Annotated in this window: 43 protein-coding genes (1 of these 43 running past the window's edge); 13 read left to right on the forward strand and 30 right to left on the reverse strand. The window is 70.6% G+C overall.

The features are described from left to right. Positions 1-24: 24 nt before the first annotated feature. From ACIRDX_RS00415 to ACIRDX_RS00460, 10 genes are all read right to left on the reverse strand, one after another. The gene (locus ACIRDX_RS00415; protein ID WP_396623416.1) at positions 25-435 is read right to left on the reverse strand and encodes an HNH endonuclease; all 411 of its coding nucleotides are present in this window, start codon (positions 433-435) and stop codon (positions 25-27) included. Continuing rightward, on the reverse strand, positions 435-2,588 hold the full coding sequence (locus ACIRDX_RS00420) for a hypothetical protein (protein WP_396623417.1): 2,154 nt from the start codon (positions 2,586-2,588) through the stop codon (positions 435-437). The genes ACIRDX_RS00415 and ACIRDX_RS00420 overlap by 1 nt, the downstream gene beginning before the upstream one ends. Before the next feature lie 2 nt (positions 2,589-2,590). Next, on the reverse strand, positions 2,591-3,025 hold the full coding sequence (locus ACIRDX_RS00425; protein WP_396623418.1) for an NIPSNAP family protein: 435 nt from the start codon (positions 3,023-3,025) through the stop codon (positions 2,591-2,593). A gap of 170 nt (positions 3,026-3,195) precedes the next feature. Then, the gene (locus ACIRDX_RS00430) at positions 3,196-6,351 is read right to left on the reverse strand and encodes a carboxypeptidase regulatory-like domain-containing protein (protein WP_396623419.1); all 3,156 of its coding nucleotides are present in this window, start codon (positions 6,349-6,351) and stop codon (positions 3,196-3,198) included. A 189-nt stretch (positions 6,352-6,540) separates the two neighbouring features. Then, positions 6,541-8,115, reverse strand: coding sequence for a trypsin-like serine peptidase (locus ACIRDX_RS00435; protein ID WP_396623420.1), 1,575 nt, complete (start codon positions 8,113-8,115; stop codon positions 6,541-6,543). Further along, on the reverse strand, positions 8,112-8,882 hold the full coding sequence (locus tag ACIRDX_RS00440) for a hypothetical protein (RefSeq protein WP_396623421.1): 771 nt from the start codon (positions 8,880-8,882) through the stop codon (positions 8,112-8,114). The genes ACIRDX_RS00435 and ACIRDX_RS00440 overlap by 4 nt, the downstream gene beginning before the upstream one ends. Before the next feature lie 200 nt (positions 8,883-9,082). Continuing rightward, positions 9,083-11,878: a vitamin B12-dependent ribonucleotide reductase gene (locus ACIRDX_RS00445; protein WP_396623422.1), complete on the reverse strand. Its 2,796-nt coding sequence runs from the start codon at positions 11,876-11,878 to the stop codon at positions 9,083-9,085. Positions 11,879-12,554: 676 nt separating this feature from the next. Further along, positions 12,555-13,154, reverse strand: a complete 600-nt coding sequence (locus tag ACIRDX_RS00450) for a hypothetical protein (RefSeq protein WP_396623423.1) — start codon at positions 13,152-13,154, stop codon at positions 12,555-12,557. Between the two features lie 12 nt (positions 13,155-13,166). Then, the gene (locus ACIRDX_RS00455; RefSeq protein WP_396623424.1) at positions 13,167-15,002 is read right to left on the reverse strand and encodes an ATP-binding protein; all 1,836 of its coding nucleotides are present in this window, start codon (positions 15,000-15,002) and stop codon (positions 13,167-13,169) included. A 14-nt stretch (positions 15,003-15,016) separates the two neighbouring features. Next, the gene (locus tag ACIRDX_RS00460) at positions 15,017-16,444 is read right to left on the reverse strand and encodes a sigma-54-dependent transcriptional regulator (RefSeq protein ID WP_396623425.1); all 1,428 of its coding nucleotides are present in this window, start codon (positions 16,442-16,444) and stop codon (positions 15,017-15,019) included. A 68-nt stretch (positions 16,445-16,512) separates the two neighbouring features. Here ACIRDX_RS00460 and ACIRDX_RS00465 point away from each other — a divergent pair, with 68 nt between their 5' ends. After that, positions 16,513-17,319, forward strand: a complete 807-nt coding sequence (locus ACIRDX_RS00465; protein ID WP_396623426.1) for a CPBP family intramembrane glutamic endopeptidase — start codon at positions 16,513-16,515, stop codon at positions 17,317-17,319. Between the two features lie 98 nt (positions 17,320-17,417). Here ACIRDX_RS00465 and ACIRDX_RS00470 read toward each other — a convergent pair whose 3' ends face one another. Both ACIRDX_RS00470 and ACIRDX_RS00475 read right to left on the reverse strand, forming a co-directional pair. Next, positions 17,418-19,463: an O-antigen ligase family protein gene (locus ACIRDX_RS00470; protein WP_396623427.1), complete on the reverse strand. Its 2,046-nt coding sequence runs from the start codon at positions 19,461-19,463 to the stop codon at positions 17,418-17,420. Further along, positions 19,460-20,101 carry a hypothetical protein gene (locus ACIRDX_RS00475; RefSeq protein WP_396623428.1) on the reverse strand — a complete coding sequence of 214 codons (642 nt, stop codon included), beginning with the start codon at positions 20,099-20,101 and terminating at the stop codon, positions 19,460-19,462. The genes ACIRDX_RS00470 and ACIRDX_RS00475 overlap by 4 nt, the downstream gene beginning before the upstream one ends. Here ACIRDX_RS00475 and ACIRDX_RS00480 point away from each other — a divergent pair. Then, a complete protein-coding gene (locus ACIRDX_RS00480) occupies positions 20,082-20,768 on the forward strand; it encodes a glycosyltransferase family 2 protein (RefSeq protein ID WP_396623429.1) in 687 nt (228 codons plus the stop codon). The two genes, ACIRDX_RS00475 and ACIRDX_RS00480, sit on opposite strands and share 20 nt — an antisense overlap. A 184-nt stretch (positions 20,769-20,952) precedes the next feature. On the opposite strand, the gene ACIRDX_RS00485 is transcribed toward ACIRDX_RS00480, so the two are convergent. The 8 genes from ACIRDX_RS00485 to ACIRDX_RS00520 all read right to left on the reverse strand — a co-directional run bounded on the left by ACIRDX_RS00485 (position 20,953) and on the right by ACIRDX_RS00520 (position 34,679). Continuing rightward, positions 20,953-23,916 (reverse strand): POTRA domain-containing protein, encoded by a 2,964-nt coding sequence (locus tag ACIRDX_RS00485; RefSeq protein WP_396623430.1) that lies wholly within the window; start codon positions 23,914-23,916, stop codon positions 20,953-20,955. Then, on the reverse strand, positions 23,916-28,037 hold the full coding sequence (locus ACIRDX_RS00490; protein WP_396623431.1) for a translocation/assembly module TamB domain-containing protein: 4,122 nt from the start codon (positions 28,035-28,037) through the stop codon (positions 23,916-23,918). The genes ACIRDX_RS00485 and ACIRDX_RS00490 overlap by 1 nt, the downstream gene beginning before the upstream one ends. Beyond that, positions 28,034-28,540: a biotin/lipoyl-containing protein gene (locus ACIRDX_RS00495; RefSeq protein ID WP_396623432.1), complete on the reverse strand. Its 507-nt coding sequence runs from the start codon at positions 28,538-28,540 to the stop codon at positions 28,034-28,036. Before ACIRDX_RS00495 ends, ACIRDX_RS00490 begins: the two co-directional genes overlap by 4 nt. A gap of 15 nt (positions 28,541-28,555) precedes the next feature. Beyond that, positions 28,556-30,085, reverse strand: coding sequence for an acetyl/propionyl/methylcrotonyl-CoA carboxylase subunit alpha (locus ACIRDX_RS00500; protein ID WP_396623433.1), 1,530 nt, complete (start codon positions 30,083-30,085; stop codon positions 28,556-28,558). Between the two features lie 158 nt (positions 30,086-30,243). Next, the gene (locus ACIRDX_RS00505; protein ID WP_396623434.1) at positions 30,244-31,794 is read right to left on the reverse strand and encodes an acyl-CoA carboxylase subunit beta; all 1,551 of its coding nucleotides are present in this window, start codon (positions 31,792-31,794) and stop codon (positions 30,244-30,246) included. A 3-nt stretch (positions 31,795-31,797) separates the two neighbouring features. Further along, positions 31,798-32,445: a fructose-6-phosphate aldolase gene (gene fsa, locus ACIRDX_RS00510; protein WP_396623435.1), complete on the reverse strand. Its 648-nt coding sequence runs from the start codon at positions 32,443-32,445 to the stop codon at positions 31,798-31,800. A 71-nt stretch (positions 32,446-32,516) separates the two neighbouring features. Next, positions 32,517-33,266 (reverse strand): fumarylacetoacetate hydrolase family protein, encoded by a 750-nt coding sequence (locus ACIRDX_RS00515; RefSeq protein ID WP_396623436.1) that lies wholly within the window; start codon positions 33,264-33,266, stop codon positions 32,517-32,519. Between the two features lie 36 nt (positions 33,267-33,302). Further along, positions 33,303-34,679, reverse strand: a complete 1,377-nt coding sequence (locus ACIRDX_RS00520; RefSeq protein ID WP_396623437.1) for a hypothetical protein — start codon at positions 34,677-34,679, stop codon at positions 33,303-33,305. Positions 34,680-34,847: 168 nt separating this feature from the next. Between ACIRDX_RS00520 and ACIRDX_RS00525 the strand changes: the two genes are divergently transcribed. Together ACIRDX_RS00525 and ACIRDX_RS00530 are read left to right on the forward strand one after the other, a co-directional pair. Then, positions 34,848-35,741: a PEGA domain-containing protein gene (locus ACIRDX_RS00525; protein ID WP_396623438.1), complete on the forward strand. Its 894-nt coding sequence runs from the start codon at positions 34,848-34,850 to the stop codon at positions 35,739-35,741. A gap of 125 nt (positions 35,742-35,866) precedes the next feature. Then, complete coding sequence (locus tag ACIRDX_RS00530; protein ID WP_396623439.1) at positions 35,867-36,247, forward strand: hypothetical protein; 381 nt, start codon at positions 35,867-35,869, stop codon at positions 36,245-36,247. Here the strand turns inward: ACIRDX_RS00530 and ACIRDX_RS00535 are convergent. From ACIRDX_RS00535 to ACIRDX_RS00555, 5 genes are all read right to left on the reverse strand, one after another. After that, positions 36,244-37,644: an amino acid permease gene (locus ACIRDX_RS00535; RefSeq protein WP_396623440.1), complete on the reverse strand. Its 1,401-nt coding sequence runs from the start codon at positions 37,642-37,644 to the stop codon at positions 36,244-36,246. The genes ACIRDX_RS00530 and ACIRDX_RS00535 overlap by 4 nt on opposite strands. Further along, a complete protein-coding gene (locus ACIRDX_RS00540) occupies positions 37,641-38,156 on the reverse strand; it encodes a hypothetical protein (protein WP_396623441.1) in 516 nt (171 codons plus the stop codon). The genes ACIRDX_RS00535 and ACIRDX_RS00540 overlap by 4 nt, the downstream gene beginning before the upstream one ends. A 38-nt stretch (positions 38,157-38,194) precedes the next feature. Next, positions 38,195-39,073 carry a hypothetical protein gene (locus ACIRDX_RS00545; protein WP_396623442.1) on the reverse strand — a complete coding sequence of 293 codons (879 nt, stop codon included), beginning with the start codon at positions 39,071-39,073 and terminating at the stop codon, positions 38,195-38,197. An 85-nt stretch (positions 39,074-39,158) separates the two neighbouring features. Further along, positions 39,159-40,019 (reverse strand): anti-sigma factor family protein, encoded by an 861-nt coding sequence (locus ACIRDX_RS00550; protein WP_396623443.1) that lies wholly within the window; start codon positions 40,017-40,019, stop codon positions 39,159-39,161. 11 nt (positions 40,020-40,030) lie between these two features. Beyond that, entirely contained in the window at positions 40,031-40,774 is a 744-nt protein-coding gene (locus tag ACIRDX_RS00555; protein WP_396623444.1) for an RNA polymerase sigma factor, read from the reverse strand. Between the two features lie 265 nt (positions 40,775-41,039). Between ACIRDX_RS00555 and ACIRDX_RS00560 the strand changes: the two genes are divergently transcribed. From ACIRDX_RS00560 to ACIRDX_RS00570, 3 genes are all read left to right on the forward strand, one after another. Continuing rightward, a complete protein-coding gene (locus tag ACIRDX_RS00560; RefSeq protein WP_396623445.1) occupies positions 41,040-43,088 on the forward strand; it encodes an ABC-F family ATP-binding cassette domain-containing protein in 2,049 nt (682 codons plus the stop codon). Positions 43,089-43,481: 393 nt separating this feature from the next. After that, a complete protein-coding gene (locus ACIRDX_RS00565) occupies positions 43,482-44,621 on the forward strand; it encodes a nitrogen regulation protein NR(II) (RefSeq protein WP_396623446.1) in 1,140 nt (379 codons plus the stop codon). 60 nt (positions 44,622-44,681) lie between these two features. Beyond that, positions 44,682-46,088, forward strand: a complete 1,407-nt coding sequence (locus ACIRDX_RS00570; RefSeq protein ID WP_396623447.1) for a sigma-54-dependent transcriptional regulator — start codon at positions 44,682-44,684, stop codon at positions 46,086-46,088. A 220-nt stretch (positions 46,089-46,308) separates the two neighbouring features. Here ACIRDX_RS00570 and ACIRDX_RS00575 read toward each other — a convergent pair whose 3' ends face one another. From ACIRDX_RS00575 to dprA, 5 genes are all read right to left on the reverse strand, one after another. Then, positions 46,309-47,061, reverse strand: a complete 753-nt coding sequence (locus ACIRDX_RS00575; protein WP_396623448.1) for a PEP-CTERM sorting domain-containing protein — start codon at positions 47,059-47,061, stop codon at positions 46,309-46,311. 278 nt (positions 47,062-47,339) lie between these two features. Continuing rightward, positions 47,340-48,368, reverse strand: a complete 1,029-nt coding sequence (locus ACIRDX_RS00580; RefSeq protein ID WP_396623449.1) for a tyrosine recombinase XerC — start codon at positions 48,366-48,368, stop codon at positions 47,340-47,342. After that, positions 48,365-49,870: a methylenetetrahydrofolate--tRNA-(uracil(54)-C(5))-methyltransferase (FADH(2)-oxidizing) TrmFO gene (gene trmFO, locus ACIRDX_RS00585; protein WP_396623450.1), complete on the reverse strand. Its 1,506-nt coding sequence runs from the start codon at positions 49,868-49,870 to the stop codon at positions 48,365-48,367. Before trmFO ends, ACIRDX_RS00580 begins: the two co-directional genes overlap by 4 nt. A 73-nt stretch (positions 49,871-49,943) precedes the next feature. Then, positions 49,944-52,607: a type I DNA topoisomerase gene (topA, locus tag ACIRDX_RS00590; protein WP_396623451.1), complete on the reverse strand. Its 2,664-nt coding sequence runs from the start codon at positions 52,605-52,607 to the stop codon at positions 49,944-49,946. Between the two features lie 18 nt (positions 52,608-52,625). Continuing rightward, complete coding sequence (dprA, locus tag ACIRDX_RS00595; protein WP_396623452.1) at positions 52,626-53,711, reverse strand: DNA-processing protein DprA; 1,086 nt, start codon at positions 53,709-53,711, stop codon at positions 52,626-52,628. 136 nt (positions 53,712-53,847) lie between these two features. Between dprA and ACIRDX_RS00600 the strand changes: the two genes are divergently transcribed. The 6 genes from ACIRDX_RS00600 to nadD all read left to right on the forward strand — a co-directional run. Then, positions 53,848-54,222, forward strand: coding sequence for a tetratricopeptide repeat protein (locus ACIRDX_RS00600; RefSeq protein WP_396623453.1), 375 nt, complete (start codon positions 53,848-53,850; stop codon positions 54,220-54,222). A gap of 19 nt (positions 54,223-54,241) precedes the next feature. Beyond that, entirely contained in the window at positions 54,242-54,991 is a 750-nt protein-coding gene (locus tag ACIRDX_RS00605; RefSeq protein WP_396623454.1) for a hypothetical protein, read from the forward strand. Positions 54,992-55,270: 279 nt separating this feature from the next. Beyond that, on the forward strand, positions 55,271-55,585 hold the full coding sequence (gene rplU / locus ACIRDX_RS00610) for a 50S ribosomal protein L21 (protein WP_239490013.1): 315 nt from the start codon (positions 55,271-55,273) through the stop codon (positions 55,583-55,585). Between the two features lie 14 nt (positions 55,586-55,599). After that, a complete protein-coding gene (gene rpmA, locus ACIRDX_RS00615) occupies positions 55,600-55,860 on the forward strand; it encodes a 50S ribosomal protein L27 (protein WP_396623455.1) in 261 nt (86 codons plus the stop codon). Between the two features lie 39 nt (positions 55,861-55,899). Beyond that, entirely contained in the window at positions 55,900-57,147 is a 1,248-nt protein-coding gene (gene obgE / locus ACIRDX_RS00620) for a GTPase ObgE (RefSeq protein WP_396623456.1), read from the forward strand. A gap of 11 nt (positions 57,148-57,158) precedes the next feature. Continuing rightward, on the forward strand, positions 57,159-57,671 hold the 5' portion of the coding sequence (nadD, locus tag ACIRDX_RS00625) for a nicotinate-nucleotide adenylyltransferase (RefSeq protein ID WP_396623457.1). Its footprint extends 171 nt past the window's final position; 513 of the gene's 684 nt are visible here — the first part of the coding sequence; the start codon lies at positions 57,159-57,161; its stop codon lies beyond the right edge, outside the window.

The raw sequence follows: 57,671 nt of genomic DNA on the forward strand, positions 1-57,671 counted from the left end.
ACTCCCCTGGCCCATGCTGGCGCGTCACACGGGAGGGCTGTCGCCCGAGACCAGCTCCGCACGCGGAGTGCCGAGCCGCTCCGCCCGCGTGTCGAGCAGCGCGGCGACGACCTCCCGCGCGCGCGGGCTCGACGGGCCGTCGGCGTCGTGGGTCTTGCCCTTCTGCTGGTTGCAGCGGGCGCAGGCGACCGCGAGGTTCGCCGTGGCGTCCGCCGTGCCGACCCGGGCCACGAGTTGGCGGGCGGCCGCGCGACCGAACCACGACCTGGGCACGATGTGTTCCAGGGTGGCGGGGCCGCGGGGCGCGCCCGAGGGCGCCAGCACCAGCTTCGACTGGCAGTGCAGGCACGGGACGACCCACGTCCCGTCCTCGCCACGCACCGCGCGGGCGTCGGTATCGGCCACGAGTCGCAGCAATCGATGGACGCGCGACATCAGCGACGCCAGACCCGCAGTTCGTCGATGGACCAGAACCACACGCGGGTCTTCCCCGTGGGGCGCAGCCGGAGCCGACGCACGCGATTGGGCGGCAGCACGACGTCGATGGCAGGTGTCCGCGGCTCGCGCGCGAAGCTGGCACCCAGCCCCGGCAACACGTCGTGCTCGAGGAGCGCGAGCCACACACCGTCGCCCAGGTCCACGTCGATCGCGAGGCCCCGTGGATAGTCACCGAGGCTCCGCCGCCCGACCTCGAGGCGGAGCCGCGCCACGTCGGTGTCGACGGGAAAGGCCAGGCTCACCCATTCGCCTTGCTCCTGCGGCGCGCCGGTCGACCACCGCGTCGCACGGTTGCCGTCGACGGCTCGCGCCAGGACGTCGCGCCGATGTGAGACGTCGAGCGTGAAGGCGGACGGCGCCAACTCGCGCCACGCCGCCCCGGCCGACACGAGCAGCGTCGGCGCGGCCGGGCGCAGTTCCATCAGCACCACGCCCGGGAAGCGCCGGACCTGCACCACGTGGGCCACCAGCCCCGCCAGCGACTCGGCGAGGGCCGCGCCCGCCTCGTGATGCTCGTAGAGACCGGGATGCACCGCGATCCACCGCACGCCCAGGCCCCGCGCCATTGCGAGAGCGCCATCGAGGCCGGCGACTTCGGTGAACGGCGGTCCCGCGACGAAGTCCTGCAGCGCCGACCCGTACCCGCTGTAGCCGTTGACGATCCGGTGCCCATGCTCGAGCGTGCGATACAGGTGCCGCGTCGCCAGCGCCGCGTCGCCGACGGGCAGCTCGAGCAGCGCCCCGCCCGGTTGGGTGGCGAGCCACGCGTATGCGCTGCGTTCGGCATCCATGTCCGGGGTCGGGAACGCACGCGTCGTGGTGATGCCGTACCCCTCCACCAGCAGCATCGTGCACGCCACGACGAACGCAGCCGTGCGGCGAGGCAGCGACGCGCGCGCAGTGAGCGCCGCAAAGCCGAAGGCCGCCAGGACGGCGAGTCCCAGATGCACCACCACGGCCATCCGGGCCGGCACGCGCAGGCCGTCGAACCCGGGGAGCAGGGCCATGAGCCACACGAGAGGTCCGCCGAGCGCTTCACTGCCCCACCACGCGAGGGGACGCGGCCCGAGTGACAACACGGCCATCAGCACGACGATGGCGGCGTAGAGCCTGACCGTCGCGCGCGAGGCCATCGCGCCCGGATCGTCGCGGCGCCGCGCGGTCGACAACGCCACCAGTGCCAGCACGCCGACGACCAGCCCCGGGAACCACTGCCGTTCGTCGCCGCCGTGCGGCAGCACTCGACTCCAGAACGAGGCACGCGGGGCCACCTGGGCATAGTCGCGCGGCGTCGCGGCGTACTGCGAGACGTCAGCGAGCGTACGCGTCAGGCCCTGTTCGCGTCGCACACGGGCGTACGCCGTGACGACCGGCGCGAGCAGCACGAGGGCGACCACGGCAGCCGCGGCAAGGCCGACGGTGATCTCGCGCCAGCGTCGACGGTGACGCCAGAGCCCGTCAGCGGCGATCACGGCGAGCGGGATCGCCGTGAAGTAGAGGAAGTAGCCGTTGGAGAGGCCCTGCAGCACGAAGGCCCCGGCCATCAGCGCGAGCGCCCACCGTGCGCCCGTCTCGATGAAGCGATGCAGGCCCAGGAACGCGAGCGGCATCCAGCCCGAGATCAGGACCTGCAGGTGGAAGTCGTGACCCAGCCGGTACGGCGCGCACGCCGAGGCGACGCCCGCCACGAAGGCGGCATCGGCCCGGCCGGTCAGGGCGCGAGCGAGCAGGTAGGTGCCGATGCCCGCCCAGGCAGTGGAGGCGATCATCGCGCCGTTGAGAACGAGGATCGGGTTGCCCGTGAGCCACTGCAGGGGCGCGGTGAACAGGGCGATGCCGAGCAGGTGCTCGGACCACGCGACGACGTCGCGGTAGGGGTGGAAGAAGAGACCGTCCCAGTAGCCCGCGAAGGCGTGCCTGGCGCGATCGGCGTCCCAGGCGAGGGTCCACGCGTTGAAGAGGGGATCGCCGAACGGCTGCGCGAGCGTGGTGCTGGCCGGGTGCGCCGACAAGGGCCACCAGGCGACCACGGCCAGCGCGGCGTAGGCGACGACCGCAACGGCCGTCGCCCACCGTGAAGCGACGGGCATGCCTACTTGATCTTCGAGTAGTCGGTCGCGTCCATGAACACGGACTCGACCTTCTCCACGATCTTGCCGTTCACCTCGGACGCGGTGCGCACCTTCTGCCACTCCGGATCGGCGCCGAAGGCGGCCCAGTTCTTCTTGGCCTGCTCCCGGCTGTCGTGCGAGATGACGTAGATCAGCGTGTTGCTGTGGGCCGGCTCGTCCTGCGGCACCCAGTAGCCGATGTTGGCCATGCCGTGCTTCTCGAAGAGCTTCGTCGTGTGGTTGCGGAAGCGCGCCTGCAGGTCGGGCAACTTGCCGGGGTGCGTGTAGTAGGTGCGCATCTCGAACACCTTCTGGCCCCCGCCCTGCGCCGACAGGTCGGCGCGCGTGAACTGCCCGGCGACGTAGCCGGCGACGAAGACGAGGGCGAGGACGAACAACGAGCGGGCGTGACGCATCGGGACGACTCCTTGGCGGTGGGCAGGGCGCCGACAACGTCCACCCTGCGGTTCGAAACGGAGAACTCGGAATCCAGGCATCACGGACCATCGAACCGCTCGCCGTGCCTGAATTCTTAATTCTGAACTCTGAATTCTTGACTGAGGTGACTGGCCTTGTCAGCCACCTGCTAGAACGTGAAGCGCGCCGCCAGCTGGAACTGGCGCCGTGCGTATGCCGACAGCGACTGCCCGAACGTGGGTCGGTCCACGAAGCTGTCGGGCAGCTGGAGGTTGGTGCGGTTGAGCAGGTTGAAGGCCTCGAGCCGCAGTTCGAGCGCCCGCGAGGCGCCCAGCGAGAGTCGTCGGGCGATGACGGCATCGACCGTGGCGAAGCCGGGGCCGATGAGGGCGTTGCGCCCAGTGTTGCCGTACGTGTACTGCGGCGCAATCACGAAGGAGCGCCCCTGGTAGGACACCACGGTGCTGCCGGCCGGTGGCGTCGTGCCGGTGACCTCGTTGGGCCGGTCGTAGGCGAAGGTGCCGCCCCCCGTGTTGCCGCTGTTGCTGTTGTCGAAGCTCACGCGCGGCGTGAAGGGGCGCCCCGACTGGATCGACACCACGCCGCTCACGAGCCAGCCGCGGCCGAGCGCGCCGGCCCCGAGGTCGGGCAGCAGGTACGAGCCCGCGAACACGGCGCGATGACGCACGTCGAAGTCCGACAGGCTCCACTCCGCGGCCAGGTTGCGGCTGTCCTGCGGCGTGTTGTCGTTGCCGTCGGTGGCCAGGAACGCCGACTGGTCGTCCATCGACTTGGACCAGGTGTACGAGCCGCGGAAGGTGAAGCGGTTGCCCGCGCGGCGCACGGCGCCGACCTGCAGCGCGTGGTAATCGGACGTGGCGCCCGACTCGACCATCAGGATGTCGCCGTACTGCGGCATCGGGCGGCGCGGCGGGAACGGCCCGGGGCCGGGCACGGCCTGGTTGATGTTGCGTTTGCGCACGAGCTGACGCCCGAACGAGCCAACGTAGCGCGCGTCGACCGTCGTCTTTCCCCAGGCACGCTCGACTCCCAGGCTGGCCTGGTGGGCATACGCGGTGCGCATCTGCTGATCGAGCGAGTTGTAGGTGGGCGTGGTGCCGATGGCCTGCCCCGGAAACGGGTTGTCGAGCGTGAGCAGCCGCTGTGCGTTCGGGAAGTAGAGCCCGATGCCGAAGTACGGCGGGTTGAAGTACAGCGCCGACGTCTCGATGAGCGTGCCGACGTTGTAGAAGATGCCGTAGCCGCCCTGCAGCATGGTGGTGCCCATGCCGGTCAGGTCGTAGTTGAAGCCGATGCGCGGCGCGAAGTTGTTGTAGTCCGACGCGATGCCCGATCGCGGGATCCCGTTGGTGCCCACCTGCACGATCTGGTTGGTGGACTGGTCGAAGATCCGCATGCGGTCGTCGGCATCGACGGGCGGGGCGTTGAACTCGTAGCGCAGGCCCGCGTTCACGGTGAGCCGCGACGACAGTCGCCAGTCGTCCTGCACGAAGCCGTTGATCGACCAGGTGCGCAGCCGCTGCGGGTTGTCGTTGGTGCCGAGCAGCGACAGCGTGGGATAGCCGAGCAGCAGGTCGGCCATCGGGTTGCCGCTGATCGCCCCCGCGAACGTCACCTGTCCGCGCGCGAACAGGTGGTTGAGGCCATCGGACTGGTAGTGCCGGAACTCGCCGCCGGCCTTCACGTGGTGGCGGCCGAGCTGCGCGGTGAAGGTGTCGGCCAGGTGGATGGTGCGCGTACTGCGCAGCACCGGCAGGTTGGGATCGTCGCCGAGCGTCTCGTACCCGCTCACGACGAAGGTCGGGTAGCCCTGATCCACCTCGGGCAGCGCCGGCCCGGTGATGCCGAGCGCACCGTACGCGTCGAAGCCCGCGTTGGTCGGCAGGCTGTCGCGCGTGAGCGCATTCACGCCCACCCGCACCTCGTTGACGATGCGGCTCGAAATCGCCTGGTTGAAGCCTGCGGCGAAGTTGTGGCCCTGGTCGAGCACCGACGTGCCGAACGACGGCAGGTTGCGGGCGCGCGCCGGGTACGGCAGGTCGCGATCCTCCCGGCCGAACGTGTACCGCACGTGGAACGGCTTGTCCTGCCAGCCGTGGTGATCGGTCTTGATCGTGAACTGGATCGCGTCGCGCTGCCCCTCGGGCGCCGCCACGTGGTTGGCCGATCCGTAACTGCTCGTGTTGGCGCGCGGGTAGAGGTCCGCAACGGCGCGCCCCGAGGCGCTGATGCGCGACGCCGGAATGACGTTGCCGGGGAACGGCCGCTGCGTGAAGGGGTCGATGATCGGCCGCGACAGGGCCGAGAAGTCGCCGGCCCGCTCCGCGTCGGTCGGCACGCGCGCCAGCCGCGTGTCGGCCTCGTGCGCCTGGATGGCCTCGACGTTCAGGAAGTAGAACGACGGCGTCCGGCCGAACGGTCCGCCGATGGTGCCGCCGAACTGGTGCTTGCCGAGCGAGGGCTTGTCGGTGCCCTCCGGCAGGAAGGCCGGGCGCGCGTCGAAGGCCTCGTCGCGGAAGTACTCGTAGGCCGAGCCCCGCAGCGTGCGCGTCCCCGACTTGATGACCACGTTGACCTGGGCGCCGGCGCTGCGCCCGTGCTCGGCGTCGTAGGTGCTCTGCAGCAGCGACACCTCCTTCACCGCGTCCAGGCTCGGGTTGACCACGAGGCGGTTGAGGAACAGGTCGTTGTTGTCGACGCCGTCGAGCAGGAAGTTGTTGGCCGCCTCGCGCGAGCCGCTGTTGTTCAGGCCGGTGTTGCCCTGCGTGGAGAGCCGCGAGCCCGGCGCCGGCGGGGCCACGCCCGGTGCCTGGAACGTGAACTGGATCACGTCGCGCTCGGAGACCGGCACCGTGACCAGCGTCTCGCCCTCGAACACCTCGCCCACAGCGCCGCTGCCGGCACGCAGGGTGGTGAGGTCGGCGCTGACCACCACCTGCTCGGTGACGGCGCCGGGGACGAGCACCACGGCCACCGTGCCGCGCACCCCGGCCTGCACCGCGATGTCGCGCACCACCTCGGTCTTGAACCCGTCGCGACTGGCCTGCAGCGTGTAGGTGCCGGCCGTGAGCAGCGGGATGACCAGCAGACCCGACGAGGAGGTGGTGCCCTCGCGCATCAGCCGCGTCTGCTGATCCGTGAGCGTGATGGTCACGTCCGGGAGCCACGCACCGCCCTGGTCACGCACCTCGACGAACAGCGTCGCGGCCATGGTCTGGGCGCGCACTGGCGCGGCGGGCACGGACAGCAGCGAGGCCAGCAGCGCGAGGACGACGGCACCGCGGGTGCGGACGAGGGCGAACATGGATGGTTCTGGCACGATCGGCGTTCGACGCGCGGGGCGCGGCCGGTCCGTCACGCCGGCGTGCACGCGCAAATCAAGAGCAGGGCCGCACGAACTGGCTGGGCGCCGACGGCAACGCCCCCTCGTCACCCACAGACGATCGACACTATCACGGAGGCGGCCATGCCGCCCCAGGTGCCGCGCGGCCGGCTACATCAGCACCCGTTCGACCACTGCCCCGGCGTTCATCGCCGCATCGTACGGGATGGCGCAGAAGGTGTACGGCCCATCCCGGCGCGGCAGGGTGATGAACGGGATGAAGCTCGGCCGGTAGTCGGCCTCGTCGCTGCACCGCGTGCGGCCGGGCGGGCCGTACTTGTAGCGGTAGCCCACCACCTCCGGTTCCTGCGTCAGGAACTCGACGAACCAGCCGTCGGGAGCGTCACGGATGGCGAGGGGCGGTGTGATCCGTGGCGGCACCGTGTCGATGCGGACCTTGACCACCGTCGGGAACAGCACCGACTGCCAGTCGTCGCCCCATCGCGCCTCCGGGCCCGCCAGGATGCAGAGGTACCAGCTGCCGTCGCGCACCGGCAGCGGATCGTCGATGAGCGGTTCGACGCGCGCGCGGCGGGCGACGCCGTACCCACGCAGGTCCCGGCACTCCTGCGCCGGCGTCGACGCGACCTTGTAGCGGTAGTACGCCAGGTCGAGCCGGTCGGCGACGGTGACGTCCCACTGCGTGCGGACACGCCCGAGGGGAGAGGTCGTCAGCGTCGGGTTCACCGCGCCGAGTTGCGACGGCGTGACGGTGAGCTGCCGTCCGGGATCCAGGGGGCAGCCGCGCCCCCCGAGCTCGAAGCGGCCCGATGCGTCGAAGCAGCGGTCGAGCCGGACCAGCGGCGTCGCGTAGGACATCTCCTCGAGGCCCAGTGGGTCGGCCATGCCCTGGGGCTCGCACGGGTGGTCGAGCGCGCACTCGGTGTACGGCGCGCGCCCGCCCTGCGTCGTCGTGCTGAGCAGGCCGATCACGCGGCCCGTGAGGCGCGAGATGACGGGCGATCCCGACGAGCCCGGCGCCACGCCGCGACACCCGAGCCGATCGAAGTCGTACCAGTGCCAGATGTACTCCTGCACGACGGGGGCACGTCCCTGCAGCGCGCAGGCCGCCAGGCGCAGGTAGGCCGTCGCGGGGGACTGCTGCAGGGGAGCGCCCACGATGACCACCGGCTCTCCGGCCGACGGCAGCCGCACCTCCGGCCGCCACGCCACGATCCCCTGGCCCACGAGGTCGGCGTACCGGATCGCGAGTTCGACGATCGCGATGTCGTGCCCCTTCATCGTCGCGTAGGCGGTGCGCGCCACCGGCACCACGCGGTGTGCGGCGCGCGTGTCCGCGAAGTAGTTGAAGGTGACCGTGTGCCTCGTGACAGGACGATCCGGGAGCACCTCGTTGGCGCCGGGAAAATCGGAGCAGTGCCCGTTGGTCGCGACATACGCTGGCGCGTCGCCCGGGTCCTCGCCCTCGGGGATCACGTCGAGCAGGACGCCCGTGCACGTGGCGCGGCCGTTGTAGCGGACGACGCCGGTGTAGGCGTTGCTGTCGTCGGCATTGGAGAGCAGCACCGGCTCACCCTCCGGCACGGCGCCGTAGGTGGGCACGCCGCGGTCCGTGTGCACCACCTGCGCCACGGCGACCGCAACCGCGAGACACAGCGCCGCGCGCGTCGCCACGCGCCGGCCGGGGCGCGCGAAGCTCCGGCGGTTCGTCGCGAGGTGGCTCACGGCACGATGCGGAACCCGAAGGTGAGGCCCCAGTCCTGCCCGCGGTCCTGTTCGGAGCCGAGGCCGAACGTCGGCCCGGCGTACGTGCTGACGCGGTCGAGGAGCATCCAGCCCACTTCGCCGCTCACGTCGCCATAGGTGCGCTCGTACTGCTGGTCGGCGATGGCGCGCACGCGCCCCGACACCCAGGTGCGGGCGGTGGGCCGCCAGACGACCGTGGCCCCGGCCGTGATGTCGTCGACGTCGAAGGCGAACTCGTCGCCGCCGACGCTCCTGCGGTACGAGACGTACGGCGCCACGAAGGCCGTGGGCGACAGGCGGATGACGTACTGCGCCATCGGCGCGAGCGTGTGCGTCCCGAGTCCCACGGCGTCGGTGGTCGAGGTATCCCAGGTGGTGCGGAGCGCCACCAGGAGGCCGCCGTGCCTGGTCAGCAGGGGCGTCCACTCGACGTCGGCGCCGATGTCGGCCAGGCCACCCTCGGTGAGCCCGGTAAGGTTGCTGAAGGCAAAGGGCACGGTGCCGGCCACGCGCACGCGGCGGCCGAACAGGGGCACGGCGTGGCGGTAGGCCGTCGTGTTGATGAAGAACGACTCCAGCGTGGCGTAGGTGTCGCGCACATCCACCTGCTGCTGGAGGTTGAGTGGATCGGTCCCGGTCTTGTCTGCCGCTGGCGGCAGGTGCGGCGAGGCGCCGGCTGGCCCCTGCGCGGCGGCAGGACTGGCCAGGCCGAGGACGAGCAGGAGGCTGGCGAGCGAGAAACGCATTCCACCATGAATAGCACGGGGCGTGCGGCCCGCGCAGTCCGAGGCGTCTTGCGGCACGTACCTCCACCGAGGCTCGAGACGACAAGAGGGCGACTGGCCGCAGCCCGTCGCCCCCTCGTCTGTTCCCGCGTCGGCTCTCAGGTCACCAGCGGCTGCGCAGCCGCCAGTGGTGGTACCGCCCCTCGAGCGCGGTCAGGACGTCACGCGCATCCACTGGTGGTGCCGCAGTTGGCGCACTTGTAGCAGGCACCGCTGCGCACCATGATCGAGCCGCAGGTGCTGCAGGGCGGCGCGTCCTCCTGGTTGCGGATGGCGGCGAACTCCGACGCCCTGGTCGCTGCCGCAGCCGCGGCCCCGACGTTGGCGGCCGCCGTGAGCGTGGCGGCCACGGCGCCCTCGGCCGGCGCGTCCACCGCCGCCCCGGGCTCGGGCATGTTGACGCCGGCGCGGTACCGGGCTTCCGGCGACAGGAACTTGGTCGCCATCCACCGGAACACGTAGTCGACGATCGACTTGGCGAACCGGACCTCGGGGTTGCGGGTCATGCCCGAGGGCTCGAAGCGTGCGTGGCTGAACTTGTCCACGAGCACCTGGAGCGGCACGCCGTACTGCAGGGCGTAGGAGATGGCCTGCGCGAAGGCGTCGGCAAAGCCCGAGATCGTCGAGCCCTCCTTGGCCATCACGAGGAAGATCTCGCCCGGCAGGCCGTCCTCGAACAGGCCGACGGTGATGTAGCCCTCGTGGCCGGCGATGTCGAAGCGGTGCGTGATCGACGGGCGCTCGTCGGGCAGCTTGCGGCGGACGGGCTGCGGGACGCCCGAGGCTGCAACCGCCTCGGCGGCCTGCTTGTCCTTGGACGTGTTGAGCGGCTGCGTCCGCTTGCTGCCGTCGCGGTAGATCGAGACGGCCTTGGCGCCCAGGCGCCACGACTGGATGTAGGCCTCCTGGATCTCGTCGACCGTGGCGTCCTTGGGGACGTTGACGGTCTTGCTGATCGCGCCCGAGATGAAGGGCTGCACGGCCCCCATCATCTTGATGTGGCCCATGTAGTGGATCGAGCGATCCCCCTTCAGGGCCTTGAAGGCGCAGTCGAACACCGGCAGGTCGTCGGCCTTCAGGTGCGGCGCGCCCTCGATGGTCTCGTTCTCGTCGATGTAGGCGACGATTTCCTTGATCTGCTGCGCGGAGTAGCCGAGCTTCTCGAGCGCCATCGGCACGGTGCCGTTGACGATCTTCATCAGGCCGCCACCGACGAGCTTCTTGTACTTGACGAGCGCGATGTCCGGCTCGACGCCGGTGGTATCGCAGTCCATCATGAAGCCGATGGTGCCGGTCGGCGCGAGCACGGTGGCCTGCGCGTTGCGGAAGCCGTGCTGCTCGCCGATCTCGATGGCATCGTCCCAGGCCGCGCGCGCCGCCTCGAAGAGGTCCTTCGGCACGTTGGTGCGGTCGATGCCCTTGATCGCCGCGCGGTGCTTGCGCATCACGCGCAGGAACGGCTCGCGGTTCTTCTCGAAGCCCTCGAAGGGGCCGCCGTGGTCGCGCGCGACGCGCGCCGACTGGGCGTAGGCCTCGCCGGTCATCACGGCGGTGATCGCGCCGGCCATGTCACGCCCGGCGTCGCTGTCGTACGGCAGGCCGCGCGACATCAGCAGCGCGCCGAGGTTGGCGTAGCCGAGGCCGAGCGGGCGATACGCGATGCTGTTGCGCTCGATCGCCTTGGTCGGGTAGCTCGCGTTGTCGACGATGATCTCCTGCGCGGTGATCAGCACGCGGCAGGCGGCCCGGAAGCCCTCGACGTCGAACTCGCCGTGCTCGTCGACGAACTTCATCAGGTTGATCGACGCCAGGTTGCACGCCGAGTCGTCGAGGAACATGTACTCCGAGCACGGGTTGCTCGCATTGATGCGGGCCGTGTTCGGGCAGGTGTGCCAGTCGTTGACCGTGGTGTCGAACTGCATCCCGGGGTCGCCGCAGACGTGCGTCGCCTCGGCGATCTGGTGCATGAGGTCGCGCGCCTTGTGGGTCGACATCGGCGCGCCGTCACGGACGGCGTGGGTCGTCCAGTCCTTGTCGTCGAGCACCGCGCGCATGAAGTCGTCGGTCACGCGCACGCTGTTGTTGCTGTTCTGGAAGAAGACCGACGCGTACGCCGGGCCCGTGAACGAGCCGTCGTACCCCGCGTCGATGAGGGCCCAGGCCTTCTTCTCTTCCTCGACCTTGCAGTTGATGAACTCGACGATGTCGGGGTGCTCGGCGTTGAGGATCACCATCTTCGCCGCGCGGCGCGTCTTGCCGCCCGACTTGATGACGCCCGCGAACGCGTCGAAGCCCTTCATGAACGACACCGGGCCGGACGCCGTGCCGCCGCCGGCGAGCAGCTCCTGCGACGAACGGATCGCCGACAGGTTCGAGCCCGTGCCGGACCCGTACTTGAACAGCATGCCCTCGGTCTTGGCCAGCGTGAGGATCGACTCCATCGTGTCCTGCACGGCGTTGATGAAGCACGCCGAGCACTGCGGATGGGGCTCGATGCCGCAGTTGAACCAGACTGGGCTGTTGAAGGCCGCCTTCTGGAACACGAGCAGGTGCTTCAGGTCGTCGCTGAAGGCCTGCAGGTCGTCCTCGCTGGCGAAGTACTTCTGCGCGCGCGCCCACCCGGTGATCGTGTCGACCACGCGGCCGATCAGCTGCCGCACCGAGCGCTCGCGATCGGGCGTGCCGATCGTGCCGCGGAAGTACTTCGACACCACGATGTTGGTCGCCTGCTGCGACCACGACTTCGGGATCTCGACGTCGCGCTGCTCGAAGACGACGTTGCCCTTCTCGTTGCCGATGACGGCCGAGCGGGTCTCCCACTCGATGGCATCGAACGGATCGAGCCCGTCCTTCGTGAAGGTCCTCGGGAACTCCAGGCCGGTGACCGGCCGTCCCTCAACGGGGGCAGTCGAAGGGCTCAGGACGCTCTCGACCGACTGTGCAGACCCTGCCTGCATTCCTTCCTCCATGCAGCCGGCACGAACCCTCCCCCGGGTCGGCACCAGCAATATCTCTGTCTAGACGCTCGGACCGAACACGTCGAACCGTCCCCCACACCGCCGTCGATCACGCGCAAGCCCACCATCGTGGGGAGCATGCCCAGGGCATGTCGGGCGCGGACATCGAACCAGTGTGGGAGGCGTGATCCGTCCTGCGGCGTGCCCCTCGAACTACGGTGTTCGGGGGCCCGCCGCTCCGAGTGGCTGGGTGCTCTCGGGTGGAGCGGACTTCGGCGCTTCGGACAGCCACTATGCGCCGGCCCCAGAGGGTTGTCAACGGGAATTTACACCACATCTTGTGCCCCTTCGCCGCCGCACACCCAATATACAGGCGAGTGACCAAATCTCCCGCAAGGCATTCCAGGAGCGTCACTTACGAGCGGCGACGTTGGAAGGACGAGTTGGCAGGAGCTTTGCGCATGGGCGTTTTTCGAGGGTGTCACCTACTGTGTGTCGGCGCGGAACGCGCTCGAACCCCCACCGATTGTGGGTTTCGCTCCGCGCGCCGGGCCCCGGAAGGAGGCGGGCGGGTCGCGGGAGGCGTGATGCGCGCCCACGCAGACGATGGCCGAAGGTGGCGACGCCCCGCCCCCCGTACCCGGTACCCGGTACCCGGTACGCGGTACCCCGTTCCCTACCTGCTGATTCCCCGCGCCAGCGTCTCGGCCTTCTCGGCCAGCGAGGCCGCCAGCACGAAGTTGCGCTCGGTCAGCGCCTGGCGCGCCTGGGCGACGAATCGACGCGCCGTCTCGTGCTGCTGGCGCGCCTGCGTGCCGAGCGCCTGCGGGTTCACCCGGTCGAGCAGGCTCACGGCGCGGCCGAGCACTTCCTGGGTGCGGCGATCCGCGTTGCTCTCGTCGGCCGTCTGGGGCGTGCGCAGCAACGGCCCGGGCGCCGGCGCCGCCTCGGCCGCCGCCGGTGAGGGCGCCTCCACGGCGTCGACCTTCGGCGCCTCGGCCTTGGTCGGCTCCGGTCTCGCAGGCGCGCGTGTGGCGCGCTGCGGTCGAGCCGGGGGCGCCGGGCGCTCCACCGTCGAGGCTTCGGTCGGCGCCACGCGCTCGGGCGGCGTCGAGATGACCCGGGGTGGCGGGGGCGGCACCGCGAGGGCCACGGGCACGGGCGCCGCGACTGGCGGCCGCCGTGTGCAGGCCGAGCTCCCGGCCAGCACGCACGCCACGACTCCCACGACGAGGACGGCCCGGCGGCGAGCGGTGCAGCGAACTGGCAGCAGCATCACGTCTCCCTCCTATGCGCGTGGCAGCCGGACGCGGAACGTCGCGCCCCGGCCCGGCGTCGACTCGACCTCGATCGTGCCGTCGTGTAATTGCACCGTGCGGTAGACCATCGAAAGGCCCAGTCCGCTGCCCTGCTCGCGCGTCGTGAAGTACAGGTCGAAGATGCGCCCGAGGTGTTCCGGCTCGATCCCGATGCCCGTGTCGGCCACGTCGACCTGCACCTGCTGGTCCTCGACCGGTCGGGCGCGCAGCGAGAGGCGCCCCCCGCCGGGCATGGCATCGATCGCATTGAGCGCGAGGTTGAGGAAGGCCTGTCGCAACATCGCGCGGTCGACCTGGACGGCCACGCCCTCGGTCGCCTCCAGTTGGACGTCGATGCCCTGCTGCTCGGCCTGCGGGCGGACCACGTCGACGATGTCCTGGAGCAGCGCGCGCACGCCGACGGGCTCGAGTTGCAGCTCCTCCGGGCGACTGAACCGCAGGAATCCCTGCACCACGTGATCGAGTCGGCGGATCTCGTCGCCGATGATCGACACGTGGCTCATCAGGGCCTCCGGCGCCGCCGCCTCGGGGACCGCCGCCCCCACCGCCACGGCCACCGGGGCACGACGCCCGAGCTTCTGTCGCAACAGCTCGAGGTGGATGGTCATCGCATTGAGCGGGTTCTTGACCTCGTGCGCCACGCCCGCGAGCAGCCGGTTGAGCGAGGCCAGCTTGCGGGAGTACCGCAGCATCGTCTGCAACTGCGACAGCGCCCCGACGTTGCGCGCGACGAGCATGACGCCGACGAGCCCGCGCGACGGATCGGCGATCGGATGGGCCATCAGCTGCAATTGGCTCCGAGCCTCGCCGGTGGCCAGCGGGAGGTCCGTGATGACGGGGCCACGCGAGGCGCGGACCGCCAGCGCCTGCTCGACGATCTGTCGACAGGGATGCGACTCCGGCACGGCGTCGGCCAGCGCCTGCCCGGGCTCGATCGCGGGCAACAGGGCCTTCATCGCCGCGTTGGCGAAGGCCACTTCGCCATGCGGACCGACGATGGCGACCGCATCCTCGAGCCGATCGACGACCGACTCGGCCCGCCGCGCCTGTTCGGCCAGCTGCGATCGGATCGACGACACCGACTGGCTGAGGGCATTGAACGACGTCCCGAGGTCCTTGAAGTCCTCCTCCGGCAGGTCGAGGCGGACGTCCTCCTCGCCCTGGCCGAGGCGCGCGATGCCGCTCTGCAGCACGTGGATGGGCCTGAGGAAGCGCCGGGCCATCAGCCACGAGATGCCGGTCGCCAGCACGATGGCCGCGACCGCCACGGCGGCAATCGGCTTGAGCGCCTCCTTCAGCCCGGCCCAGATCAGCACCGTGGACACGCCGATGCGGATCGACCCGAAGCGCTCGTCGCCGAGCAGCAGCGGCTGGGTGACCTCGTAGTTGCGCTGGTCCCACACGCCGCGCAGCTGGGTCAACGGCCCGCCCGCGAGCAACCGCTCGAGCGAGTCCTGCACCGGCACCACCGTGCCCTCGAGCGTCGGCGAGCTGTGCACGAGCGCCCTGTCGCCGACGTCGGTGATGGTGGCGTACGTCACGTCCTCGGCAAAGCCGATGGCCGAGAGCAGGATGGCGCGCAAGCCGGCGTCGGCCTGCAGGTCGGCCGCGGCGGTCTCGCGACTGCGCACGAGCGTGCGGGCACGCTGGTAGGTGGCGTTGGCCATCATGCGCGCGCGCAGCTCGCTCTGGTCGAGGAGGGTGCGCGCCTGCGCCGCCAGGTACACGAGGCTCAGCGCGATGACCGTGAGCGCGACGATGCACGTCACGCCGAGCGCCTGCCGTGTCTGGTAGCTCAGACGCATGCGCGGGAGGGACGTCAGTCGCCGGCCCCGTCGCGCCCCTTGGCGCGATTCAGCTTGTTGTGCAGCGTCTTCAGGCTGATGCCGAGCAGCTCGGCGGCCCGGGTCTTGTTGAAGCCCGTGTGCGCGAGCGTGATCTCGATCAGGCGCATCTCGGCCTCGTCGACCGTCGTGCCGGCCGCGAGCGTGATCCGGTGCTGCTCGGCGGCCGCGGCCTGCGGCATCGACAGCTCGGGCGGCAGTTGCGCCGGCTCGATGAACTCGCCGGGCGAGAGGATGGTGGCCCGCTCGATGACGTTGCGGAGCTCGCGGATGTTGCCGGGCCAGTGGTACCGCTCGAGCATCGCCATGGCATCCTGCGAGACGGCCTTGACGTGCCGGCCGTTGCGCCCGCTGAACTCGCCGATGAACGACTGCACCAGGAGCGGGATGTCCTCGCGCCGCTGCCGCAGGGGCGGCAGCTCGATCGAGAACACGTTGAGGCGGTAGTACAGGTCCTCGCGCAGCTTGCCGCGCTGCACGGCGTCGAGCGGGTTGACGTTGGTGGCGGCGATGATGCGGACGTCGACGTTCTGCTCGGTGCGGCCGCCGAGGCGGCGGAACGTGCGCTCCTGCAGCACGCGCAGCAGCTTGACCTGCGTGACCGGGACCATCTCGGCGATCTCGTCGAGGAACAGCGTGCCCCGGTGCGCCAGTTCGAAGCAGCCGAGGCGCCGCTCGACGGCGCCCGTGAACGCCCCCTTCTCGTGACCGAAGATCTCGCTCTCGAGGAGCGTCTCGGGGATGGCCGCGCAGTTGATCGCGATGTACGGCTGGTGGATGCGCTCACTGAGCTGGTGGATCGTCTGCGCGACGAGCTCCTTGCCGGTGCCCGACTCGCCCCAGACCAGCACCGAGGCGCCGGTCGGCGCCGCCTGCTCGATCGTGCGATACAGCTTGCGGATGGTCGGCGTGTTGCCGATGATGCGGCCGAAGCTGCCCTTGTCGCGCAGTTGGCGGCGCAGCACGCGCACCTCGCGCCGCGTCTCCTGCCGCTCGACGGCCTTGGCCAGCAGGATCTGCAGGCGGTGCGGATCGACGGGCTTGGTCAGGTAGTCGTAGGCGCCGTCGCGGATGGCCTCGACGGCGGTCTCGACGGTGCCCTGCGCCGTCAGGATGATCACGCACAGGTCGGTGAGCTGGTCCTGCAGCGCGCGCAGCAGGCCGAGGCCATCGAGTCGCGGCATCACCAGATCGGTGAGGACGATGCCGGGCCGGAACGTCGTGATCTTCTGGAGGGCCTCCTCGCCATCGGAGGCGTCCTCGGCGACGTAGCCCCACGCGCGAATCAGCTCGGTCAGGCCGATCCGCGCGGCGCGGTCGTCCTCCACGACGAGCACGCGCTCACCGGCCGGCAGATCCGGCGTCGCATCGGGCTGGCTGGAGGACTCGATCGCACTGGACACACGACACCCTTTCGAGAAAAAGCCGAGGTGACATACACGGCGCGTTTGCACAGCGTAACATCTACATGGTGACCGATCCGGACGCGCTCGACGCCCCACTCCCGCCCGTCGATGACCCCACGCCGGCTACGGTCGAGGTGGCGCCCGATGCCGCGTCCTCGTCACGCCCGCCCGTGCAGTCGTTGCTCGAAGTGGTGCTCTGCTCGGGCTTCCCGACGCAGTTGCTGATCGGCGGCGTCCTCCTCCTCCTCGGGGTGCGCATCACGCCCGGCACCGCGCTCCCGTTCCACTTCATCGTGACGGTGTCGCTCATCGACACCGTGGTGCTGGTCGGCCTCGTGGTGCTGTTCCTGCGCGCGCGAGGCGAGGACGCACGGGCCGTGCTCCTCGGCCGGGTGCCGGCATGGCCCGAGGTCACCCGCGGCGTGCTGTACCTGCCGCTGGTGTTCGGCGTGGTGATCGCGATCGGCGCCCTCATCCGGGCGGTCGCGCCGTGGCTCCACGACGTACCCGAGAATCCGCTGCAGTCGATGCTGACCTCGCCGGTGCGTGTGCTGACCTTCGCAATGGTGGTGGTGCTGGCCGGCGGCGTGCGCGAGGAGGTGCAGCGCGCCTTCATCCTGCACCGCTTCCGTCACGACCTCGGCGGCGTGGCGCTCGGCCTCGTGCTGTTCAGCGTGGCCTTCGGCGCGGGGCACTTCGGGCAGGGCAGCGACGCGGCGGTGATCACCGGCGTGCTCGGCCTGCTGTGGGGCGTGATCACGGTGACGCGCGGCAGCCTGATCGCCTCGGCGGTGTCGCACGCGCTCTTCAACCTGGTCCAGGTGGGGCTCTATCAGTACGCCTCACGCAACGGCCTGCTGCCGCCGACGTGAGGGCTCATGCGTCATGCGTCATGCCTCATGCCTCATGCCTCATGCCTCATGACGAAGGGCGAAGGGCGAAGGAAGAAGGAAGAAGGGCTGACGGGTGCTCAGGGTCGGCGATCGATGGTCCAGTCGCCGACGACCACGCCGAGGACGCGGGCGTCGCCGGGGGCCTGCCATGTCGGCGTCACGCGCAGGCGCACGCGGTGCCATGGGCGACCTGGGTCGGCGAGGAGGCGGTAGTCCAGCGTGACCCACGGTCCGGGCGTCAACTGCACGAGGTCGGCGGGGCGGCCGTCGATCGCCACCTCGACGCGCTGCAGGGCGCTCGAGAGATTGCGCACCGGGATCCGGATGCGATGCGCACCTGCCGGCACGTACACGGTCGACTCGCCGGTGCTCCAGCGGTACGACTCCCCTCGCGCGCCGACCTGGTCGGCGTGGAACCCTTCATTGGCCGGGAGGGCGGGCGTCGTGAGCGTGGGACCGACCCACCGGGTCCTGACGGGCACCGACGCGAACGCCACCACCACCAGCGCGACGGCGAGCATCCGCCAGGCTCGCGGCAGCGCCGGCGCGCCCAGCGTGGCCACGCTCGCACAGATCGTGAACACGACGACGTCCTCGCGCAGGACGATGCGGTCGCCGGTCAGCATCGTGAGCCCGTACGCGGCCAGGCCGCCGATCAGGCCGACCACCGGCCATGAGGCCCTGTCGCGCGCGGTGAGGTTGCCGGCGGCGCGCGCGCCGATCACCACCGCAGCGAGCATCAGCAGGAACGCCGCGAGGCCCAGCGCGCCCAGTTCGCTGGCCACGAGCAGGTAGGTGTTGTGCGGCGAGAGCTTGGCATCCTGCGGCAACGTGTCGATGCCGAGATCGGCGCGGACCGCCTCGAACTCGATCGTCGACCGACCCAGCCCGATGCCGGCGACCGGGTGCGCGCGGACCATGGCGCGCGCGATCGTCCAGACGGCCAGTCGGCCCTTCGCGATGGCATCGGGCGGCTGGTGCAGGTTGAAGGTGAAGAGCCACGTGTGCAGGTACGAGGTCTGCTGCTCGTGACGGACGTCGAGGCCCGTGCCGGCGACCACCAGCACGACGAGCAGGGCGGCCAGGCCGAGGACGCCGCGGCGGACCAGGCGTCGCGCGTGCCCACGCACGACGCGCGACGGATCCACCGCATCGAGGTCGAGGCGCCCGGCGATGGCCACCGCCACCAGCACCCCGCCGGCCAGGGCGATGAGGCCCGTGCGGCCCGCCGTCATGATGGTCGCGGCCACCGTGAGCCCGAAGGCGCCAGCCCACGCAGCGCGGCGGACACCGGAGGCGGCCAGCGCCAGGCCGCCCAGCACGGGCGCCACCAGCGCGTAGAAGGCCGCGAGGGCGTTGGGGTCGTTGTAGGTGGCGTTGATGCGGATGATGCCGGCGTCGAACACGCGCCAGGCCTGCTGCAGCCCGACCCCGGTGCGTGCCTGGTAGACGCCGAACAGGGCCGTCAGCACGGCCGCGACGCCGGCCGCCGCGAGGACGCGATGGCGCGTGGCGCGCGTGGTGGCCCATCCCACGATGAGCGCACACAGCAGGCCATCGGCGAGCACCGTCCACGCCGGGATCGGTCCGATCTCGCCCGCCAGATCCGGCTGGAAGATGTAGGCCGGCACTTGCGCCCGCAGGTCGCGCGCCACGCGCTCCACGTCGAATCCGCGCCAGGGCTCCGGCACCAGCAGCGCAATCGCCGACGCCGTGGCGACGGCAAGCAGCACCGACCAGCCCGCCGGAAGCGTGCTGCCGTCGCCGCTCCGCCCGGCCACGAGGCGACGGACCACCCACGGCACGGCCTGCGACGCCACGAGCAGGTGCTCGATGCCCTCCGGCGTGCCCGGCACCAGGGCCGGCCACACGGGCAGCAACGGCACGAGCGCGACGAGCAACGCCGGCGACCAGCCAGGACGCACGACGGCGATCAGCGCGCTGGCGAGCAGCGCCGCGCGGCACCACGTCGGCACGAGCGGCGAGGCGACGGTCGCCCAGACCGGCGCGGCCAGGAGGCCGAGTAGCACCAGCAGCAGGCCCGCGCGCGCAGCCAGCTCCGGGACGAACCGCCCTCCCCGACGCGCCGCCTCGGGAGCGGCGCACGCGGCCGGGTCGTTCACCGTGGCCCCGCGATCTGCACCGGCGTCCGCCCGCGGATGCCGTCGAGCCAATCGGCGACGAGCGCGGCGCGGCGCGCCTGCACCAGTCGACGCCGTGCGTCGGCGATCTGCTCTGGTGACGGCGCCGCGCCGGCACGCGCGGCCTCCGCAGCGGTCTCGACGTCGGTGGGCTGGGCGGCGGCCGTGAAGCGCTGGTCGACGTACACGTCGATGCGCAGGTCATCGGCCACCCACTCCCGCGCGCGCACCTCGGACAGGCCGAGGGCCTGCAGGTGCCGGGTCCAGGCCGGGTCCCCGCCGGCGCGCTGTCGGGCCCGCCCGAGGCGCTCGTCGACGGCGGCCGCGATGGGCTCGGACACGCCGAGGCGCTCCACCTCGAGATGCATCAGCTCGCGGGCGACGAGGCGGTCGACACCGTCGGCGGGGGCGCCCGCGGCGGGAATGGACCCGAGGAGCCGGGCGACCTCGACGTCGCGCCACGTCAGCGCCTGCTCACCGACCACCGCCACGAGCCGATCGACCAGCACGGCCTGCCGCGCCTGCACCGGCGCGCGCGCGCCGGTCAGCCCGAGCACGACCAGATATACTGTCGCGGCCGCCCGGCGGCGCCACCCCTGCATGAGACTGACGGTCGTCATTCCTGTCTACAACGAGGTGCACACGCTGCTGCACCTGATCGATCGGGTGCAGGCCGTGGCCCTGGAGAAGGACATCGTGCTGGTCGACGACTGCTCGACCGATGGCACGCGGGACCTGCTGCGCGGCACCGCCTTCCCCCCGAACGTCCGCGTGTTGTACCACGAACGGAACCAGGGCAAGGGCGCCGCGCTGCGGACGGGCTTCGCGGCGGCTACCGGCGACCTGGTGATCATCCAGGATGCCGACCTCGAGTACGACCCCGAGGAGTACCCCAAGCTGATCGCGCCGATCCTGCAGGGCCGGGCCGACGTGGTCTTCGGGTCGCGCTTCGCGGGCGGCGAGGTCCACCGCGTGCTGTACTTCTGGCACTCGGTCGGGAACAAGTTCCTGACCCTCTGCTCCAACGCGTTCACGAACCTCAACCTCACCGACATGGAGACCTGCTACAAGGTCTTCCGCCGCGAGGTCCTGCAGCAGATCACGGTCGAGGAGAACCGCTTCGGCTTCGAGCCGGAGATCACCGCGAAGATCGCCAAGCAGCGCGTGCGCATCTACGAGGTGGGCATCTCCTACGCCGGTCGCACCTACGAAGAGGGCAAGAAGATCGGCTGGCGCGACGGCGTCCGCGCCCTCTGGTGCATCGTCAAGTACAACTGGTTCCGCTGACGCGGCTTCGCTGACGGCAATCAGCAGTCAGTCGGCAGTCGGCAGTCGGCAGTGTGAGACGACCGACGCGCGTCCCGTGCGCCGTGTCCCTTCCTTCCTTTCCGCCCTTCGCCCTTCGCCCTTCGCCCTTCGTCCCTTCGTCCGTCCCTTCGGCATTCCCGGCATTCCCAGCATCGCGGCATTCTCAGAACGCCTGTCCCACCGTGATGTGCAGGGCCGTCCGTCCCTCCCGCGTGCCGTTGGCGAACGTCAGCCTGTCGAGCTTGAAGCCGAGATCGACGCGGATCGGCCCGATCGGCGACAGGTAGCGGATACCGAACCCGGCGGCGCCGCGGATCTCCGTGATGTCGAGGTTGGACACGCGGAGGAACACGTTGCCGGCATCGACGAAGGCGGCCGCGATCAGGCCACGCCACACCGGCACGCGCACTTCGCTGTTGAAGATCAGCAGCGCATTGCCGCCGGTGGGCAAGCCGTTGCGGTCGAGGGTGGCGGGCTCGCCGAGCCGATCCTGCGCGAAGCCGCGCACGGTGTTGTCGCCGCCGGCGAAGAACCGCTCGGCCGCTGGCAGATCCGTCACCGTGTCCACGAGCGGTTGCCCGTCCGGGCCGACCAGCGGCTGCCCGTCGTCGCCGAGGCGGGAGACGTCGCGGGGCAGGCCGCGCGCCAGGCCGAGGCGCGCGCCGCCGGCGATGACGATCCGCCGACTGCCGGGCAGGCGACGATACACGAAGCCCTGCAACAGCGTCTTGGCGAACCCGACCTCCGATCCGATGGCGCGGCCCGCGAGCTCGCCGTCGACGGCCATGAACGTGCCGCGGCCGGGATCCAGCGGGTCGTCGCGCGTGTCGCGAATCACCGAGTTGGTGACCGACGAGATGCGCACCTGCGGGAACAGGCGATCGACGTTGAGCTGGTCGTCGGGAGCGATACGGGCGTCGTACAGCTCCGTACGGCCGACGGCATACCGCGCCACGAAGGTGGTGTGCTCGCCGAACAGGCGCGACCAGTCGACCCGCGCCTGCTGGCGACGGAAACTGAAGCTGGACCTGATGGCCTGCTCGACGAAGGCGGCCACGTCGAGGTTGGCCGAGTCGAGGAAGGCCCGGGGCTCGCGCCAGGTGCCGAGCACGCGGTACTCGTTGAGGGCCAGGCCGGTGCCGTCACGCTCGGGATCGCCGGGGTAGTCGCGCGGGCGCACGCTGGCACGCATGAAGAAGTTGAGCGTGCGGTTCTTGCCCCACAGGTTGCGCCGGCCCGCCTCGAAGAAGCCGCGCGCGGCGAACTCGAAGTTCTCCTCCACCGCGCCGGTGTCGCTGATCGTGCGCAGCCGCTGCCCGCCCTGCAACCCGGCGCCGTATCCCACCGTCGTGACCGGCGCCTCCTCCACGGTGACGATCACGTCATGCGTGTCGACGTTGGCCTGCCCGACGTCGACGATGCGCACGCTGCGGAACAGGCCGAGCGCGGTCAGGCGCCGCTGGCTCTCGAACACGCGCGCGAGTCCGTAGGGCTGCCCACGCTCGATGCGCAGCTCGCGCCGGATCGTGTCCTCGCTGGTGCGGACGTTGCCGACGACGAGGATCCGATCGACGAGGGTCTGGCGGCCCTCCACGAGCACGAAGGTCACCGCGATCTGCCCGGGGGTGGCGTCGTTCTCCAGCCGGGCCTCGATCTGCGCCTGCCGATAGCCGTCGTCGAGGTAGCGCCGCAACACGGCCTCTCGGCTCGCGACCACGGCCGCGGATGAGAACGCCTGCCCGGGCCCGATCGTCAGCGCCGACCGCAGGGCCGTCTCGTCGAGCGCCCGCACGCCCTCGAAGGCGATGCGCGACACGGTCGCACGGGTGCCCTCGGCGACACGCAGGCGAATCTCGAGGGCGCCCGGCACGTCGGTCGAGAGCGACGGGGCACTGACGTCCACCAGGGCCTGCTCGACCCGCACCGCCGGAAAGCCGCTGTTCTGGTAGAGCTGCGTGATGGCGGCGATGCCGCTGGCCAGCGACGAGGGCGTGAACGGCTTGCCCTCCTCGATGTCGAGGCGCTGGCGCAGGGTGACCTGTGGCAGGGCCTGGGCGCCGCCGATCACCAGGGCCTGCACCTGGTAGACGCGGCCCCGCGCGATCGTGAACACAACGTCGAGGCCGGCGTCGGTCTGGCGCCGCGAGTACGAGACGCGGGCGCGCCAGTAGCCGCGCTCCTGCAGCCACGTCGTGATGCGGGCGCGCGAGTCCTCGAGGAGGTCCTCGTCGACGCTTGCCTCCTCGCGCACCGGCACCAGTTCCCGCCGCACCGACTCCGGCAGCGCGTCGCCCTCGAAGGTCAGCGTCACCATCGGGCCGCGCGCGACATCCACCGTGAGATCGATCGTCGTGGCCCCCTGGCCCGGCACCGGCGTGGTGCGCACGACCGCCTCGTAGTAGCCCGCGCCACGCAGGCGCTCGGTGTAGCGGCTCACGCGTCGATCGACGTCCTCGCGGTCGTAGGGCATCCCGGGGGCCAGTCCCAACTCGGCGACGGTCGCGGCCTGCGCCTCGGCGGGCACGCCGGTCACGCGCACCGTGCCGACCAGCCAGCGGGGACCGGGATCGCCGGTGATCACCAGCGTGACCACGTCGCGGCGATCGGTGCCGTCGATGCGCGTCGCCAGCCGGGGCTGCAGGTAGCCGCGCCCACCGAGGACATCCTGGGCGGCCGCGATGGCCTCCGGAGCCGAGGCGGCCAGCGCCGCGCTGCCGAGGCGCTCACGCGCTGCACGCTCGATGGCGCCGCCGAAGCTCCGTAACGCGCCCTCGACCCGCACATCGCCGATGCGCTGCGCCGACGCCAGTTCCACGCGCACGACGACGCCGTCGGCAACGGGGTCGGCGAAGACGTCGATGGCGGCGAAGCGACGGAGGTGCGTCAGGTGCTCGATCGACGACCGGACCTGTGCCGGATCCAGTGGCTGCCCCACCACGACGTCGAGCAGCTGCGGCAGGTCGGGGTCGGCCGCCGGCAGGCCGTCGAGCAGGATGCGGATGCCGGTGATGCGCCGGCCGCGGACATCCGCAGCGGCGATGGCGGCGGCAGGCGCCTGGGCCCGGACGGTCCCGGCCTGACCCAGGGCCAGCAGCACGACGAGGGCGGTACAGGGGGAACGCAGCATCAGAAGACGTGCCGCACCCGGACGTCGATGGCGTAGGTCTGGTCCTCGTTCTGCGACACGATCCACGACAGCCGATCGTTCTGCGTGAACTCGAGGAGGATCAGCTGGTCGCGCTGCTCGGAGGTGAGCAGCTGCGCGAACGTGAGGTAGAGGCGCTCGCTGATGCGCTTGCCGATCGTCAGGCGCGCGCCGGGGCTGAGCCGCGACGACTGCTGCCCGAAGTTGGCCAGCGACGGGGTGATCTGCACGGAGTCGACGCCGAGTGCCTGCTCGGCGACGCGGCTCACGTTGGCCGAGATCGGGCTGGCGAGCAGCCGCGCCGCGCGCGCGGCGATGAGGTCCTGCTCGGTCTGGTTCGGGGCGCGCAGCGCCCGCAACTCGGCGTTGACCGGGTCGCGCACGTCGCCGAACAGCAGCGCCATGATGTCGACGGCGTTGAGCGGCGGGTCGGACGCGAGGTCGAACACGAACCGATCAGGGGTGCCCGACACGCGGAAGGTGACGATGTAGATCTGGCCCGGCACCTGCGCGCGCGTCTCGGCCTCGATGTCGAAGAACGGCTCGATGCGGGTGGGATTGGAGAAATCGATGACCCCACGCCGCACGTTGTAGCGCTTGCCCTCGAAGAACACCTCGCCGCGTTCGACCTCGGCACGCCCGAACAGCTGCGGGCGGTCGTAGGTGCCGCGCAGCGTCAGGTCGGCGCTCGACACCAGGCGCGCGGTGTTGTTCTCGATCCGCAACGTCGACGGCGCCTCGACGCGCAGGTCGAAGCGGAGCGGGTAGCCCGACTCGGCGACAGGGCCTGCCGTCACACCTCCCGCCGCGAGACCGAGCACGCCGGTGCCGCTGGTGTCGATGCTGCGGGTGAGGACCGCGTCGCGGACCTGCACCGTGCCGCTGAGGGTCGGCAGGGTCATCGGCCCGCGCAAGGCCAGCGACGCGTCGACGATGGATCGGAACCCCTCGGGGTACCGGATGCGCATCTCGTAGCCGGTGGCCGTGACGTTGAACTCCGACGGGGTGAGCCCGCGGAAGGTGACGCGCCCGCCGAAGCGCACGGGCCCGCCGCCGAGCCTGGCATTGATGCCCTCGAGCGAGGCGCCGCCGGTGTCGAAGCGGACGGTCCCGTTGATCGCCTCGAGGGAGTGCGGCAGCCCGCCGTAGCGCAGGCGTCCGTCCGAGATGAGCGCGGTGCCGCCGACCACCGGCGACTGCCAGGGGCCGCTGATCTCGGCCGACACCTCGGCGGCGCCCGAGGCCCGCACGTCCTGCAGGGCGCCCTGGAGCAAGCCGAGGTTGGCGTCGCCGAGCAGGCGGATGCTCATGCGCTCGGCGCCGATCTGGACGTCGCCGGCGACGTCGAGGCGGGTGCCCTCGCCCACCAGGCGCATGCGCTCGATGGACAGGCGGTCCTGCCCGAGGGCCAGGCGGACGGGCCCGTCGTTGCGGATGGCGTAGTCGATGAAGCGCAGGCGCAGCGTGTCGACGCGCAGGTCCCCGCGCAGGCGGGCCGAGTCGTTGAACGGCCCGACCAGGCGCAACTGGCCCGATCCGACCATCGACGTGAAGGGCGAGAACGTCGGGCTGTAGACGCGGATGTACGGGTCGAGCGACGTGTTGACGAACGTCAGCGTGATGTCGCTGTCGGCGTTGTCGTCGAACGGCATGCGGCCGGTGCCCGAGACGGCGAGGCGCGACGACGCCATCTCGAGCGCGTCGATGTACATCTGCTGGTCGCGGATCGAGAGCTGCGAGGTGACCTGGCCGATGCCTTCGTCGCCGACGTACAGGTCGTCGATGGCCGCGCGCACGTCGTAGCGGGGCGCCTGGAACGTCGCATCGCCCTCGGCCGTCATCCGCAGCTGCCCGGTCAGCGGCACGCCCTCCCACGTCAGCGCGTACACGCTCGACACGGGGATGCCGCGCCCCTCGACCTTGAACCGGTACGTGCCCGCCCACGCCACGTACGCGCCGCCGTTGACGTGTCCGCCCGACTTCGTGATGACGATGTCGTCGAGGAACACGCCGAGGCCGTCGAACCGCAGCGCGGACGTCGCCGTGTCGAAGGGCTCGTCGTAGGCCACGCCCCGCTCGATGCGCAGCCGGCCGAAGCCGTGTGGCCCGCGATAGTCGCCGTGGATCTGGTAGTCGCCGGAGATGGGACCGTCCACCGGGTAGTCGTCGAGCACGAAGGCATGGCGCAGGTCGACGAGCGGCCAGTCGGTCATGCGGATGCGTGCCCGGATCTCCTCGCCGCCGTCCTTGCGCGGGAAGCCCAGCGAGAAGCGGCCTGCCACGCGCAGGCGCGCGCCGTCCTTCTCGATCTCGGCGTCGGCGATGTCGACGTAGCTGTTCTCGACGACGAGCGCGGTGCGCGCGCTGCCCCACGTGACGTCCCACGCGCGCAGGTCGCGGCCGCTGAACTCGCCCACCACCCGGGGCGCCTTGAAGCGGCCGAGCAGGGTGCCGTCGAAGGCGCCCGATCCGCCGACGTAGACGGGGCGCGTGCGGGCGCCCGCGGCCGTCATGATCCCGGCCAGGAGCTTGTCGCTCTCCTGCCAGTCGCGGCTGGTGACGTGGAAGGCGATGTCGGAGGCGTCGCCCTGGCGCGTCGTGCCGCTGAAGTCGATGTAGGTGTCGGGCGTGGCGGCGTAGCTGCGCGCCAGCGTGATCTGCTCGCCGGCATACCCGTACTTCAGGTCGGCGGTGATCGGCACGCGGCCGAGCGGCGCGTCGCGGTCGAGCGAGGCGGGCGACCGCACGACGGGCGCCCCGAGATCGACGAGCTCGCGCCCCTGCATGCGCTGGCCCTCCGGCGCCGTCACGACCATCTCGCCCTCGCCGGTGCGCTGGTCGAAGCGGCCCGACGGGAAGTCGAGGAGGTGCCGCCCCGCCGCGCGCCCGGCCACCTGCATGCCCTGCAGGCCGACGATCCGCGAGATGGTCTCGAGGTCGACGTCCTTGTAGCGCGCGTCGAGGCGTTGGTGCGCCGGGACCGGGGCGCCGAGCGGCGCGTACTTGTAGTTGATGTCGAGCTGGCCGCCCGCCAGGCGCATACGCGACTGCAGGACCTCGAAGCGCTCCTTCTCCCAGAGGAGTGAGCCGGCGATGTCGTCGAAGTCGAACATCGTGAGCCGGGTGCGCGGGCTCTGGAAATCGCCGGTAAGCCGGCGGAAGCCCTTGCCGAGCGCGAAGCGGCCCTGGAAGCGGCCGGTGCCGCCCAGCGTGAAGTCCTTGCCAGCGAAGAACAGCGCCTTCATCCGGGCGAAGTCGATCGTCGAGCGCTCGATGTCGTAGACCTGCTCGGGCCAGTTGGCGATGTTGACCTCGCCGCGAATCTGCGACGTCGACCCGTCGCCCCGCAGGTCGATGCGCGGCAGGCTCACCTTGCCGCCGTCGATCACGAACGACGTGTCCAGGTGCGCCCACATCGGCTCGAACTTCATGATGTGGATCACGCCGTCGCGGAAGGTCGCGGTGCCCCGGTAGCGATCGCTCTTCGCGATCGTCACCTCGAGGTTGCGCGCGTCGAGGCTCCAGGGCATGCCGTGGTCGACGTAGCGGACGCGTCCCCGGGTGCCCGTGAACTTCCGGAGGGTCGTGACGAAGCGCTTCGGTCCGTTCGACTTCGGCAGCGTCAGCTTCGGGAAGTTGTGGCGACCGCCGGCGAACTGCTCGATGTTCATCGTCCAGTCGCGCATCGCGACGTCCTGGATGACGAGTTCGCCGCGGACGATGGACCACCAGGGCATGCCGATGGTGATGCGCTCGGCGGTGAAGAACGGGGCGTCGGTCGGCGTGAGGCCGGCGATGCGGAGCTTGTCGACGACGAACTCGCCGCGCAGCAGACGCACCGACAACCCGCCGATGGCGAGCGGGCGTTCCAGGCGCTTGCTGCCCTCCCGTTCGGCCAGGCCGCGCAGGCCAGGCCCGAGGTCGATCGCCAGCACCGACACGAGGGCGGCCGCGAGCGTGGCCACGAGCAGTGCGGACGCACCCTTGCCCAGGCGCCACACGACGCGGCGCTTGCGGCCACGCGGGCGTGGTGGGCACGTGTCCTGCGGCTCCGGGGCGTCCGGAGCCGTGGGTGTCGGCGTGGGCTCGTCGGCCACGCTCATTCGACGACCACGAGGGGGCGCCCGGCCTCGACCGACTCGCCCGCCCGCACCAGGATCTCGCGCACCGTGCCGGCCCGGCCAGCCGAGAGCGCGTTCTCCATCTTCATGGCCTCGATCACCACGAGCGGCTGGCGCGGCTCGACGAGGTCGCCGACGGCCACCGACACGCGCAGGACCTTGCCGGGCATCGGGGCGACGAGACGCAGGGGTCCGCTGCCCGAGGCGCCACCCGTCGCCCGGCGACGGGCGCGGCTGGACGCGACCACGGGCACGCGCCGGCCGTCCACGTGCACCACGCGCTCGCCGGGCTGGGGGCCGGCCTCCACCACCACGTCGAGCATCACGCCGTCGGGCAGGCGCAGGCTGAGCCGGCCATCGCCGAGATCACGGACGTCGCAGGTCAGCGCCCGGCCGTCGAGGTGCACGTCGAGCGTGCCGGCGCTGCCGCCGGGCGCGATGGTGACCTCGCGGACCTGCCCGTCGAGCTCGATGTGAAGGCGCATGCCCACCGGGCAATTCTACTTTCTGAGCGCGGCCTGCCTGGCCGCGGCCGCCCAGCCGCCGCGCGACCCCTGGCGCGACGCGCCCGGTGCGCTCGCGGGAGCCGTCCGGCTGGCGAGGAAGGCGGAGGCCGCCACGGCCAGGAGCGCCGCCTCGTGATGGCCATCCTCGGCGGGCGAGAACGGCTCGCCGGCGCGACGGTCGAGCTCGGCGTCGAGCATGGTCGTGTCGAGTTCGCCCCGCACGAACGCTGGCTGTCGCAGCATCCAGCGGAAGAACGGCAACGTGGTCGGGATGCCGCCGACGTGGTACTCCGAGAGGGCACGCAGCATCCGCAGCCGGGCCTGCTCGCGGTCGCCTCCCCAGGCGACGAGCTTGGAGATCATCGAGTCGTAGTAGATCGGCACCTCGAAGCCGGCGTCGACCCCGCCGTCGTCACGGACGCCCGGCCCGGCGGGGACGCGCAACGACGTGATCCGACCGGGCCGCGGCATGAAGCGCTGGTCGGGATCCTCGGCGTAGACGCGGCACTCGATGGCGTGGCCCCGCGGGACCAGGGCCTGCTCCGGCGGCAACGTCAGGCGCTCGCCACGCGCGATGCGGATCTGCCACTGCACCAGGTCGACGCCCGTGACCATCTCGGTGACGGGATGCTCGACCTGCAGTCGCGTGTTCATCTCGAGGAAATAGAAGCGATCCTCGGCGTCGACCAGGAACTCGATGGTGCCCGCGTTGGTGTAGCCGACGGTGCGGGCCACCGAGGCGGCGGCCTCGGCCATCCGCGCGCGCAGGTCCTCGCTCATGCGGGGCGCCGGCGATTCCTCGATCACCTTCTGGTGTCGGCGCTGGATCGAGCACTCGCGCTCGACGAACGGCACGACGGTGCCGTGCTGGTCGGCGAGCAGCTGGATCTCGACGTGGCGAGGACGTTCGACACGACGCTCGAAGTAGACCGCTGCGTCGCCGAACGCGCCGAGCGCCTCCGAGCGCGCGGTGTGCACCGCGCCGACGAGCGCCTCCGCGCTGCGTACCTCGCGCATGCCCTTGCCGCCGCCACCGGCGACGGCCTTGACCATCAGCGGGTACCCGACCGCGTCGGCCAGGCGCTGCACGTCGGCATCGGGGACGTCGGCGAGCACGGGCGTCTGCGTCCCCGGCACGACGGGCGCACCGGCGGCAATCGCGGCGTCGCGGGCCGCGGTCTTGCTGCCCATGCGGGCGATCACGGCGGGAGTCGGTCCGATGAAGGTGAGCCCGGCGTCGACGCACGCCTGGGCGAAGTCCTCGTTCTCGGCCAGGAAGCCGTAGCCGGGGTGCACGCCGTCGGCGCCGCTCTGCTTCGCGATGGCGATCAGCTTGTCGATCCGCAGGTACGTCTCGCCTGGCGCATTGCCGTGCAGCGGGAAGGCACGGTCGGCATAACGCACGTGACGCGCCTCGCGATCGACGTCGGAGTACACGGCCACCGTGCCGATGCCCATCTCGCGACAGGCGCGCATGATGCGGACGGCGATCTCGCCACGGTTCGCGATCAGGATGGTCTTCATCGGACGGCAGTCGGGAGTCGGCAGTCGGCAGTGAAAGTCATGGCGCGGCGGCCGTGGTCATTCGGCCTTCGAAATGGCCTGCGCGGCGGCAATGGCCTTCGACATTCCCGGCATTCGCGGCATCGCGGCATTTCCCGCTGTGGGCGCGCGTCGCGCGCTCACAGCGGGATGTTCCCATGCTTCTTCGGCGGCATCGTCTCGCGCTTGCCCTGGAGCCGCTCGAGTGCCCGGCAGATGCGCATGCGCGTCGTGCGCGGCGCGATGACCTCGTCGATGAAGCCGCGCGTCGCCGCCACGTACGGGTTGGCGAACGCCTCGCGGAACTCCTCGACCCGCGCCGCCCGCGCGGCGGCGGGATCGTCGGCAGCCTCGATCTCGCGCTTGTACAGGATGTTGACGGCGCCCTCCGGCCCCATCACGGCCAGTTCCGCCGTCGGCCACGCGAGGTTGACGTCGGTGCGCAGGTGCTTGCTCGACATCACGCAGTACGCGCCGCCGTAGGCCTTGCGTGTCACCACCGTGATCTTCGGCACGGTGGCCTCGGCGTAGGCGTACAGCAGCTTGGCGCCGTGCCTGATGATGCCGCCGAACTCCTGCACCGTGCCCGGCAGGAAGCCCGGCACGTCCTCGAAGGTCACCAGCGGGATGTTGAAGGCGTCGCAGAAGCGCACGAAGCGCGCGCCCTTGACCGAGGCATCGATGTCGAGCACGCCGGCCAGGTGCGCGGGCTGATTGGCGATGATGCCGACCGACCGACCGCCCATGCGCGCGAAGCCGACGATGATGTTCTTCGCGAAGTGCTGCTGCACCTCGAGGAAGGCGCCCTCGTCGACGAGGGCGCCGATCACCTCGTGCATGTCGTAGGGCTGCATCGCCGACTCGGGCACGATCGTGTCGAGCTCCGGCGCCTCGCGATCGCTCGGGTCGCTCGTCGGCACCACGGGCGGATCGTCGATGTTGTTGGACGGCAGGTACGACAGGAGGTCGCGCACGAGCGCCAGCGCCGCCTCGTCGTCGGCGACGGCGAAGTGGGCCACGCCGCTGCGCGCGTTGTGCGTCATCGCGCCGCCGAGATCCTCCTTGGTGACGTCCTCGTGCGTCACCGTGCGGATGACGTCGGGCCCGGTCACGAACATGTAGCTCGTGGACTCGGTCATCACCGTGAAGTCGGTGATGGCCGGCGAGTAGACGGCGCCGCCGGCGCAGGGCCCGAGGATCGCGGAGATCTGCGGCACGACGCCCGAGGCGAGCGTGTTGCGCAGGAAGATGTCGGCATAGCCGGCCAGCGACGCGACGCCTTCCTGGATGCGCGCGCCGCCGGAGTCGTTCAGGCCGACCACCGGCGCGCCCACCTTCACCGCCTGGTCCATGATCTTGCAGATCTTGGCGGCGTTGGTCTCCGACAGCGAGCCGCCGAAGACCGTGAAGTCCTGCGCGAACGCGTAGACCACGCGCCCGTCCACGCACCCGCTGCCGCACACGACGCCGTCGCCGGGAATCTGCTGCGTCTCCATCCCGAAGTCGCGGCACCGGTGGACGACGAGCTTGTCGATCTCCTCGAAGGTGCCGGGATCGAACAGGCGCTCGATGCGCTCGCGGGCGGTGAGCTTGCCCGCCGCGTGCTGGCGGGCGATGCGATCGGCGCCGCCGCCGAGTTCGGCGCGCTGCTCGAGCTCCGCGAAGCGCGCGGACGGGCTCTGGTGGGCCATGGGCTACTTCTGCTGCGCTTTCTCCCAGTCCTTCAGGAACCGCTCGAGGCCGATGTCGGTGAGCGGATGCTTGAAGAGCGCCTCGATGACCGCCGGCGGGCAGGTGCAGATGTCGGCGCCGAGCTTGGCGGCCTGGATGATGTGCATCGGGCCGCGCGTGCTCGCCACGAGCACCTGGGTGGTGAACTCGTAGTTGTCGTAGATCTCGACGATGTCCTCGATGAGGTCCATGCCGTCGTGCCCGATGTCGTCGAGGCGGCCGACGAACGGGCTCACGAAGTAGGCGCCGACCTTGGCCGCGATGAGCGCCTGTGCCGCCGAGAACACCAGCGTCACGTTGACCCGCGTGCCCTCCGCGCTCAGCGTCTTGCAGGCCTGCACGCCGGCCGGCGTGAACGGCACCTTGACGACGATGTGCTCGGAGATCTCGCGCAGCTCCCGGCCCTCGCGCAGCATGCCCTCGACGTCGGTCGCCACGACCTCGCCGCTCACCGGGCCCTGCACGATGTCGCAGATCTCCTTGAGGATGGCCTTCGGATCCTGCTTCTCCTTGGCCATCAGCGACGGGTTGGTCGTCACGCCGTCGACGATGCCGAGGGCGTGCAGCCGCTTGATGTCCGCGATGTTGCCCGTATCGACGAAGAACTTCATGCCATCCTCCTCGGCCGGGCTCCGAGAGCCGGCCCGACCAGTGTGTGCCGGCCCCGCCGCGCGGCGCCGGCCTAGCGTTGCGCGATCACCGGGCTGCGCAGGGCCCCGATACCTTCGACCTCCACCACGATCTCGTCGCCGGGCTGCAGCGGGCCGATGCCCGCCGGCGTCCCCGTCGAGACGATGTCGCCCGGCAGGAGCGTCATGATCCGCGAGATGTAGGCGATCAGTGACGCGACCGGGAAGATCAGCTCGCGGGTGCTCGAGTCCTGCTTCACCGTGCCGTTCAGCGTGCCGGTCACCCGGAGATCGGCCGGCGACAGCCCCGTGGCGATGCAGGGGCCGAGCGGCGCGAAGGTGTCGAAGCCCTTGGCCCGCGTGTAGCGGCCGTCCTTCTTCTGGAGTTCCCGCGCCGTCACGTCGTTCATGCACGTGTAGCCGAGCACGTGCGTCATCGCGGCGGCCTCGGCCACCCGCGTCGCCCGCCGTCCGATCACCACCGCGAGCTCCGACTCGTAGTCCACACGGCCGACGCCTTCAGGGATGACGATGGGCTCACCCGGGGCGACGATCGCGGTGGACGGCTTCAGGAAGATCAGCGGCTCGGCGGGCAGCGGCTTGCCCTGCTCGGCGGCGTGGTCCTTGTAGTTGAGCCCGATGCACACGATCTTGGAGGGCGTCACCGGCGCCAGCACGCGCGTCGGGGCCGGCACCTCGGCGCCGGCGCGCCAGGCGCCGAAGAGGTCGCCCTCGAGGGCGCGATACACACCGCCCTCCTCCACCACGTATCCGTCCGGGGTCCTGACGATCTTGGCCATCATTCACGCATCTCCGGGCTGCAGCCCACAGGCGGCAGGCTACCTGGCACTCTCGCGGACCCGGTTGCTCTCGGGGCTCGCATTGGCCGGCGTGGCCTTGTCCACCGCCACCACGGCATAGATGTACACCACCCCCGGCTCGGCCGTCGTGTCGCGGTACGTCGACTCGGTCACCGGCGAGGCGTTGACCGGCTTGAGGGCCTCGCCCTCGACGCCGCGCAACACGAGGTAGCCCGCAAGATCGGGCGCCGTGACCGGTTCCCAGATCAACGACACGCCCCCGCCACTGCCGACCGCCACCAGGCCGGTCGGCGCCGGAGGCGGATAGGTGTCGATGGCCGTGATGCACGCCGGCGGCGAGAGCGGGCTCTCGATCGTGACCTTGCCCTGCTGCGCCACGGTGCGCACGGCATAGCAGCGGGCGGTCCCGAACGCGATGCGGTCGTCGGTGAAGCGGCCCGTCTCGAGCGGCGCGGTGTTGATCGCTGCAACCGGCACCGGAGCGGTCGCTCCCGGGGCGGCGACCTCGTACACGCGGTAGGTGTGCGGCGTCCCGTACGTGACCAGCGGACGCGCGGGCAGCAGCGCATCGTCCTTCTTGGCCGACAGCGCCTCCTTGTACTGCTCGGCGGTGACCGTCGGTTGCAGCGGCAACTGCACGCCCGGGGGCGTCGCCCACGTGACGGTCACGGAAGACGCGTCGTGGGTCGCCGAAGGGGCGGGTGGGGCGGGCGGGGCGGCGGTCATGGGCACCGGGAACGGCGCCGAGGGCGGGCCCGCCGTGCCTCGCGTCGAGTACGGAATGGTGATGTAGCTGCGGGCCGCTGCCGTCGAGGGCTGCGGCCAGAGCAACGTCCGGCCGGTCCCGTCGGTGGACGGCACCGGGGCCTCGTCGACCTCGTCGCCCACGGCGGCACGGACCTTGGCGATCCTTGCGGCATCCGGGTGCTCGAACACCGTCGTCCGGATGGCGTCGGTGAGTGTCTCCTCGACACGCACCACCTGCCCCTGCACGGGACGCGGATCGACGGTAGCCGGCGCGGCACCGGGCGTGGGCTGGACCTCTTCTGCCTCGGGCGGCGGAGGCGGCTGCACCTCGACGCGCCCGACCTTCGTAAGGAGCGTCTCGATCTCGCGCGTGGTCAGCGGACGCCCCAGCGGCCCCTCGGCCTTGCCGGTGGCGGCATACACATCCACGTAGGCCAGGTCGGCCGGACGGCTGCTATCTGCGTTGCCGGTGGGGACGGTGAACTGCACGGCGACGGTGTCGCCCAGGCGCGAGGCGCCCACGTCGGAGATGAGCGCGGGCGCCGGCCGGAGCGGCGCCAATGGCGGCCCCTTCTTCCCACACGCCGCGGCGATCGGGAGCATACTGGCGAGCAGGACGACGGTAAGGAGCGGACGCGCGACACTCACGGGCTCCCTATCCTACCCCGCGCGGCGACCGTCCTGTCCGGGCGACGGCCGGTGCCGCTCCACGAGGACAGTCGAGCGTGCAGCAAGAGGCGAGCCCCGCCGGTGACGCCATCAGGCATGGCAGGGTTGTTGCAAAATCACACGACGGACAGACGTCCGGAGTGCACCATGAAGAGAACAGTCATCACCAGCGCCCTGCTTGCGGCCTTCGTCCTGGCGGGCACGCCCTCGCTCGAAGCCCAGCGCCCGCGCAGCCCAGGCGGCGACTCGGGCGGTTCCTCCGGCAGATCCGGTGGTTCGAGCACGGGCAGCGTCGCCGTGCCCCGCGACGGCGGCAGCTCTCCCTGGGGCGGTGGTGGGTCGGTGTCCTCGCGCCCGAGTGAGCCCGCGCGCCCCTCGGGCGGTTCCGGTGGCAGTCGTACCAACCGGGGTGGCAATGGCAGCGGCCCGGTCTACGGTGGCGGCGGCGGTTCGGCCACGGGCTACTCGCGGCCGCGCAACGGCGCCCCGGTCACGGGCTATGGCGTGCCCCGAGGCTCGGTCGCGACGCTCCCGCCGATCATCTCGGGTCCGATCTACTGGGGCCCGGACGACTGGTACTTCTATCCGTGGGGATTCGGGGGCCTTGGCCTCGGCTATTTCTGGGATCCCTGGATGTGGAGCGGCATGGGCTTCGGCTGGGGCGGCGGTGGCTACCCGTATGCCGACCCGTTCTGGGGCGGCGGCGGCGTCGGGGGCGGTTTCGGGGGCGGCGGCATGGGCGGCAGTTCGTACATCCCGGCCGACAGCGGTCAGGGGCCCGATCAGGCCAATCCGCTCGACCCGACCGGGCCGACCGGCGGCGTGCGGTTGAAGGCGGACCCGCGCGACGCGACGGTCTATGTGGACGGCTTCTACGCAGGACGCGTCGACGACTTCGACGGCGCCACCCAGAAGCTGAAGATCACGCAGGGCACGCACCGCATCGAGTTGCGCGCCCCCGGCTACGAAACGGCCACGTTCACCGTGACGATCGTCGCCGGCGAGACGACCACGTACAAGACGTCGCTGAAGAAGCAGTGAGCGGACCGGGAGGCGAGATGTCGGCGCCTCCCGGCACCCCGTACCCCGTACCCGGTACCCGGCACCCCGTACCCCGTACCCCGTACCCGGTACCCGGTACCCGGTACCCGGTACCCGGATGTAGCATGCCGCCACGACTCCTGGTGCATCTCCTGGGCCTCTGCAACGTCGTTGCAGGGGCCCTCGTCACATTCGCCCTGCCGCAGTTGATGCCGGGCGCCGATGGCCTCGGCTCCACGGCGGCACGTGTGCTGGGCGGATCGCTGGCCGCGTTCCTCGTCGGCAGCGGACTCGGAGCGTGGCTGATACCCGCCGAGGGCCGCCGCCCCTACCTGTGGGTGTTCGGGGTCGCCATCAAGATCGCCGCCGGAGTGCTGTGGGGCAGCACGGCCGTGTCGAGCGGCATCGCTCAGTTGTGGATCGGCGCAGTCCTCGACCTCGGCATCGCCGCGCTGGTCGCAACCACGCTGCTCCGCGCGCCCTCGGGCAATACTCGGGGCGCCTAGCGCGAACGCTGGAACAGGTAGTAGACCGGCACGCCCGCGGCCAGGATGGCGACGCCGGCCAGCGACGGCAGCGGCTCACGCCAGATCGCATTGACCACCATCGCCGCGCTGGCCACCACGAAGAGCGCAGGAGCCACGGGATAGCCCAGGGCCTTGAAGGGACGCGGCGCATCGGGCTCGCGGCGGCGCAGCACGAACAGGGCGAGCACGGCCACGCCGGCAAACAGCACGACCGTGAACCCGGTGTAGTTCACCAGCTGCGCAAAGGTCCCGGTGAGGACGAGCAGCACGGTCCACACGGCCTGGGCGACGATCGCCGCCAGCGGCGTCTGCGTCCGCGGATTGACGCGCGCGGCCGCGGGCAGGAAGAACCCGTCGCGCGCCATTGCGTAGTACACCCGCGGCCCGGCGAAGACGTTGGCGCTGATCGTGCCCAGCGCGATGAAGATCCCGACGACCACGAGCATCGTCGCGGCGCCCTTGCCGAAGAGCACGTCGGCCGCGGCGTCGACGACGCGCACCTCGACGGCGGCCATGGCCCTCACGTCGAGTGCATACAGGTACACGACGTTCATCGCCACGAACAGCACCACCACGGCGATGGTGCCCATCGCCAGCGCCTTGGGCACGTTCCGCCCCGGGTCCTTCACTTCCTCGGCGATGTAGGCGGCGGCGTTCCATCCCGAGTAGCTGAACATCACCGGGATCAGCGCCAGCAGCAGGCCCGAGACGGTCCACGACGCGTCAGCGGCCGGCGAGAAGTGCTGCACCGATCCCTGACCAATCGAGAGGCCGGCAGCCACGAAGACGACGAGCGCCAGCACCTTGATCAGTGCGAGCGCGTTCTGGACGACACGCCCCGGGCCCAGGCCGAGGCCGTGCACGACCGACAGCGAGACGATGATGGTGATCGCGAGCAGTTGCTGCGGCGAGAGGCTCAGCGACACCACGCCCAGGGGCACGCTGACCCACGGCGTGGCGTTGGCGACGCCAGGAAAGAACCGATCCAGCAGGCCGACGAGCCCCATGGAGGTCGCGGCGATGGCGCCCGAGAAACCAGCGACGAAGGAGGCCCAGCCGGTGAGGAACGCCGCCAGCGGGCCGAAGGCTTCGCGCAGGTAGACGTACTCGCCTCCCGACCGTGGCCGCAACGCCGCCAGTTCGGCGTACGCCATGGCGCCCGCGAACGCGAGGACGCCGCCGGCGAGCCAGGCGCCGAGCATCGCGCCCGGGTGGGCCACCATGCCGGCCACGATCGCCGGCATGAACAGGATGCCGCTGCCGATGACGTTGGACACCACCACCGCAGCCGCGTCGTACGCCGAGAGTCGACGCTCGAGCTGCTGGGGCGGAGGCGGCGCGGCCGTGGGCGACGAAGACGCCGGGACTCGGCTCACTGGGCGGCCTTCGCGGGCGACGGCGCGATCGCCAGCAGCTGCCGTTCGATCACCTGCTCGGTGAGCTTGACCCACTGGTTGCCGCCCTGCTTGGCAAACACCTGCACGACCACGTCCTTGAAGCCCTCGTGCTGGAACATGTCCACGCGTGCCTGCTCGCCGGAGTAGCCGAAGCGCGAGCGCATCACGAACGGCCCCACGGTCTGGCCGCCAGGCAGGCCCTTGTAGTCGATCGCCCACACCGACTGCGACCCGAGTTCCTCGGGATCCTCGACGACGCGGAAGACCGCGTTGACCTGCACGCTGTTGATGGACCGTGCGTCCTTGTTGCGGAGCTTGAACGACACGGTCGGCAGCAACCGGTTCTGCCCCGCCTCCACGCCTCCATCGTCGTAGCCCGTCTGGAGTTCCTGCACCTCGAGCGCCTCCTCGACGGTCGGGACGCCGGCACAGGCCGCAGCAAGCAGGAGAACGGGAATCAACAGGAACTGGCGGCGAGACCCACGACGCATGGTCGGCATTCTAGCCTCTCGCCCGCCGGGATGGCTGATCAGAACTCCCGGACGACGACGCGGGCGCGCGCCTCGTCGCGGGTGAGCCGCTGGGCCCGGAACTCGGTCAGGTCCGACACGCGCACGCTGAGGGTGACGGTGACCATGTCGGAGACGGCATCCGGAAACGCGACATAGCCGGCGTCGCGCGCCGCCACGGTGACCCACTCGGTGCTCACGAGCGGCAGCGAACCGGCGTAGTCGAGCATCGCGTCCACGAGCGCCTGCTTCACTTCGGCCTCGTAGACGGCGCTCGGGTCGGGCAGGGGTTGTACCGCCTCGTCCTCGGCGGCCGATGCGATGGGCGTGGCCCCGGTATCGGTAGACGCGCGCGTGGCCGACGGGAGGCCGGGAGCGGCCGACGGCCTCGCGCCAGCGCTCGGGCGCGGAACGGCCACCAGTTGCAGCTGCACCGTGCGCATGGCGCGCTCGAGATCGGCACGCACGGCCGGATCCTGTTCAGCCGCGGCCAGCTTCTGGAGCGACGCGAGCACGCGCTCGTCGCGGTCCTGGCTGAGCACGCGCAGCGCCCAGTTCACCGACTCGCTCAGGCGCGGCACCTCGACCGAGAAGAACAATCCGTATCCGTCAATCCGGAACCCCTGCGCCCGCGGGGCTCCGGCGAGGGCGAGCACGTCGGGGGTGACCGTGGCGGAGGCGAGCCGACGCCGCATCAGATCGGCAGCGTGCTCGATGGCCCGCTCCAGCACGTGCTCCATCTGACGGACGTGGTACCGCGCCGTGAGGGCGGCGCCTCGCCCGCCGTCGGGCCGTGGCTGCACGGACGGGCTGGACGGGGGGACGGCACGGGCCTCGGGGGCGGGCGACTGCAGCTCGGCGGCAGAGGCCACCACGGGCAGGGCCGTGAGGAGGGCCATGAGGACGAGCACGGGGCCGCGAGGGCCCCGGACCCGTCGCAGCGAACGACGTGGCACGACTGACACGGGAGTAAAGACGCCCGGATCAGGGCCGTGGCTGTGTCGAGGTCACCCGACGCAGCAATTCGTTGCGCTGTTGCTCGAGTCGCTGGAAGGCCTGCTCCACCTGGACGATGTCGTTCTGGCGCTGCAGCTCGAACTGGCGACCGAGTTCGGTGACGCGCAGGGCGAGGTTCTGCTGCTGGCGCACCTCGCTCTGGTCGAGCATGTCCTGGAACCGCTTCAGCAACTCCGCCTGGGCCAGTTCGGGACGCACCGGCCCGGCCGGCGGCGGCTCGGCGGCCGCGCGCAACGCGAGCGATTGGGTGGACGACCGCGCGTCCTGGACGAGGCGCGTCATGTCGGCGCGGATCTGTGTGGCCAGCAGGTCGAGGTCGGCCCGCCACGGCGGCTCGCCATTGGCCGCCGCATTCAGCCAGGCCGAGGCCGGAGGCGCGCCACCGGACGCCGGACGCGCCGGCACGGGGACGGGCGACGCCACAGGCGGGGTGGCCGGGGCCGCAGTCGCCGCCAACGGGGCGGCGCTGGCGCCACCACCGGTCGTGATCCGCAGACCCTGCTGGTTGTAGGTGATGTCGAGGCGCGCCAAGGAGGCGGCCGCAGCCAGGACGAGCACGGCGGCGGCGGCGAGGCCGCCGGTCCAGGCCACGCGCTGGAGGCGCGAGGGCGGCGGCGTGCGGACGAGCGCGAACCCGAGGGGGAGGCGTGGAGCGTGCCAGGCGCCAAGCGCGCCCCTCGTGGTATCGAGGCTCGTGATGAGGGCGGCGCACCGGGGGCACCGATCCACGTGGGCCTGGAGGGTCGTCCGCTCGGCGGACGTCCCCTCGTCGTCATACAGCAGGACGAGCAGGGTTTCGGGGTCGGGACAGTGCGTCACATCGCTCATCTACGTCGCCATCAGCGTCGACGCGCCTCGGCGCCAGTTCCTGGTCGTGAATCCGGCAGGGCGTCGGCCGTGATGCCCTGCCGCTCCAGCTCTCGCCGGAGCACGACCAGCCCCTGGTACAGGCGGGTCTTCACCGTGCTCAAGGGGCAATCCAGCAGATCGGCGATCTCCTGGAACGTGAGCCCCTGGTATTCCTTGAGGATGATGGCCTTGCGCTGATCGTCGCTCAGCGAAGCCATCGCCCGGTTCACCGCAGCGCCCAGGTCACGGCGCGCCACGAGGTCCTCCACCGACTCGACCGGTCCATGCTCGCCGGCCAACTCGATGACATCCACACCCTCGGGGGTCTCCACGAAGGGCGCCCGCTTCTGCCGGCGAATCCAGTCGCGGCAGAGGTTCAGGGTGATGCGGTACAGCCAGGACGAGAACTTGGCGTCGCCCCGGAACCCGCCAAGCGAGCGATAGGCGCGGAGGAAGGCCTCCTGCACCAGGTCGCGCGCCTCTTCTTCGCGACCGATCACGCGGTACGCCAAGGCATAGATCGGCCGCTCCCAGCGAACCACGAGCTGGTTGAAGCTCTCCATGTCGCCGCCCGCCGAGCGGGTGACGAGTTCCTCGTCGCTGGTCATCGTCGCGGCAGGGCTCGGGTCATCGCCTCCCCGTGTCCTGTTCTTCTGACGCACGGGGGCTGAAATGGTCGGCTCGGACACCTCGAGGTGTCGGAGCTGGTCTCCGGTGAGGACAGAAACAGACATTGGCACGCTCCTGCCCGGCGATGGGTGCAAGCCGACGGCCAAAACCGCGGCTGGAACGTCCCCCGTCACACTCTTTCGCGGAATTGCCACACTTGCAGCCGTTTTCCGGGCCGGAGCGCGGCAGCGACTCCTCCGCGCGACGACGGCGGCGCCCTCACCGGGGCAGACGCCGGGCTCGGGCTTACGGCGCACGAAAGAGCGGGACGCGTTTCGAATGGCGGCGATACGGGCGACCGGCCGCGAAGAGGCGGTACGATCACACGCGATGCTGCAGTTGGTCGGACTCAGGAAAGCCTTCGCGGATCGGGTGCTGCTCGACGACGTCACGTGGCAGCTGAACGCGCGGGACCGGGTGGGACTGTGCGGCCCGAACGGCGCCGGCAAGACCACGCTCCTCAAGATCCTCGCCCGTCTCGACGAGCCGGACACGGGCCAGGTCGTGACCCCGGCCGACCTGACCATCGGCTACCTCCCGCAGGATGGCCTCGAGTACGGCGGGCGCACCCTCGTCGAGGAGGCCCGCCAGGCGTTCGGGCCGCTGCTCGCGCTGAAGGAAGAGCTGCACCACCTCGAAGAGCAACTGGCCGACACCTCGCTCGACGACGCCGTGCACGAGGCCGTGCTGGTGCGGTACAGCGAGGGCCAGGAGGAGTTCCGGCGCCTCGACGGCTACACCATGGACCTCCGCGTGGCCACGGTGCTGCACGGCCTGGGCTTCGAGGATGCCGACATGGACAAGCCGACCGAGACCTTCTCGGGCGGCTGGCAGATGCGCATCGCGCTCGCCAAGCTCCTGCTGCAACGCCCCGGGCTGCTGCTGCTCGACGAGCCGACCAATCACCTCGACCTGGACGCCCGCAACTGGCTGGAGGAGTACCTCCACGAGTACCCCGGCGCGGTCATGCTCACCTCGCACGACCGCTTCTTCCTCGACGCGGTCGTCACGCGCATCGCCGACCTGAGCCTGCGGACCATCACCGACTACCACGGCAACTACTCCTACTACCTGCGTGAGCACGAGGCACGCATGGAGCGGTTGCGCACGATGAAGCGCGAGCAGGACGAGGAGGTGGCCCGGATCAAGATGTTCGTCGACCGGTTCCGCTACCAGGCCACCAAGGCGGCCCAGGTGCAGAGCCGGATCAAGGCCCTCGAGAAGGTGGTGCCCATCGACGTACCGCCGGAACGCAAGAAGGTGCACTTCACGTTCCCGGAGTGCTCCAAGAGCGGGCGCACCGTGCTCGAGTTGTCGCACGTCGCGAAGCGCTACGACGAGAAGGTCATCTTCAAGGACCTGTCACTGCTCATCGAGCGCGGCGATCGCGTGGCGCTGGTCGGCCCCAACGGTGCAGGCAAGTCGACGCTGATGCGCATGCTCTCGGGGGCCGAGGCGCCCGACGCGGGGACGCGGACCGAGGGGCACCAGGTCGTGACCCAGTACTTCGCGCAGGACGAGGCCAACCGGCTCGAGCCGACGCGGACCGTGTACGAGACCCTCGCCGATGGGTCGCCGGTGAACATGGTGCCGGCCATCCGCAACATCCTCGGCGGGTTCCTGTTCGCCGGCGACGATGTGTACAAGAAGGCCGGCGTGCTGTCGGGCGGAGAACGCACCCGACTGGCGGTCGCGCGCATGCTGCTGCGGCCCGCCAACCTGCTCCTGCTCGACGAGCCGACCAACCACCTCGACCTCGACTCGAAGGACGTGCTGCTCGAGGCGCTCGAGAGCTTCACCGGCACCCTCATCCTCGTGTCGCACGACCGGTACTTCGTGGACCGGCTGGCGACGAAGATCATCGCGGTGGGCCACGGGGGCGCGCTGGTCTACCCCGGCACCTACGAGGAGTTCCGCTGGAGCCAGGCCCAGCGCGACGCTGCCGCGTCGGCCCCCCCGCCTGCCCCGAAACCGGCGCCCACGGCTCGCCAGGCAGCCCCTGCCACGCCCTCCGGCACGGGCGCAACCGCCCCGGCGCGTGGGGCAACGGCCGTGGCGCCCGCCCCCGTCGCCGCCAAGGCCGCCGCCGCACCGGTCGTCGACCGCGAGGAACGCAAGCGCCTCGAAGCCGAGCAGCGCCGCGTCCGGCGCGCCTGGGAGGCCCACCAGGAGCGGGTCGCGAGGGTCGAGAGCCGCATCGCCGAGTGCGAGCGCGAGATCAAGGCCCTCGAGGACACGATGGGCAAGCCCGGCTTCTACGACGATGCGGCGGCCTCCAAGCCGGTGATCGACCGGCACCAGGCCCTCATGTGGGAAGTCGGCGACCGCATGGCCGAGTGGGAAGCCCTGCTCGAGGCCGCCCCGCCTCAGGCGGAATAGCGCGCTCCGCTTCAGCCGGCCACAGGCCACGGGCTTCAGGCAGCCTGTCGCCTCCAGCCCGTGCCCTGCCTGGACGGACGAGGTGCGGCCGCTCCCATGCCCGGACTCGTACCCGGTACCCGGTACCCGGCACCCGGAACTGTACCTACAACCCTGTCGTGCCGATTCTCGTCAGTGGATTACAAGAATCGCCGGATCGCCCTATCCGAATGCGCGAATACGCCATCGAAAAGGGCCAAGAATTTCCAGGCCGCGCGCCAAACTGTAACCGGCACGCACATTGAATGTAATCTGCCGAGCGTGAGCATGCGGGCACACCAACCGAAATCGTCACTCGTTCTCGAAGGCGCCGGCTCGCCCCAGTCGGCCGTCGGGCACGCGCAGGTCGATCTCGTGCCTGAACGGTTCTACCGGGACCTGATCTCGGGCATGCGCAACGGCGTGATCGTGATCCGCCGCGACGGCACCCTGGTGGCCATCAACGACGCCGCCTATGCCTCGCTCGACATGCTTCCGGGGTCGGCAGACGTGGGTCGGGCCATCTCGGCCGTGCTGGCCGACGTCCCCGAGATGGTGCGGGTCCTCGAGGGCGCCTTCGGGAGCGACCCGCTGCCCAACCGGGCGGAGGTCAAGCTGGCGCGCACCGGGCGGTCGATCGGGTTCACGCTCTCGCTGGTCCGCGACGACCTGGGCATCGTGTCGGGTGCAGCGTTGTTCTTCCGCGACCTGACGCGGGTGGAGCAGCTCGAGGAGCGGGAACGCCTGCGGGACCGGCTGGCCGCTCTTGGCGAGATGGCGGCGGCCATCGCGCACGAGGTCAAGAACCCGCTGGCCGGCATCGAGGTGATGGCGGGCCTGCTGAAGCGGCGGATGTCGGACAACCCCGAGGCGCAGTCGATGCTGGCCGACATCATCGGCGAGGCCAAGATGGCCAACGCGATCGTGCTCGAGGTGCTGGACTTCGTCCGGCCGGTTCGCCTGCAGGTCGAGGACGTGTCGCTGGCCGGGATGGTGCAGGACTCGCTGCACATGGCCGACAGCCTCGTCACACGCGGGCACGTGGCGATCTCGGTGGACGTCGCCGAGGACCTGCCGCCGGTGCAGGGCGACGGTCACCAGTTGCGGCAGGTCTTCACCAACCTGCTGACCAATGCGCTCGAAGCCCTCGACGGGCAGGGACGGCTCATCATCCAGGCCACGGCACTGGACCGCCTCCCCATCCCGTCGACGCCGGATCATCCGCCCGGGCCAGGCGTCGAGATCACCGTGCTCGACGATGGGCCGGGGATTCCCGAGTCGATGCGGGAGCGGATCTTCAGCCCGTTCTTCACGACCAAGCCGCGCGGGTCCGGCCTCGGGCTGGCGATCGTACGCAAGGTCATGGACGCGCACGAGGGACGCATCGAGGTGGAGCCGGGCCCGAACGGCAGCGGCACCTGCTTCCGTCTGTTGTTGCCCCTGGCACCGGCGATCGAGCACCCGCCGTTCCAGCACAGCGACAACGGCGCCCCGGGCGGACCAAGGCCGCGGTGACGGCGCTGTTGGTGTAACCGAGCACTTGTACGTTCGACTTTCAAACTACCTGGAACCATCATGGGCCGCATCCTCGTCGCCGACGACCACGACTCGCTCCGCCGCGCCCTCGCCCGCGCCCTCACCGAGGCCGGCCACGAGCTCACGGAGGCCAACAACGGCAATGTCGCCATCGAGCGCCTGCACGAGACCAACTTCGACGTCGTACTCAGCGACCTGAAGATGGGCGGCAGCGACGGGCTCGACGTGCTGCGCACCGCCAAGGCGCTGCAGCCGCAGACCGCCGTCATCCTGATGACCGCGCTCGGCTCGGTACACACGGCCGTCGAGGCGATGAAGATCGGCGCCTTCGACTACGTGCCCAAGCCGTTCGAGATCGAGGAGATGGAGGTCAAGATCGACAAGGCGCTCGAGCACCGGCGCCTGCGCAACGAGGTCGACTACCTCCGCCACGAGCAGGGCGGCATCTACCAGTTCGACAACATCATCGGCGCCAGCGGCGCGTTGCAGCGCGTGCTCGACGTGGTGAAGAAGGTCGCCAAGAGCAACACCACCGTGCTGATCAACGGCGAGACCGGCACCGGCAAGGAGCTGATCGCCGGCGCCATCAACCACAACTCGCTGCGCTCGGCGCGCAACTTCGTCAAGGTGAACTGCGCGGCGCTGCAGGAGAACCTGCTGGAGTCCGAGCTCTTCGGGCACGAACGCGGCGCCTTCACCGGCGCCGACAAGCAGCGGATCGGCCGCTTCGAGCAGGCCGACGGCGGCACGCTGTTCCTCGACGAGATCGGCGACATGAGCGCCAACACGCAGGCCAAGATCCTGCGCGTGCTGCAGGAGCACGAGTTCGAGCGCCTCGGCGGCACCCGCACCATCCGCGTCGACGTCCGGCTCATCGCCGCGACCAACCGCAACCTGGCGGCGATGGTCGAGCAGGGCGGCTTCCGCGAGGACCTGTACTACCGGCTCAACGTCGTGCAGATCGAGATGCCGCCGGTGCGTGAGCGCAAGGACGACATCCCGGCCCTGGCCAACTTCTTCATCAAGCGCTTTGCCGTCGAGCTGAAGAAGCGGATCGAGGGCGTGACGCCGGAAGCCCTCAAGCTCCTGATGCGGTACAACTGGCCCGGCAACATCCGGGAGCTCGAGAACACCATCGAACGCGCGGCCCTGCTGTCCGAGGACCGGCTCCTCACCGCCGAGGACCTGCGCCTCGGCGGCACCAGCACCACCGAGGCGCACGACGCCACCCACAGCGTCGTCAAGATCCCGCCCCAGGGCATCCCGCTCGAGGAGATCGAGCGCCAGGCGGTGGTCGAGGCCCTCAAGATGGCCAACTGGGTACAGAAGGACGCGGCGGAACTGCTCTCGATCAGCCCGCGCGTCATGAACTACAAGATCAAGACCCTCGGCATCGACTTCCCGCGCAGCCGTCGCCCCGCCCTGGGCACGCCGATGGTCATGTAGCCAGGTATCGGGTACCGGGTACCGGGTACCGGGTACCGGGTGCCGGGTGCCGGGTGCCGGGTGCCGGGTGCCGGGTGCCGGGTGCCGGGTACGGCGGCTCAGAGCTCAGAAGACTCGCTGAGCCTCGAGCCCTGCCCATGAGCCTTTGCATGAGGCATGACGCCGATGGTCGCGTAGAACAGAAGTCGGCAGTCGGCAGTCGGCGGTCGGCAGTCAGTCCCTAGCGACGACGACGGAGACGGCGGGCGACTCCGGTCAGGCCCGCGCCCAGCAGAACCAGGGTGGTCGGCTCCGGCACGTGGCCGGCAGTCCCGATGTCGTCGATGCCCCAGCCGTCGCCCGTGCGGTTGTTGTTCCACTCCAGAGCGGTGATGCCCGTCGTGGACGAGAGCGTCACGAAGAACAGGTCGCCACTGGCCTGGGTCGGCACCACGGTCTGCTGCGTCCACGCGCCGTCGAACGCGCGGAGTGTCAACGTGCCGCCCTGGTCGCTGACGTCGCTCAGGAAGAAGAACAGCGTCGACCGCGGCTGGGTGAGGTCGAGGCGCATGCGGTTGATGTCGTTGGAATCGAGCCAGTTACCGGCGCGGGGCGCCAGCCCCGGCGTGGTGCTGAACCGGCCGTTGAACGGCGTCGTGGCCGCGTTGAGCACGTGGAGTTCCTTGCACGCCCCCGCATCCTTGATGCACGCGCCTCCGGTGCCGTTGGAGAACCCGGCCCCGACGCTGAAGGTCCCGGCACCGGTGACCAGGCTCGTCGCGCCATGGACCGGGTTGGCCGACGCCGTGAAGCCCTCGAAGTCCTCGAGGATGGTGTGGGGACCGTACCCGCTCAACGTCGTCGCCTTGGAGGCCAGGCGCGCGGCCTGGGTGGCGCCTGACAACTCGGTGATCGTCAGGATGGGTGCCGCGAAGGCAGAGGGGGCAATGAACAGGACAGCAACGACGAGCGAGCGGACGACAATGGCGTTCATGGGTCTCGAGCTGGGGAGCTCGGTCGCACGCCACGCGCGACGCCAGACTACGAGTGCAACTTCATTGCCATAGGCACGAAATGGGTCGACTCGCTCGAAACACGAGCATTTCGGCACAAGTGACCGTCCGCACGCCAACCAGCGGAAACAAAGTTCCTCGTCGCACTGACTTCTGTGCGTCGCTCCGCTGCCTTCGGACGGGTGGCGGGTAAGGGGCGGCTGAGGACATGAGGCATGACGCATGAGGCATGACAGCATCAAGCGTCAAGCGTTACTCGCTACGCGTTACCCTTCGCCTTCGGGTGTGCCGCGCGGTAGACCGCCAGCAGGTGCTGCACGTCGACCTGGGTGTACCGCTGCGTGGTCGTCAACTCGACGTGCCCGAGCAGTTCCTGGATGGCGCGCAGGTCGGCGCCGCGCTCGAGCAGGTGCGTGGCGAACGAGTGGCGTAACGCGTGAGGGCTGATGCCGTACCGCGTGGTGCACAGCGACACGTACCGCGTGACCAGGCGATGCACGCTGCGGGGCGTGAGGCGGCCGCCGCGGTAGTTCACGAACAGGGGATCGTCAGGGGCGCCGCGCCGCGGGCCACGGATCTCGCCCGCGTCGGCAGCCGCCTGCGCCACGAGCGGGCCGCGATCCCTCAGCCAGGCCCGCACCGCGTCGGCGGCCTTCTGGTGGCAGGGCACGAGCCGCTCCTTGCGGCCCTTGCCCATCACCCGCACCATCCGCGCCGAGAGGTTGACGTCTTCCACGTCGAGTCCCACCAGTTCCGACAGCCGCAGCCCCGAGGCGTAGAACAGCTCGAGGATCGCGCGATCGCGGCGGCCGAGCGGCGTGGTCGTGTCGGGCGACTCGATGAGCGCGGTGACCTCGTCGACCGAGAGCACCTGGGGCACGCGCTGCTCGCGACGCGGGCTCCCGATCAGCGCCGCCGGGTCGTCGTCGCGCACGCCCTCGCGCCGCAGGTAGCGCGCGAAGCTGCGGAGCGTGGAGATGCGGCGGGCCGCGGTCGATCGGCTGTTGCCGCGCGCGTGCAGTTCGCCGAGGAAGCCGTGGATGGCCTCGGGCGTGACATCAGCCGGCGTGAGCGCGTGCCGCGGCCTGCTGGTGAAGGCACCCAGGAAGTACAGGAACTGCACGAGGTCGGCCTCGTAGTTCCGGACCGTGTGCTCGGAGGCGTTGCGGTTGAGCGCCAGGTGATCGCCGAAGGCGCGGATGGCGTCGCGCAGCGGCGACGACGCCTCGACCTCGCGCGCGGCGGGCGCCTGCCGTCGGCGTGGCGCCGCAGCCAGGCCGCGCTTCACGCGCCGACGCCGACGGGCTCGATCTCGCCCAGCCAGCCGTCGAGGGCCGCAAGCGCCCGTTCGGACAGGGCCTTGTTGCGGAGTTCCTTCTTGCCCGGCCCGCCGTGCCGTCGGCCGCGCCCGCCACGGGGAGGCTGGGCCAGCGGCGGCATGATGCCGAACGTGATGTTGGATGGCTGGTAGTACTTCGCCTCGGCGTGCGACACGTAGTAGGCCAGCGCGCCCATGGCGGTCTCGCGCGGCGCCTGCAGGCAGGGCTGCCCGAGCGCGACGCGGGCGGCGTTGATGCCGGCCAGCAGTCCGGAGGCCGCCGATTCGACATACCCCTCGACACCGGACACCTGCCCGGCGAAGAACAGGTCGTCGCGCCCGCGCACCTGCCATGTCGGCTGCAACACCGTCGGGCCGTTGATGTACGTGTTGCGGTGCACCATCCCGAAGCGGACGAACTCTGCCTGCGCGAGCCCGGGAATCATCCGCAGCACACGCGCCTGCTCTCCCCACTTGAGCTGCGTCTGGAACCCGACGAGGCTGAAGTGGTCGCCGGCGAGCGTGTCCTGACGGAGTTGCACCACGGCGAACGGGATGCGCCCGGTGCGCGGGTGGGGCAGGCCCACCGGCTTCATCGGGCCGAACCGGAGCGTGTCGGGACCGCGATGCGCCATCACCTCGATGGGCAGGCAGCCCTCGAAGAACTGCGCCTTGTCGAAGTCGTGCACCGTCGCCGATTCGGCCGTGGTGAGCGCCGCGTAGAACGCGCGGTACTCCTCCTCGGTCATCGGGCAATTCAGGTAGTCCCCCTCGCCATCGTCCACACCGCAGGCGGGGCCGTCGGGGCTGCAGGCTACGGGCGGCGGGCTGCCTGCGAGGAGATCCGGCCGGGCTGGGACAGCCGGCCCTACCTCCCCAGTCGATGACCCCATCCCGGAACCGTCGCCGCGCAGGCTGCGACCCCAGCGGGAGCCGCGGTACACGACCGACATGTCGATGGACTCGGCGAGGACGATAGGGCTGATGGCGTCGTAGAACGACAGGTGGTCGGCGCCGACCAGGCGGACGATGTCCTGCGAGAGGGCGTCGGACGTGAGTGGACCCGTGGCGATGATCACGGGACCGCCCGTCGCGGCCGGATCCGGGATCGCGGGCACCTCCCCACGCACGACCTCGATCAGCGGATGCGCGGTGATGGCCTCGGTGACCGCCTTCGAGAACAGCACGCGATCGACGGCCAGCGCCGCGCCCGCGGGCACGCGGGTCGCCTCGGCGCACCGCATGATCAGCGAGCCCAGCGTCCGCATCTCGTGCTTGAGCAGGCCGACGGCGTTGTCGAGCTTGTCGCCGCGGAAGCTGTTGCTGCACACGAGTTCGGCCAGGCCGTCCGACTGGTGCACCTCGGTCGGGCGCACGGGTCGCATCTCGTGCACCCGCACGCGGATGCCGCGCGACGCGACCTGCCACGCGGCCTCGCTGCCCGCGAGGCCGCCGCCGATGATGGTGACCATCACGTGCGTGTCGTTCCTTGATGCTGCCGTTGACGATTGGGGACGAGGGGCAGCCGACCCCGCCGGTCCCGATCTAGGCCGAGCGCTTCGCGACGCGCTTGCGCGCGCCGGCGGCTGCCGCCGTGCGCTTGGCCGGGGCGCGTCCGCGGCCCTTCTTCGTGGGAGCGCCCTCGCGCGCCTTCAACAACCCCACGGCCTCCTCGAGCGTGAGGCTCTCCACCGCCACGTCCTTGGGCACCGACGCGTTGGTCGTGCCGTCGGTGACGTACGGGCCGTACCGCCCCTCGAGGATCTCCACCTTGGCCTGCGAGGCCGGATGCAGGCCCACCTCGCGCAGCACCGTGCGCGTGGCGGTGCGGCCGCGACCGCTCTTCTTCTCCTGCTTGAACAGCGCGATGGCCTGATCGAGCGTGACCGTGAAGACGTCGCTGTCGGCGCCGATCGAGCGGAACTCGTCGCCTCGCTTCACGTACGGCCCGAAGCGGCCGAAGTTGGCGATGATGTCCTGCCCGGTCTCGGCGTCGTGGCCCACCAGCCGCGGCAACGACAGCAGCTCGAGCGCCCGCGCGAGCGTCATCGTGTCGGGGCGGTCGTTCTTGGTGAGCGACGCGCGACGCGGCTTCTCCTTGCTGCCCTTCTCCGGCACCTCGCCCAGCTGAACGTACGGGCCGAAACGGCCGTTGAGCACGTACACGGGCAGTCCCGACTTCGGATCGGCGCCGAGCGACTGCGGCCCCTGCGTCTTCTCGCGCAGCAGCGTGAGCGCCTGTTCGAGCGTGAAGTCGGCCGGCGCCACATCGTCCGGGATCGACGCATTGGCGTCGCCCATCTGCACGTAGGCGCCGTAGCGGCCGATGCGGACGACGACCTTCTGCGCGCTGGCCGGATCGCTGCCGATGTCGATGACCGGGTAGTCGATGCGGTCCTCGTTGGTCACGAGGTGACGCAGCCCGGGCCAGCCCTCCTGCCCGTTGTAGAACTGCTCGAGGAACGCCGTGCGGTCGAGCTCGCCGTTGGAGACCTGGTCGAGATCCTCCTCGACCCGGCCCGTGAATCCGAGCTCGACGAGCTGCCCGAAGTGCTCCTTCAGCAGGTGCGTGACCGCGAAGGCCGTGTAGCTCGGCACCAGCGCCTTGCCCTGGCGCCACACGTAGCCGCGGCGCTCGATCGTCTGGATGATCGACGCGTAGGTCGACGGGCGACCGATGCCGTCTTCCTCGAGCCGCTTCACGAGCGAGGCGTCGGTGTAGCGCGGCGGCGGCACCGTCTCGTGCGCCTTGGGGTCGAGCCCCATCAGCGTGACGGGCCCCTGGCCAGGCGCCACGACGCGGTCGCCGACGGCGAGCTTGGGCAGGATGGTCTCCTGGTCGCCGAGTTCGCTGGCCGGGTCGTCGCTGCCCTCCACGTACGCCCGCAGGAAGCCGGCGAACTTGATCGCCTTGCCGGTCGCGCTGAACACGTGCGGCGTGCCGTCGGCCCCGGTGGCGGTGATCTCGAGGGTCGTGCGCAGCAGCTGCGCCTCGGCCATCTGCGACGCGACGGTGCGCTTCCAGATCAGGTCGTACAGGCGCGCTTCATCGGGCGGCAGCGAGAGCGACTGCGGCGTCTGCTCGAAGTCGGTCGGGCGGATCGCCTCGTGCGCTTCCTGCGCGTTCTTGACCTTGGTCTGGTACTGGCGCGGGCCGCCGTAGAAGGCGTCGCCGTACATGCCCTTGATGGCGCGGGCCGCCTCGCGCAGCGCCTTGTCGCTGAGCGTGGTCGAGTCGGTACGGTGATAGGAGATGACGCCGTCCTGGAACAGGCGCTGCGCGGCGCTCATCGTGCGGTCGGCGGAGAACCCGAGCTTGCGGTTGGCCTCCTGCTGCAGCGTCGACGTGGTGAACGGCGCCGACGGCCGCTGGGTGGTCGGCTTCTCCTCGACGCTGCTCACCGTCCAGGGGACGCGCTGCGCCAGCGCCTCGCGCATGGCGCGGGCAGCCGCCTCGTCGAGCAGGCGGACGTTCTTGCCGATCAGCGCCCCGGTGTTCGGGTCGAAGTCCTTGCCCGAGGCCACCCGCTCCTGGCCCACGCGCACCAGGCCCGCCGTGAACTGCGTGTCGCCGGCCTTCACCCGGGCGTCGAGGTCCCAGTAGGTGCTCCGGCGGAACGCCCGGCGCTCTTCCTCGCGCTCGACGATGAGGCGGACGGCGACGCTCTGCACGCGGCCGGCACTCAGGCCCGTCTGCACCTTCTTCCAGAGCACCGGCGACAGCATGTAGCCGTACAGGCGGTCGAGGATGCGGCGGCTCTCCTGGGCGTCGACGAGCTTGATATCGATCTCGCGGGCATGCGCGATGGCATCCCGGACGGCTTCCTCGGTGATCTCGTGGAAGACGATGCGCTTGACCGGCACCTTGGGCTTCAGCACCTCGCGCAGGTGCCAGCTGATCGACTCGCCTTCGCGGTCAGGGTCGGTGGCCAGCAGCACTTCCGGGGCATCGGCCACGGCCGCCTTCAGCTCCCGGATCCGCCCCTTCCGGTCCGACGACACGACGTAGTACGGCTTGAAGCCGTGATCCACGTCCACCCCCATGCGTCCCCAGCTCTCCTTCTTGATGGATTCGGGGACCTCGCTGGCGTTTTCCGGGAGGTCGCGCACATGCCCCACGCTCGCCTCGACGCGGAACTGGTTACCCAGGAACCGGGCGAGGGTCTTGGCCTTGGCGGGACTTTCGACGATGACGAGGGGCTTGGACATTGGCGTGCGAACTTTACGTTACCACTTCCGTTCCGGGGGCAAGAATCGTCCGGCGGCATCGCGCACCACCAGGCCCGCCAGCTCGAGATCGAGCAACTCTCCCAATAAATCCGCGGAGTTTCTGCCTGTGTGGGCCATGAGATCGTCGAGTGTCGCGCCCGCCTCGCGCGCGAGGACGGCAGGCAGGGACGCCTCGTCCCGAGGCGCCTCGGACCCGTCCGTGGCGCCCGAAGCGCTGGCGGCCGGCACGCGCAGGACCTGCCAGCCCAGCTGGTCGAGCACGTCCGCGGCCGTCTCCACAAGGCGGGCACCGTCGCGGATCAGGGCGTGCGCACCTGCGTGTGCCCCGGTGCGCACGTCGCCGGGCACGGCCATCACCTCGCGGCCCTGCTCCAGGGCCAGCCGGGCGGTGATGAGCGACCCGCTCCGCATCGCCGCCTGCACGACGACCACCCCGGCGGCCAGGCCGGCCAGCACGCGGTTGCGCAGGGGAAAGTGGTGGGCCAGCGGCGGCGTCCCTGGCGGGAACTCGCTCACCAGCACGCCGCACCGGGCCATCTGGTCGCCGAGGGGGCCGTGGTCCCGCGGATACGGCTGGTCCAGGCCGCACCCCAGCACGGCGGCCGAGCGCCCGGTGGTGAGGGCGCCACGATGGGCGGCCGCATCGATCCCCTGGGCGAAGCCACTGGCGACGATGGCCCCGGCGGCGGCCAGGTCGGCGGCCAATCGCCCCGCCACCTCGCGGCCCGAGGCTGTGGCGTGTCTCGATCCCACGACGGCCACGACCGAACCATGAAGCGTGGACGCATCGCCGCGCGTCCACAGGAGCAGGGGAGGATCGACGAGGCTCCCCAGGGCGGTCGGGTAGTCGGCGTGGGTGGGCCAGAGGCACCCATAGCCGAGGGCACGACACCGGTCGACCATGCGCCCGGCCTCGGCGCGCCAGTGGGCCACGGCGCCCGGTCCGTGCAGGCCGGCCGCCTCCAGGCTGTCGGCCAGGGGCAGGTCGGGCCAGAGGCCGGCGGCGTCCTTGAGCGCGCGGGCGACGCGGGCGGGGTGACTCCCGGCCGCAAGGCCGAGCGCGATCGAATCGAGGGCGGGCACGCCTGCCGCCCTTGCAAGTCGGTCGCCATGACGGCTGAAACACGGGCTGGCGCGTCAATTGAGAGGACGTGCACCGAGGTGGCAGGAACTGCGATCTGGTCCGTCGCAGCGGAGGTGTATAGTGGCAACCACTCCCATGACCAAGACTCGTTCGTGGATGCTCGCGCTGGCCGTCGTGCTGGGCGCGTCGGGCGTGGCGCATGCCGAGGACCGCGCGCGCGAGCAGGCCAAGGCCCAGGTGGAGTTCGGCATCACGGTCGCCCAGAAGGGGCTCTGGCAGGAAGCGGTCTTCCGCTGGGAACGCGCGACCGAGATCGACCCGACGTATGCCGCGGCCTTCAACAACCTCGGCATCGCGTTCGAGCAGCTCGGCAAGTTCGACCGGGCGGGCAAGGCCTACGAGAAGGCGCTGGAGCTCGAGCCCCAGAACCTCTCCATCCAGCAGAACTACGATCTGTTCAAGGAAATCAATGACCGCGCCAAGAGGAACTCGGGCACTTCGGGCAGCTAGCCTCGCGCTCGCGGGCGCGGTGCTGGCCACGGGCGTCGGCTGCACGTCTGTCTACGAGGTGCCGATCGACACCCCGATTCAGGCCAAGCTCGACGTGACGCCGTTCTCGCGCATCCACGTCGTGGGCTTCGTCTCGGGCGGCGCCGAGGACGTGGACGCCAACATGGAGACGGTGCGCCTGCTGCGCAGCCAGCTGCGGACCAAGAGCAAGCTGCGCGTGATCGAAGCCGATCCGCTGCCGCTCCAGCAGGTGGCGCGCGACCAGGCCAAGGGCCCGTCCACCCCGGGCGTCCCGCCCCCGGCCGATGCGCCGACCGCGATGGCCTTCCCCGAGAAGATCCTCGACGAGAAGGACCTGGAACCGTACGAGCCGCTGTTTGCCAACGCCGCCTACTGGAAGAAGATCGGCGAGGAATTCCAGCAGCCCCTCATCGTCACCGGCACCGTCATCTTCCGTCCCCACCAGGCCTCCGGCATCGTCACGCAGGAGCGCGAGGTGTACGACCAGTTCGGGCGGCGGACGGTGATGCCGACGCGCGTGTACATGGAGCGCAAGGGCTACATCCTGCGGCCGAAGCTGGTGTTCATCGATGGCCGGAGTGGGGCGGTCCTGTACCAGGAGAGCTACCGCGAGGAACGGCTCTACCCGAGCCAGCAGAACGTGCCCGCCCTGTCCTCGTTCTTCGAGCAGATGGACGCGGTGTTGCCGTCGTTCCTGAATACGCTGAGCACGACGCGCGTCCGCGGCTCGCGGATCATGCTCAGGTAGCCCGGGTATCGGGTATCGGGTATCGGGTAGGGTAGGCACTTAGAGGCGGCCGACCCGGGGTGAGTCCGTTCCGGGTTGGAAACGCATTCGGGGTTGGAAAGCCCCTATTCGAGGTTGGAAGGTTAGGTGCCGACCGTCCAGGTCGGCACGCCGCGTTCGTCATTCCCGGCATCGCGGCATTCCCGGCATTTCTTTTCCAGAACGGCCTGTGCTATGCTCGTCGTCTTTGCCGGGTCCGGACCTCGGACACCGTAGCAGTAGCACGCAGGAGCAACGACCGTGTTTGCCATCATTCAAAGCGGCGGCCGCCAGGTGAAGGTCACCCCCGGCGAGATCGTCACCGTCGACCGCGTCGACGTCGAGGCCGGCCAGGAAGTCACCGTCGAGCAGGTGCTGCTCGTCGGGAAGGACGGCGGCGACGTGCTCGTCGGCGCCCCGTTCGTCGCGGGTGCCCGCGTCGTGGGTACGGTGGCCGGCGAGTCGCGCGGCCCGAAGATTCGCGTGTTCAAGAAGAAGCGTCGCAAGGGGATGCGCCGGACCAAGGGGCATCGTGCGACCTACACGCGCATCCAGGTCAAGGACATCCTCGTCTAGCAGGGGCGTACGTCATGGCTACAAAAAAAGGGCAAGGCAGTTCGCGCAATGGGCGCGACAGCAACGCGCAGCGGCTGGGCGTGAAGCAGCACGACGGCAATCTCGTGAGCGGCGGGTCGATTCTCGTGCGCCAGCGCGGGCGTCGTTTCAATGCGGGCAGCAACGTCGGCCTCGGCAAGGACGACACGCTGTTTGCCAAGGTGACGGGCGTGGTCAAGTTCGAGGACCACGGCGCCCGCGGGCGCTTCATCAGCGTCCACCCGGTCGCCGAGTAACCCTGCTCGGGACAGGCCCCGGCCGTCCCGCATCCCCGCATGTTCGTTGACGAAGTCGATATCGACGTCAGCGCCGGGGACGGCGGACGGGGCGCCATCAGCTTCCGCCGGGAGAAGTTCATTCCCCGCGGCGGCCCCGATGGCGGCGATGGCGGTGCTGGCGGTTCGGTCTACCTGATCGCCAGCCCCCACCACAACACCCTCGTCAGCTACCGGTTCCATCCCGATTTCGCCGCCCCGCGCGGCGGGAACGGCGAAGGCTCGCTCCGCACCGGCAAGTCCGGCAAGGACCTCGAGCTGCCCGTGCCGCCCGGCACGGTCGCATACCGGATCGACGAATTCGGCCACGCCCACCAGTTCGCGGACCTCACGATGGTCGACGACCGCGTGCAGGCGGCCAAGGGCGGACGCGGCGGGCGCGGTAATGCCCGTTTCACCTCGTCCACCAACCGCACGCCGCGCCGCGCCGACTCCGGCCAACCCGGCGAGGTCTTCAAGATCAGGTTGCGGCTCAAGCTGCTGGCCGACGTCGGGATCGTCGGCTACCCCAACGTCGGCAAGTCCACGCTCATCGCGCGCGTGTCGGCCGCCAAGCCCAAGATCGCCGACTACCCCTTCACCACGCTCGTGCCCAACCTCGGCGTGGTGGCCCTGAGCGGCGACCGCAGCTTCGTGATGGCGGACGTGCCCGGCCTGATCGAGGGCGCGCACGAGGGCAAGGGGCTCGGCCACCGGTTCCTGGGGCACGTCGAGCGCACGAAGGTGCTGCTGCACGTGGTCGACGTGAGCGAGGCCTCCGGGCGCGACCCGGTCGACGACCTCGAGGTGATCAGGCGCGAACTCGAGCGGTACGTGCCCAATGCCGACACGCTCGACCCCGACGCGCTGCCGCTCGCCGCGCGGCCGCAGGTGGTCGCGGCCAACCGCATCGACATCCTCGAGGATCCCGCACGACTCGACGCGCTCCGGGCACACGCGGAGGGCCTCGGCCTGACGTTCCACGCGATCTCTGCCGTCACCGGCGAGGGCGTGCCGGCGTTGCTCGAGACCCTCTGGCCGTACGTGCAGCACGTCGGCGCCGAGCGCGCCGCCGAACGCGCCAGGCGGGCGGAGATCGACGCGGCTCGCGCCGAAGGCTTCCCGGAGCCGACGCCCGCCGAGCCTGCGGCCACCGACGACACGGTCATCGACGGGGACGCTCCGCCGCCGACACCGGCGCCGTCGTCATCGCTCGCGGCGCTGCGCCGTTCGCGGAGCAGCCCGGCCGCGCCCGACGACGACGCATGAGGGAGGCCCCCTTGCGCCTCGGGGTCCTCGGTGGCACCCTCGACCCAGTGCATCTCGGTCACCTGGCCGCGGCCCATGCCGCCGCCCGGGCTCTCGCGCTGGACGCCGTGTGGCTGATGCCCTCGCACGTGCCGGCACACAAGGCCGCGCCCACGGCGTCGCCCTGGCACCGCTTCGCCATGGCCGCCCTCGCCGCCGCCGACGACCCGCTGCTGGCGGCGAGCGACCTCGAACTGGCGCGCCCGGGCCCGACGTTCACCTGGGACACGCTCCAGGCCCTGGCGGCCCGCGGCCACGCCCCATCGCAGATTTTCTTCATCACCGGCGTCGACGCGTTTGCAGGAATCGAAACCTGGCGACGCTTTCCCGACGTGCTCGAGGCCGGGAACTTCGTGGTCGTGTCGCGCCCGGGGCACGCGCTGCCCGAGGCGGTGCGGCAGCACCCGGCGGTCGCGCCGCGCCTCAGGGCGGCGCCCGCCCACGGCGGGGCCGACCTGGCGATTTCCGAAGGATTCTGCGCCATC

Origin of the sequence: Luteitalea sp., from assembly GCF_044337415.1 — a bacterium.
Taxonomy (GTDB): domain Bacteria; phylum Acidobacteriota; class Vicinamibacteria; order Vicinamibacterales; family Vicinamibacteraceae; genus Luteitalea.

Excerpts from the sequence above, each read along its gene's own strand:
- ACIRDX_RS00415 (WP_396623416.1), bottom strand. The coding sequence starts at position 435 with ATGTCGCGCGTCCATCGATTGCTGCGACTCGTGGCCGATACCGACGCC.
- ACIRDX_RS00420 (WP_396623417.1), bottom strand. The coding sequence starts at position 2,588 with ATGCCCGTCGCTTCACGGTGGGCGACGGCCGTTGCGGTCGTCGCCTAC.
- ACIRDX_RS00425 (WP_396623418.1), bottom strand. The coding sequence starts at position 3,025 with ATGCGTCACGCCCGCTCGTTGTTCGTCCTCGCCCTCGTCTTCGTCGCC.
- ACIRDX_RS00430 (WP_396623419.1), bottom strand. The coding sequence starts at position 6,351 with ATGTTCGCCCTCGTCCGCACCCGCGGTGCCGTCGTCCTCGCGCTGCTG.
- ACIRDX_RS00440 (WP_396623421.1), bottom strand. The coding sequence starts at position 8,882 with ATGCGTTTCTCGCTCGCCAGCCTCCTGCTCGTCCTCGGCCTGGCCAGT.
- ACIRDX_RS00445 (WP_396623422.1), bottom strand. The coding sequence starts at position 11,878 with ATGCAGGCAGGGTCTGCACAGTCGGTCGAGAGCGTCCTGAGCCCTTCG.
- ACIRDX_RS00450 (WP_396623423.1), bottom strand. The coding sequence starts at position 13,154 with ATGCTGCTGCCAGTTCGCTGCACCGCTCGCCGCCGGGCCGTCCTCGTC.
- ACIRDX_RS00455 (WP_396623424.1), bottom strand. The coding sequence starts at position 15,002 with ATGCGTCTGAGCTACCAGACACGGCAGGCGCTCGGCGTGACGTGCATC.
- ACIRDX_RS00480 (WP_396623429.1), top strand. The coding sequence starts at position 20,082 with ATGAGACTGACGGTCGTCATTCCTGTCTACAACGAGGTGCACACGCTG.
- ACIRDX_RS00475 (WP_396623428.1), bottom strand. The coding sequence starts at position 20,101 with ATGACGACCGTCAGTCTCATGCAGGGGTGGCGCCGCCGGGCGGCCGCG.
- ACIRDX_RS00485 (WP_396623430.1), bottom strand. The coding sequence starts at position 23,916 with ATGCTGCGTTCCCCCTGTACCGCCCTCGTCGTGCTGCTGGCCCTGGGT.
- ACIRDX_RS00490 (WP_396623431.1), bottom strand. The coding sequence starts at position 28,037 with ATGAGCGTGGCCGACGAGCCCACGCCGACACCCACGGCTCCGGACGCC.
- ACIRDX_RS00495 (WP_396623432.1), bottom strand. The coding sequence starts at position 28,540 with ATGCGCCTTCACATCGAGCTCGACGGGCAGGTCCGCGAGGTCACCATC.
- ACIRDX_RS00500 (WP_396623433.1), bottom strand. The coding sequence starts at position 30,085 with ATGAAGACCATCCTGATCGCGAACCGTGGCGAGATCGCCGTCCGCATC.
- ACIRDX_RS00505 (WP_396623434.1), bottom strand. The coding sequence starts at position 31,794 with ATGGCCCACCAGAGCCCGTCCGCGCGCTTCGCGGAGCTCGAGCAGCGC.
- fsa (WP_396623435.1), bottom strand. The coding sequence starts at position 32,445 with ATGAAGTTCTTCGTCGATACGGGCAACATCGCGGACATCAAGCGGCTG.
- ACIRDX_RS00515 (WP_396623436.1), bottom strand. The coding sequence starts at position 33,266 with ATGATGGCCAAGATCGTCAGGACCCCGGACGGATACGTGGTGGAGGAG.
- ACIRDX_RS00525 (WP_396623438.1), top strand. The coding sequence starts at position 34,848 with ATGAAGAGAACAGTCATCACCAGCGCCCTGCTTGCGGCCTTCGTCCTG.
- ACIRDX_RS00530 (WP_396623439.1), top strand. The coding sequence starts at position 35,867 with ATGCCGCCACGACTCCTGGTGCATCTCCTGGGCCTCTGCAACGTCGTT.
- ACIRDX_RS00540 (WP_396623441.1), bottom strand. The coding sequence starts at position 38,156 with ATGCGTCGTGGGTCTCGCCGCCAGTTCCTGTTGATTCCCGTTCTCCTG.
- ACIRDX_RS00545 (WP_396623442.1), bottom strand. The coding sequence starts at position 39,073 with ATGGCCCTCCTCACGGCCCTGCCCGTGGTGGCCTCTGCCGCCGAGCTG.
- ACIRDX_RS00550 (WP_396623443.1), bottom strand. The coding sequence starts at position 40,019 with ATGAGCGATGTGACGCACTGTCCCGACCCCGAAACCCTGCTCGTCCTG.
- ACIRDX_RS00555 (WP_396623444.1), bottom strand. The coding sequence starts at position 40,774 with ATGTCTGTTTCTGTCCTCACCGGAGACCAGCTCCGACACCTCGAGGTG.
- ACIRDX_RS00560 (WP_396623445.1), top strand. The coding sequence starts at position 41,040 with ATGCTGCAGTTGGTCGGACTCAGGAAAGCCTTCGCGGATCGGGTGCTG.
- ACIRDX_RS00570 (WP_396623447.1), top strand. The coding sequence starts at position 44,682 with ATGGGCCGCATCCTCGTCGCCGACGACCACGACTCGCTCCGCCGCGCC.
- ACIRDX_RS00575 (WP_396623448.1), bottom strand. The coding sequence starts at position 47,061 with ATGAACGCCATTGTCGTCCGCTCGCTCGTCGTTGCTGTCCTGTTCATT.
- trmFO (WP_396623450.1), bottom strand. The coding sequence starts at position 49,870 with ATGGTCACCATCATCGGCGGCGGCCTCGCGGGCAGCGAGGCCGCGTGG.
- topA (WP_396623451.1), bottom strand. The coding sequence starts at position 52,607 with ATGTCCAAGCCCCTCGTCATCGTCGAAAGTCCCGCCAAGGCCAAGACC.
- ACIRDX_RS00600 (WP_396623453.1), top strand. The coding sequence starts at position 53,848 with ATGACCAAGACTCGTTCGTGGATGCTCGCGCTGGCCGTCGTGCTGGGC.
- rpmA (WP_396623455.1), top strand. The coding sequence starts at position 55,600 with ATGGCTACAAAAAAAGGGCAAGGCAGTTCGCGCAATGGGCGCGACAGC.
- obgE (WP_396623456.1), top strand. The coding sequence starts at position 55,900 with ATGTTCGTTGACGAAGTCGATATCGACGTCAGCGCCGGGGACGGCGGA.